Source organism: Bartonella sp. TS25HLJMH, assembly GCF_042193505.1.
In the GTDB taxonomy this organism is placed as follows: Bacteria; Pseudomonadota; Alphaproteobacteria; order Rhizobiales; family Rhizobiaceae; genus Bartonella; species Bartonella grahamii.
The window spans coordinates 1-57,671 of record NZ_JBHILV010000002.1 but is presented as its reverse complement, the minus strand read 5'-3'; the positions used below and the strand labels follow the sequence as shown (position 1 = coordinate 57,671).

Annotated in this window: 48 protein-coding genes and 1 pseudogene; 15 read left to right on the top strand and 34 right to left on the bottom strand. The window is 38.8% G+C overall.

Features of this window, described 5'->3' with window-relative positions:
- Window positions 1-691: 691 nt before the first annotated feature.
- The gene (locus ACFINF_RS01415; RefSeq protein WP_375619351.1) at window positions 692-1,168 is read left to right on the top strand and encodes a tRNA (cytidine(34)-2'-O)-methyltransferase; all 477 of its coding nucleotides are present in this window, start codon (window positions 692-694) and stop codon (window positions 1,166-1,168) included.
- Between the two features lie 594 nt (window positions 1,169-1,762).
- Here the strand turns inward: ACFINF_RS01415 and ACFINF_RS01410 are convergent.
- Window positions 1,763-3,016 carry a CCA tRNA nucleotidyltransferase gene (locus ACFINF_RS01410; RefSeq protein ID WP_375619350.1) on the bottom strand — a complete coding sequence of 418 codons (1,254 nt, stop codon included), beginning with the start codon at window positions 3,014-3,016 and terminating at the stop codon, window positions 1,763-1,765.
- 248 nt (window positions 3,017-3,264) lie between these two features.
- Here ACFINF_RS01410 and ACFINF_RS01405 point away from each other — a divergent pair, with 248 nt between their 5' ends.
- The 5 genes from ACFINF_RS01405 (at window position 3,265) to ACFINF_RS01385 (ending at window position 11,885) form a co-directional block, all read left to right on the top strand.
- On the top strand, window positions 3,265-4,296 hold the full coding sequence (locus tag ACFINF_RS01405; protein WP_375619349.1) for an AAA family ATPase: 1,032 nt from the start codon (window positions 3,265-3,267) through the stop codon (window positions 4,294-4,296).
- A gap of 1 nt (window position 4,297) precedes the next feature.
- On the top strand, window positions 4,298-5,209 hold the full coding sequence (locus tag ACFINF_RS01400) for a DUF58 domain-containing protein (RefSeq protein ID WP_375619348.1): 912 nt from the start codon (window positions 4,298-4,300) through the stop codon (window positions 5,207-5,209).
- Window positions 5,206-8,001, top strand: coding sequence for a DUF4159 domain-containing protein (locus tag ACFINF_RS01395; RefSeq protein WP_375619347.1), 2,796 nt, complete (start codon window positions 5,206-5,208; stop codon window positions 7,999-8,001). Before ACFINF_RS01400 ends, ACFINF_RS01395 begins: the two co-directional genes overlap by 4 nt.
- A complete protein-coding gene (locus ACFINF_RS01390) occupies window positions 8,001-10,097 on the top strand; it encodes a glutamine amidotransferase (RefSeq protein ID WP_375619346.1) in 2,097 nt (698 codons plus the stop codon). Before ACFINF_RS01395 ends, ACFINF_RS01390 begins: the two co-directional genes overlap by 1 nt.
- 897 nt (window positions 10,098-10,994) lie before the next feature.
- Window positions 10,995-11,885: a metallophosphoesterase family protein gene (locus ACFINF_RS01385; protein ID WP_375619345.1), complete on the top strand. Its 891-nt coding sequence runs from the start codon at window positions 10,995-10,997 to the stop codon at window positions 11,883-11,885.
- 1,448 nt (window positions 11,886-13,333) lie between these two features.
- On the opposite strand, the gene ACFINF_RS01380 is transcribed toward ACFINF_RS01385, so the two are convergent.
- The 12 genes from ACFINF_RS01380 to ACFINF_RS01325 all read right to left on the bottom strand — a co-directional run bounded on the left by ACFINF_RS01380 (window position 13,334) and on the right by ACFINF_RS01325 (window position 28,282).
- Window positions 13,334-14,152, bottom strand: coding sequence for an outer membrane protein (locus ACFINF_RS01380; RefSeq protein WP_375619344.1), 819 nt, complete (start codon window positions 14,150-14,152; stop codon window positions 13,334-13,336).
- A 686-nt stretch (window positions 14,153-14,838) separates the two neighbouring features.
- The gene (locus ACFINF_RS01375) at window positions 14,839-17,784 is read right to left on the bottom strand and encodes a bifunctional [glutamine synthetase] adenylyltransferase/[glutamine synthetase]-adenylyl-L-tyrosine phosphorylase (protein ID WP_375619343.1); all 2,946 of its coding nucleotides are present in this window, start codon (window positions 17,782-17,784) and stop codon (window positions 14,839-14,841) included.
- A 77-nt stretch (window positions 17,785-17,861) separates the two neighbouring features.
- On the bottom strand, window positions 17,862-19,244 hold the full coding sequence (locus ACFINF_RS01370) for a HAMP domain-containing sensor histidine kinase (RefSeq protein ID WP_012754869.1): 1,383 nt from the start codon (window positions 19,242-19,244) through the stop codon (window positions 17,862-17,864).
- Complete coding sequence (locus ACFINF_RS01365) at window positions 19,241-19,927, bottom strand: response regulator transcription factor (protein WP_012754868.1); 687 nt, start codon at window positions 19,925-19,927, stop codon at window positions 19,241-19,243. Before ACFINF_RS01365 ends, ACFINF_RS01370 begins: the two co-directional genes overlap by 4 nt.
- A gap of 72 nt (window positions 19,928-19,999) precedes the next feature.
- The gene (locus ACFINF_RS01360) at window positions 20,000-21,511 is read right to left on the bottom strand and encodes a Do family serine endopeptidase (protein WP_375619342.1); all 1,512 of its coding nucleotides are present in this window, start codon (window positions 21,509-21,511) and stop codon (window positions 20,000-20,002) included.
- Between the two features lie 186 nt (window positions 21,512-21,697).
- The gene (locus tag ACFINF_RS01355; protein ID WP_375619341.1) at window positions 21,698-22,150 is read right to left on the bottom strand and encodes a cytochrome c-type biogenesis protein CcmH; all 453 of its coding nucleotides are present in this window, start codon (window positions 22,148-22,150) and stop codon (window positions 21,698-21,700) included.
- A gap of 1 nt (window position 22,151) precedes the next feature.
- A complete protein-coding gene (locus ACFINF_RS01350) occupies window positions 22,152-24,131 on the bottom strand; it encodes a heme lyase CcmF/NrfE family subunit (protein ID WP_375619340.1) in 1,980 nt (659 codons plus the stop codon).
- A gap of 7 nt (window positions 24,132-24,138) precedes the next feature.
- Window positions 24,139-24,618, bottom strand: coding sequence for a cytochrome c maturation protein CcmE (ccmE, locus tag ACFINF_RS01345; RefSeq protein ID WP_375619339.1), 480 nt, complete (start codon window positions 24,616-24,618; stop codon window positions 24,139-24,141).
- A 302-nt stretch (window positions 24,619-24,920) separates the two neighbouring features.
- Entirely contained in the window at window positions 24,921-25,694 is a 774-nt protein-coding gene (locus ACFINF_RS01340; RefSeq protein ID WP_375619338.1) for a tetratricopeptide repeat protein, read from the bottom strand.
- Between the two features lie 246 nt (window positions 25,695-25,940).
- Window positions 25,941-27,359 carry an ATP-binding protein gene (locus tag ACFINF_RS01335; protein WP_375619337.1) on the bottom strand — a complete coding sequence of 473 codons (1,419 nt, stop codon included), beginning with the start codon at window positions 27,357-27,359 and terminating at the stop codon, window positions 25,941-25,943.
- Window positions 27,359-28,024 carry a response regulator transcription factor gene (locus ACFINF_RS01330; RefSeq protein ID WP_375619336.1) on the bottom strand — a complete coding sequence of 222 codons (666 nt, stop codon included), beginning with the start codon at window positions 28,022-28,024 and terminating at the stop codon, window positions 27,359-27,361. Before ACFINF_RS01330 ends, ACFINF_RS01335 begins: the two co-directional genes overlap by 1 nt.
- Window positions 28,025-28,045: 21 nt before the next feature.
- On the bottom strand, window positions 28,046-28,282 hold the full coding sequence (locus tag ACFINF_RS01325) for a hypothetical protein (protein WP_375619335.1): 237 nt from the start codon (window positions 28,280-28,282) through the stop codon (window positions 28,046-28,048).
- A gap of 339 nt (window positions 28,283-28,621) precedes the next feature.
- Between ACFINF_RS01325 and ACFINF_RS01320 the strand changes: the two genes are divergently transcribed.
- From ACFINF_RS01320 to ACFINF_RS01305, 4 genes are all read left to right on the top strand, one after another.
- Window positions 28,622-30,772 (top strand): transglycosylase domain-containing protein, encoded by a 2,151-nt coding sequence (locus tag ACFINF_RS01320; protein WP_375619334.1) that lies wholly within the window; start codon window positions 28,622-28,624, stop codon window positions 30,770-30,772.
- A gap of 17 nt (window positions 30,773-30,789) precedes the next feature.
- Entirely contained in the window at window positions 30,790-31,386 is a 597-nt protein-coding gene (locus ACFINF_RS01315) for a DUF1214 domain-containing protein (protein WP_375619467.1), read from the top strand.
- Entirely contained in the window at window positions 31,379-31,918 is a 540-nt protein-coding gene (locus tag ACFINF_RS01310; RefSeq protein WP_375619333.1) for a hypothetical protein, read from the top strand. Before ACFINF_RS01315 ends, ACFINF_RS01310 begins: the two co-directional genes overlap by 8 nt.
- 527 nt (window positions 31,919-32,445) lie before the next feature.
- Window positions 32,446-33,231 (top strand): DUF1499 domain-containing protein, encoded by a 786-nt coding sequence (locus ACFINF_RS01305; protein ID WP_375619332.1) that lies wholly within the window; start codon window positions 32,446-32,448, stop codon window positions 33,229-33,231.
- Window positions 33,232-34,167: 936 nt separating this feature from the next.
- Here ACFINF_RS01305 and ACFINF_RS01300 read toward each other — a convergent pair.
- The gene (locus ACFINF_RS01300) at window positions 34,168-34,464 is read right to left on the bottom strand and encodes a hypothetical protein (protein WP_375619331.1); all 297 of its coding nucleotides are present in this window, start codon (window positions 34,462-34,464) and stop codon (window positions 34,168-34,170) included.
- Between the two features lie 255 nt (window positions 34,465-34,719).
- On the opposite strand from ACFINF_RS01300, the gene ACFINF_RS01295 reads away from it, so the two are divergent.
- From ACFINF_RS01295 to ACFINF_RS01285, 3 genes are read left to right on the top strand one after another with little or no spacing between them, the layout of a single operon-like run.
- Entirely contained in the window at window positions 34,720-36,387 is a 1,668-nt protein-coding gene (locus ACFINF_RS01295) for a peptidase domain-containing ABC transporter (RefSeq protein WP_375619330.1), read from the top strand.
- Entirely contained in the window at window positions 36,377-37,702 is a 1,326-nt protein-coding gene (locus ACFINF_RS01290; protein WP_375619329.1) for an HlyD family type I secretion periplasmic adaptor subunit, read from the top strand. The genes ACFINF_RS01295 and ACFINF_RS01290 overlap by 11 nt, the downstream gene beginning before the upstream one ends.
- The gene (locus ACFINF_RS01285; RefSeq protein ID WP_375619328.1) at window positions 37,702-38,166 is read left to right on the top strand and encodes a toxin-activating lysine-acyltransferase; all 465 of its coding nucleotides are present in this window, start codon (window positions 37,702-37,704) and stop codon (window positions 38,164-38,166) included. The genes ACFINF_RS01290 and ACFINF_RS01285 overlap by 1 nt, the downstream gene beginning before the upstream one ends.
- Window positions 38,167-38,455: 289 nt before the next feature.
- On the opposite strand, the gene ACFINF_RS01280 is transcribed toward ACFINF_RS01285, so the two are convergent.
- A complete protein-coding gene (locus tag ACFINF_RS01280) occupies window positions 38,456-38,887 on the bottom strand; it encodes a helix-turn-helix domain-containing protein (protein WP_375619327.1) in 432 nt (143 codons plus the stop codon).
- A 190-nt stretch (window positions 38,888-39,077) separates the two neighbouring features.
- Here ACFINF_RS01280 and ACFINF_RS01275 point away from each other — a divergent pair, with 190 nt between their 5' ends.
- Window positions 39,078-39,359: a type II toxin-antitoxin system RelB/DinJ family antitoxin gene (locus ACFINF_RS01275; RefSeq protein WP_375619326.1), complete on the top strand. Its 282-nt coding sequence runs from the start codon at window positions 39,078-39,080 to the stop codon at window positions 39,357-39,359.
- Window positions 39,360-39,366: 7 nt separating this feature from the next.
- Window positions 39,367-39,648: a type II toxin-antitoxin system YafQ family toxin gene (locus ACFINF_RS01270; protein WP_375619466.1), complete on the top strand. Its 282-nt coding sequence runs from the start codon at window positions 39,367-39,369 to the stop codon at window positions 39,646-39,648.
- Window positions 39,649-39,709: 61 nt separating this feature from the next.
- On the opposite strand, the gene ACFINF_RS01265 is transcribed toward ACFINF_RS01270, so the two are convergent.
- From ACFINF_RS01265 to ACFINF_RS01175, 19 genes and pseudogenes are all read right to left on the bottom strand, one after another.
- Window positions 39,710-39,928, bottom strand: a complete 219-nt coding sequence (locus ACFINF_RS01265; RefSeq protein ID WP_375619325.1) for a hypothetical protein — start codon at window positions 39,926-39,928, stop codon at window positions 39,710-39,712.
- Window positions 39,921-40,127: a hypothetical protein gene (locus ACFINF_RS01260; protein ID WP_375619324.1), complete on the bottom strand. Its 207-nt coding sequence runs from the start codon at window positions 40,125-40,127 to the stop codon at window positions 39,921-39,923. Before ACFINF_RS01260 ends, ACFINF_RS01265 begins: the two co-directional genes overlap by 8 nt.
- Complete coding sequence (locus tag ACFINF_RS01255) at window positions 40,060-40,287, bottom strand: hypothetical protein (RefSeq protein WP_375619323.1); 228 nt, start codon at window positions 40,285-40,287, stop codon at window positions 40,060-40,062. Before ACFINF_RS01255 ends, ACFINF_RS01260 begins: the two co-directional genes overlap by 68 nt.
- Complete coding sequence (locus ACFINF_RS01250) at window positions 40,284-40,949, bottom strand: lysozyme (protein WP_375619322.1); 666 nt, start codon at window positions 40,947-40,949, stop codon at window positions 40,284-40,286. The genes ACFINF_RS01255 and ACFINF_RS01250 overlap by 4 nt, the downstream gene beginning before the upstream one ends.
- Window positions 40,950-40,962: 13 nt before the next feature.
- Complete coding sequence (locus tag ACFINF_RS01245) at window positions 40,963-42,840, bottom strand: hypothetical protein (RefSeq protein ID WP_375619321.1); 1,878 nt, start codon at window positions 42,838-42,840, stop codon at window positions 40,963-40,965.
- Window positions 42,841-42,846: 6 nt separating this feature from the next.
- Complete coding sequence (locus ACFINF_RS01240) at window positions 42,847-43,110, bottom strand: hypothetical protein (RefSeq protein WP_375619320.1); 264 nt, start codon at window positions 43,108-43,110, stop codon at window positions 42,847-42,849.
- Between the two features lie 9 nt (window positions 43,111-43,119).
- A complete protein-coding gene (locus tag ACFINF_RS01235; RefSeq protein WP_375619319.1) occupies window positions 43,120-44,100 on the bottom strand; it encodes a tail fiber protein in 981 nt (326 codons plus the stop codon).
- Window positions 44,093-45,025 carry a transglycosylase SLT domain-containing protein gene (locus ACFINF_RS01230; protein ID WP_375619318.1) on the bottom strand — a complete coding sequence of 311 codons (933 nt, stop codon included), beginning with the start codon at window positions 45,023-45,025 and terminating at the stop codon, window positions 44,093-44,095. Before ACFINF_RS01230 ends, ACFINF_RS01235 begins: the two co-directional genes overlap by 8 nt.
- Window positions 45,025-47,256 (bottom strand): hypothetical protein, encoded by a 2,232-nt coding sequence (locus ACFINF_RS01225; protein WP_375619317.1) that lies wholly within the window; start codon window positions 47,254-47,256, stop codon window positions 45,025-45,027. The genes ACFINF_RS01230 and ACFINF_RS01225 overlap by 1 nt, the downstream gene beginning before the upstream one ends.
- Window positions 47,249-49,108, bottom strand: coding sequence for a hypothetical protein (locus ACFINF_RS01220; RefSeq protein ID WP_375619316.1), 1,860 nt, complete (start codon window positions 49,106-49,108; stop codon window positions 47,249-47,251). The genes ACFINF_RS01225 and ACFINF_RS01220 overlap by 8 nt, the downstream gene beginning before the upstream one ends.
- Complete coding sequence (locus tag ACFINF_RS01215) at window positions 49,108-50,163, bottom strand: tail fiber domain-containing protein (RefSeq protein ID WP_375619314.1); 1,056 nt, start codon at window positions 50,161-50,163, stop codon at window positions 49,108-49,110. Before ACFINF_RS01215 ends, ACFINF_RS01220 begins: the two co-directional genes overlap by 1 nt.
- A gap of 1 nt (window position 50,164) precedes the next feature.
- Window positions 50,165-50,548, bottom strand: a complete 384-nt coding sequence (locus tag ACFINF_RS01210; protein WP_041581411.1) for a hypothetical protein — start codon at window positions 50,546-50,548, stop codon at window positions 50,165-50,167.
- Between the two features lie 41 nt (window positions 50,549-50,589).
- Window positions 50,590-52,047, bottom strand: a complete 1,458-nt coding sequence (locus ACFINF_RS01205; RefSeq protein ID WP_375619313.1) for a hypothetical protein — start codon at window positions 52,045-52,047, stop codon at window positions 50,590-50,592.
- A complete protein-coding gene (locus tag ACFINF_RS01200; RefSeq protein ID WP_375619312.1) occupies window positions 52,047-52,745 on the bottom strand; it encodes a hypothetical protein in 699 nt (232 codons plus the stop codon). Before ACFINF_RS01200 ends, ACFINF_RS01205 begins: the two co-directional genes overlap by 1 nt.
- Window positions 52,746-52,817: 72 nt before the next feature.
- A complete protein-coding gene (locus tag ACFINF_RS01195; protein WP_375619311.1) occupies window positions 52,818-53,276 on the bottom strand; it encodes a hypothetical protein in 459 nt (152 codons plus the stop codon).
- Window positions 53,277-53,295: 19 nt separating this feature from the next.
- On the bottom strand, window positions 53,296-54,438 hold the full coding sequence (locus ACFINF_RS01190) for a N4-gp56 family major capsid protein (protein WP_375619310.1): 1,143 nt from the start codon (window positions 54,436-54,438) through the stop codon (window positions 53,296-53,298).
- 97 nt (window positions 54,439-54,535) lie between these two features.
- Window positions 54,536-55,447, bottom strand: a complete 912-nt coding sequence (locus tag ACFINF_RS01185) for a hypothetical protein (RefSeq protein WP_375619309.1) — start codon at window positions 55,445-55,447, stop codon at window positions 54,536-54,538.
- An 11-nt stretch (window positions 55,448-55,458) separates the two neighbouring features.
- Complete coding sequence (locus tag ACFINF_RS01180) at window positions 55,459-57,513, bottom strand: portal protein (RefSeq protein WP_375619308.1); 2,055 nt, start codon at window positions 57,511-57,513, stop codon at window positions 55,459-55,461.
- A pseudogene (locus ACFINF_RS01175) lies at window positions 57,498-57,671 on the bottom strand (PBSX family phage terminase large subunit); the annotation flags it as partial. The pseudogene ACFINF_RS01175 and the gene ACFINF_RS01180, both read right to left, overlap by 16 nt.

The window sequence follows — 57,671 nt, the reverse complement described above, 5'->3', positions numbered from 1 at the left end:
TCTACCATACCCTCTCCCATTGTACAATGCTTGATCACTCAGTTGCCTCAACCATAAAAACATCCCCGTAAAAAACTTCTGCCATTTATATGGTCTACACAAAAAACTGTTTTATAATGATAATTCATCGTTTTACAGAGTGTAATGAAATCCTGAAACACCGTAAGTTTCTTTCATTTCAAACCTATTCATATTAATCAATCAAAATTACTCCCCCGCCTGTGAAAAACGGAGATAGCATGGAAATAAACACTCCTAAAGAACGAAACGCCGTCTTGTTATGACCAGATCTCAGTAAATAAGTTGAGCTTATCGGTTATTTCTTTAACACATTTACAGCATCTCTCCCTCCCTCAATTCCAACTGGTTGAATGAGTATTTTTTCCGCTTCTGCTTTTGCATAAAAAGCATATTTTGTTGATTTTCATTAAAATGGATGATCTAGCCTTATTAAATATTCCACTTTTCAACATAATGAGCCAATCCATTTCATGTATCGCTCAATATAAAGGAAGTCCCTAATAGGGAAATTCTCTCTTATCCCAAACAAACCTGTGTACATAACTTTTTCGCTGAAGTTTAAAGTGAATAAAAATTAAACGTAAAAAACATGTATTTCTCAAAACATATTTTTCGAATAAATTGAGGCGCTTCTTTACAAAGTCGAAAGAAAAATCATATTACAGAGAACATGACACTTCATATAGCTCTTTTCCAACCTGATATTGCTGGTAATACTGGAACGATTTTACGTCTTAGCGCTTGTTTTGGTTTACATGTGCACATTATTGAACCCGCAGGCTTTAATCTGTCGGATCGTAATCTCAAACGCGCAGGATTAGATTATCTCGAATATGCTTCCTTAGAACGACACATTGATTGGCAACATTTTATAAGCGCCATGAAACATTTTAACCGACGTCTGTTGCTTTTAAGTACAAAAGCAAAAACATGCTATACGCAGATATGCTATCAAAAAAATGATGTTTTACTTTTTGGTCGTGAAACAGCTGGGGTTCCCGATTATGTTCATGAAGCTGCCGATTACACATTGAAAATTCCCATGCAACCACAGGCACGCTCTCTAAATCTCGCCATGTGCGTAGCCATAACAACGGGAGAAGCATTACGCCAAATTGGTTATCATGAAAGAAACTGTAATCTATAAAAACACAACAATTCCCTTAAAATAATTAATAGAACAATAAAAATGCATGAAATATGGTTTTAAATAATTAAAAAAATCTTTTTTATAGAATATAATGAGTAATTAAAAGTGCATAAAGTTCACTAATACTTTTGGAATAACTTACAGAATGCTTATAAAAACCCATAAATTATTACGAAAAACAATATACAACATATAAAGAACAGTTAGAGCGTATAACGCCTATCATTTTCCAACAATCAAGTGCTGATAAAATAAATATTTCTTAGTGCCCATCACATCCATTTCATATCACCACCTATGAATGATTAAATACTCCTCATAGTAAAAATCCATTGGACATTCCCCTCTTTATGCTCATATAAAGTGCAAACCGCTATCATTATTCTCTTTATTCGTTTTCACTTTCGAGAATCCTTATCTTTGAGATGGTTCATAAAAGACATTTTTTCTCTCTGTAATCATTTTTCCTCACACGACTTCCCCACTTGTAACGTGTAAGGCTATAATTTTGATTGATGTAATATGAACAGGTTTGAAATAACCTTACAATATTCGGAGCTCTTATTTCACATGACGAATAATGAATTATTATTATAAATCAATTTTTTCTAATAATGCATGACGATCCATTAAAAATCCGCTTTCGACCCATATCATTTCTAACTCTTTAAGCTTTTTTCCTAAAAGCACACCTTTAGCAAAACCTTTCTTTATTAAATCGTTACCATTAATGGGAAAAGTTGGAATCTGCCATTTTTTGGCAAGCTGATGAAGCTTGACATAATCCTCTGCTTTTTGCAAAGCATCACTTTTTTCTAGGTTATCGAGATGTGATGCAGCGACAGACAACGATAATTGATCTAAAACTGGCTGTCGTCCATAAAAATAAATCAGTTTTTGCACAAAATGATCAGAACAGTTTTGGTTTATTATTTCTAACTCTGCCCATTTTTTTAATCGTGTTGTTTCTTTATGAGAAAAATGCAAGCGCTGTGCCATTTCATGAAGACGTATGGGATCAGGAGGAAGAAGGCTTTCTAGCCGTAACAATGAATCAATTTTCCAACCAAGAGCCTGTTCTGTCTTCACTAATGCGTGAATTGCATCAATACCCCATCGTTCTGTTTCAGGAAAAATGAGTGCCAAAATTCTGCTTTGTCGCATCCATAAAAGAGCACGCGTTGGATCAAACGCCGCAAGAAGCTTTTTCATTTCTGCCCAAATACGTTCAGAAGAAAGTTTTTTTAAACCGTGTTTTAAACTAACACATGCTTTCAATCCTTGTACATCAGGCCGCCCTGCTCCATACCACGCAAAAAAGCGAAAAAAACGTAAAATACGCAAATAATCTTCGCAAATACGATCTTCTGCAACCCCAATAAAACGAACTGTTCGGCTAGCAATATCACTCAAACCTCCTACATCATCATAAAGATTGCCAGCAGCATCACAATAAAGCGCATTTATCGTAAAATCCCGCCGTTCAGCATCTTTTTTCCAATCACGACCAAATGCCACTTTTGCATGACGACCATCTGTTTCAATATCGCAGCGAAGCGTTGTAACCTCATAAGAACATGAATGAGCAACTACTGTTATTGTACCAAAAGCAATCCCTGTAGGAATAGCTTTAAATCCTGCTTCTTCTACACGTGCAATAACCTGTTGCGGCAAACAGGTTGTTGCAATATCAATATCACTAATAGGCTGCCCTAGCAGTTGATTGCGCACTGCTCCCCCTACAATACGCGCCTCTTCTCCCTCCAAAGACAAAACACGAAGAAGTGTTTGAATATCCCTTTGTTGTAACCACGCAACCTGTTTGAAGTCCTGTCTTATATTCACCCTTTAACCTTTCAAAAAAGTTATCTTCATTGCTTTAAAAAATTCTCTTCATAAAACAAAATTTTTAAGACATTCCTTATAAAACACGTCTATTCCTTCCAAAAAAACTTTTCTCTTCTTGTATACGAATATGAAAAAAATGGCATATGATACTTCTTTTCTTCTCATTTTCTGTTACAAACAATAAGATATCCATTATCATGCAGAGAAAATTACCATTTTTGCGACAAACGCCTTAAGGAAGAAATATGAGTCAACATGATCCATCATCCAATTCTGTAAAAAAGGTCAATATCAATCATGAGGCTCAAGTCATTATTGATGATATTGATACAGCACACAAAGAATTGGATATTTTACAACAAGAAATTGACAAAGTTATTTTTGGGCAAAGTCAGGTAATCGAATATGCTTTAATCGCTATTTTTGCTGGTGGTCACGCCCTTCTTGTCGGCGCTCCAGGGCTTGCAAAAACACGTCTTGTTGAAACATTGGGAACAGTCTTAGGGCTTGATGAAAAACGCATCCAATTTACTCCTGACTTAATGCCATCGGATATTATTGGTTCTGAAATTATGGATTCCGATAAAGACGGTAAACGTTCTTTTCGATACATTCAAGGTCCTATTTTCACGCAACTTCTCATGGCCGATGAAATTAATCGTGCTTCTCCACGGACACAGTCAGCCCTTTTACAAGCTATGCAAGAATATCATGTTACTGTTGCAGGTAACCGTTATGATTTACCACAACCTTTTCATGTTCTTGCAACGCAAAACCCTCTCGAACAAGAAGGGACCTATCCACTTCCTGAAGCACAATTGGATCGCTTTTTGATGCAAATCGATATTGACTATCCTGACCTCACAACAGAGCGACGGATCATTTTAGAAACAACAAAAGAAAAGAAATCAAATGCAAAACCAATTTTATCCGCCAAAAAATTGCAAAAAATTCAAAATATCGTTCGCAAAATGCCTCTTTCAGAAAATGTGATCGAAGCTATTTTAAAAATTGTCCGCTCAACTCGCCCTCATAAAGACAATAGCCTTGCTAATACTTATGTTTCTTGGGGACCTGGTCCACGGGCATCACAAGCCCTTTCACTTTGTGTTCGCGCCCGTGCTCTTTATTATGGACGCTTAGCCCCCTCACTTGATGATGTTGAAGCATTGGCCTATCCCGTATTACAACACCGCATGGCTCTTAATTTTTCTGCCCGTGCTGAAGATGTAACTGTAAAAGATATTATCAATAACCTTGTGAAAGATGCTCTTTAGAATGGCTATTGGCAAAAAAGTTTTACAAAAGCCTCCATTGTCGCTGGCAAATGAACTGCATAAGGATACTGGCAAAATGCCATATTTCCTTTTACAAGCGCGTCATATCGCTAATACACTGATAACCGGATGGCATGGACAACGTAAACGCGGGAATGGGGAAAACTTTTGGCAATTTCGTCCCTATGTTGAAGGAGAATCCATTACCCGCATTGATTGGCGTCGCTCAGCGCGTGATGAAAATACGTATCTCCGCGAACACGAATGGCAAATGACACAAATCGTTTGGCTCTTTCCTGATCAGAGCGCATCAATGCATTACTGTTCGCGCTTTTCTAAAATCTCTAAAGGTAATCATGCCGTTATTCTTACCCTTACCTTGGCATCACTTCTTGCACGCAGTGGCGAACATATTGCTATTCCAAACTTAATGTCCCCCACAATGACATCCAATGTCGTAGAGCGAATAGCCTTTGCTTTAGAAAATCATTCAGATAAAAATTCATTTCCGGATTTTTCAACGATTACACGCTTTTCACATGTCGTTATAATGAGTGATTTTCTCGACTATCCTGAAAAAATCATCCAACATTTAACCGTTTTAACTACAAAACAGGTGACAGCTCATTTAATTGAAATTTCTGATCCCGCAGAAGAAAGCTTTCCCTACGCAGGTCACACAGAATTTTTTGATCCTGAAACGAAAGAGAAACATGTTTCCACAAAAGCAGAAGATCTTCGTAAGAGCTATTGTAAACTATATCACGCAAGGCGACAAGAATTGGCAAATTTTTGCGCACGCCAAGGATGGTCTTATCACGTTAGTACAACGGATCAACCTTTAACAGAGACCATTTTTCATCTTGCAAATACAATGGGCGACTCTCCATTGCAAAAAAGGAGGGCCCTTTGAGTTTTGCTGCTCCCTTTCTGTTACTAGGGCTTTTGTTCCTACCGGTCATTTGGTGGCTGTTACGAATAACTCCTCCATCTCCGCGTAAAGAGCTTTTTCCTCCGTTACGCTTCTTACCCAAACCAACTCATCAGCAGGAAACAGCAAAACATACACCTTGGTGGTTGCTCTTGTTGCGTTTAACCATAGCGGCACTTGTTATCATAGCGTTAGCACGTCCCACGTGGGATCAAAACCCAATAAGCTTTTCCGGATCTCAACCCCTTGCACTCATTATTGATAATGGTTGGGTTTCTGTAAAAGAATGGAAAAAGCGCATCTCTATCGCTGAAATGCTCCTTGCTCAGGCAGAAAAACAGCAAAAAAATATTTATCTTATTGCAACGGCTGAAAATGATATCTCCAATATAGAGCCGCAACCGGCCAAGATTATAAAACAGCATTTAATGCATTTGCAACCGCGTCCTTGGCCTGTCAACCGCGTGCATGCACTGAAAAAACTCAGAAAAATAACCAAAGAAAAACCTCTTGATGTTGCTTATTTAAGTGATGGATTACAAACAAATGAAGATGAGCAAGCTTTTGCTTTGCTTGGAGAATTAAAACCTGAAAAATTCTTATGGTATTTGGCTGATATTTCCGATTTAATCGGCATAACATCCGTAGAAAATAACAATGGAAGCATGGTCGCGCGTATTATCCGCTCAACAACACACGGCAAAACTTCCGCTACACTCAACCTCTACGATTCAAATAATCAACTTCTCGGTCAATTTACGAAAAATTTCTCTGAAGGAGAAACAACAGCTCTTGTTCCTTTTGATGTACCACTTGAACTACGCAATGATATCGCTTGGATAAAAATAAATAATCAAAACCATGCTGCTGCAACCTTCTTGGTAGACAGCCATAACAGGATAAGCCGTGTTGCTCTTCTATCACCCGATACCAATGAAATGGCACAGCCTTTACTTTCTCCATTTTATTACATTATCAAAGCATTACAGGGATATACACAGCTTATAACCGCCGGTGGAAGAGAGCTTTCAATGGATATTGATTATTTGCTTAAACAAAATCCATCTGTTTTCATTATGAGCGACATGGTTAACATGCCTGAAAAAGCAGAAAAAAAACTTTCTGATTTTGTGAATAAAGGGGGAACACTCATCCGCTTTGCAGGAGAAAAACTCAGTAGTGCAGAACATTACGATAGTCTCCTTCCGATACCGCTACGTCAGGGGCAACGTTTCCTTGGAAGTATTATGTCTTGGACGAAACCACAAAAGCTTGCCCCTTTTGCAAAAAATAGCTTTTTCTTTGATCTTCCTTTTCCAGAAGATGTCACTGTCTCGCGCCAAATCCTCGCAGAACCAACCCCAGATCTTTTTGAAAAAACGTGGCTTAGCCTTTCGGATGGAACGCCTCTTATTACCGCAGCAAAACGTGGTAAAGGAACCATCATTCTCATTCATGTTGCTCCTGACCCCACATGGTCTAATCTTCCTCTTTCTGGCTTTTTTGCACAAATGTTGCAAAAACTAATCACATTAGGGTCTAACGAAAACACAAACCTAACACACAGAGAAAAAAGAACAATAGTACAAAACCCGTGGCGAACCATAACCGCTGATGGACAATTACAAGTACCGCCCTCTGATGTTGTTCCACTGGTCTTTGACGCTCAAAATCCACCCCATCCTTCCTATAATACTCCCCCAGGGCTTTATGGTGTCAAAAGCGATTTTTATGCACTCAATCTCTTAACTCATTCGTCGCACTTGATGAAACAATCATTATTGCCAACTTCTCTTAATAAAAGCCCTTTATCTTACGATACAAAAGAAAAAAATCTTATCGGTCCACTTTTAGGATTAGCCATCTTATTATTCGCCTTTGACAATTTTCTCATTTTATGGATGGGAGATATTTTTTCTTTCATGAAACGGCGTAATATGTTTCTCCTCCCTTTTATAAGTCTTATTGCCTTGTTTTCATATGATCCAACTCTTCATGCACAAACGAAAGAAAATCATCATGATAGTGTACAAGCTGCTGGTGCAACACATCTTGCCTATGTTATAACCAATAATCATGAAATTGATACAACGAGTAAACGTGGTCTAGAAGCGTTAAGTCAATTTATTGCAGAGCGCACAATGCTTACCCCAGGCTCTGTTACAGCACTTGATCTCGATAAAGATGAACTCTCTTTTTACCCTCTTATTTACTGGCCAATTGATGTTAAGAGTCCTATACCAACCCCCAAAAGTCTTGAAAAAATAAATAACTTTATGAAACATGGGGGAACGATTTTATTTGACACGCGCGATCAGATAAAGAGCAATCTTAATCTTGAAGGAGATGCCACTCCAGAAACGCAACGATTACGAGATATCTTAAAAGAGTTAAATATTCCATCCATTGAGCCAGCATCAACGGATCATGTTGTTGCACGTTCTTTTTATATTATGCCAGATTTTCCTGGTCTCTACCGTGGTTCACCTTTATGGATTGAATCCTCATCAACAAACAAAAAAAATAAAAATTCTCTTGCTAGCGGCGATAATGTAAGTTCTCTTCTCATCACCGCCAATAACTTTGCCGGAGCTTGGGCACTCGATGAAAAAGGGACATGGAAATATCCCCTTGTTCCCAATGATCCAATGCAACGTCTATGGGCATTTCGTGCAGGTTTAAATATTGTCCTTTATGTTCTTACAGGAAACTATAAAGCGGACCAAGTTCACGTTCCAGCACTCTTGGAACGCTTTAAAAGAGAAAGAAGGTAATGATATCATTTTTCACTTTTCAGCCTTTTTTACCACTCATTTGGATTCTGTTCTTATGTGGAATATCAATGCTTTTTGTCGTTGTTGGTCTTGTTACGCAACGTCAAGGTTCTTTATTTCGTCTGGTGGCATTAAGCGCCCTCATCCTTGCTTTGCTCAATCCAATGATCATAAGGGAACAGCGCGAACCACTGAAAAGTACAGTAGGAATTGTCATTGACCGCAGCAAAAGCCAAACATTTGGAACACGTACAAACGACAGCGATGAAGCGCGCGCGCAATTAACTCAAGCATTGGCGCATTATCCACAATTTGAACCACGCTTTATTGAATCTGGAAAACTTGCTGATAATCAGTATGCACCCTCAACGAATTTGTTTGATGCTTTAACACAAGCAGTATCTGATGTACCGCCCTCTCGTTATGCAGGAACCATTTTTATCACCGATGGACAAGTACATGACATACCTTCCATTTCAGACCTTCATCATAAAGCACCTCTCAATGCTCTGATCACAGGACACTCAGATGAATTTGATCGCCAAATCAAGTTTATTTCTCCTCCACGCTTCGCCCTTGTCAACAAACCACAAACGCTCTCCATTTTGGTAGAAGATAAAGGCCACGCCAAAAAAACAATACCACAGAAAGCAAATATTACACTAAGCGTCAATGGACAAGACATTGGCCATTATTCTGTAACTCCTGGCGTGATTTTTCAAACTGAAATTACCCTTCCTCATGCTGAAAAAAATATTATCCAAGTAATAACCGATCCACACAAAGGTGAACTAAGCTTTGAAAACAACCGCGCCATAACAATCATTGAAGGAATCAGAGAAAATTTACGCGTTCTTCTTATTTCAGGTGCTCCTTATAATGGAGAACGGACATGGCGAGACCTTTTGAAAGGTGACTCCAATATTGATCTTGTTCACTTTACTATTTTGCGTCCTCCCACCAAAGCAGATAATACGCCCTTAAGCCAATTATCCTTGGTGGTCTTTCCGACAAGAAAACTCTTTGTTGAAGAGATTAATAACTTTGATCTCATCATCCTTGATGGCTACCAGCACTCTGCTGCTCTACCCTTAATCTATTATGATTATATCGCCCAATATGTACAAAAGGGGGGTGCATTGCTAATGGTAACAGGACCTGAATTTACAAAAAACAACTCACTTGCGAAAACACCTTTAATAAGCATTCTACCGGCATTGCCCAATGGAACTATTATTGAAAAGCCTTTTCGCCCCACATTAACCAAAGAAGGTGAGCGCCATCCTGTCACAAGGGGTCTTGCAACACTTAACCTTCCAGCTTCTCAATGGGGGCAATGGTTGCGACAAATTACTATTCAAAACATAAATAACGGAATCGCTCTCATGAAAGGAGCCGATGAACAACCACTTTTACTTCTCGCGCATGTTGATAAAGGACGTGTAGGCATGTTGCTCTCCGATGAAAGTTGGCTTTGGGCACGAGGTTTTGAAGGCGGCGGTCCTTATGCAGCTCTTTATCGTCGTATTGCCCATTGGCTCATGAAAGAACCAGAGCTTGAGGAAGAAAAATTAAGTGCAACCAGCAGCCATCATCATTTAACAATTCACCGCCAAACTCTAAAAGACCATCCAGAACCCGCTGAAATTACCTTTCCTTCTGGAAAAAAAGAACATATCACTCTCACCAAAGAGCAAGAAGGTCTCTTCAGCGCAACTAGGACTACTGATGAAACAGGAATTTTTACCATTAAAAATGGCGATTTAACAATACTTTCTTCTGTAGGGATGCTCGATAATCTTGAATTGTTTGACTTAATTTCAACACAAGAAAAACTAGCCCCCATTATTAAGCACACCGGTGGTTACATCGGACGGTTACACCCTGAGGGAAAAGAAAACATTCATCTTCCTCCATTCAAGCTGATTCAATCAAAAATAAACCCGTCTTCTTCCCCAGCACATTCAATTGTTCTGAAAGAAGCGACAGAAACCCGTTTAATTAATACCTTTTATTTTTCGATATTTTCTAGTTTCTTGGCACTGCTTGCTTGCCTTTTACTGTTGAGCAGCATGTGGTATCGTGAAAGCCGTTGAAAAATCTGAAATTTCGTATAATAGTCTTAAAATTCAGCTTATTTTTTTGTGTATTTTCTTGTCTTTTACAATTAGATAAAAACATTGATCTATAATGATAATTTATCATTATTGTCATATTGAATTCATTATTCCCTGTAAGATTTTTCTTTTTTGTAATACTTTCTATATTAAATTAGTTAAAATCACTCGCTTGCACATCATTAAAAGAGGTCTGTATGAATAAAAACCATTGAAGAAGAGAGTAAAGTACCTCTTATGAATCCTCTTAAAGCAAGGATTTTTATAAAATTGGGAAGGAATAGTATGATGGTTTTACTTTTCACCTTGTATAAATATATAAAGATGCTGGCGCATAACAAGCCTTATACATGAGGCTTTTCATAGCATTGAAAGCTTTCATGAAATGGGATCAAGCGCGCTTGGAAATATCTCTTCAAAACCAATATATGAATGTACAACACAATGATATTTTATTTGGGATATTCCTCTTGAATCGTTCTGTTTTGTGTGAAAAAATCTCCCATTAAAAACAATACATGGCAGCCCAAAACTGTAAAAATTTCTGATAAATACAATACATTCTTTTGCATTTTATGCTGAATAATTAGATTTTTTTACGATAATGTGTGGTCGTATAAAAGCTGTTTAAAAGTCTTAAAACTTTATAACCATCATTTTAAAGTTTATCCCATCATACAAAAGATATATCGGTTGCCAAAAATGATATGTTATATTATGCTGTTTTTTTCAAAAATACAATACAGCGTTAATTCTTCAAAGAATTTTCTCACATTTTCAACAAGCTATTTTTCATTTTACAATCCTTCTTGCCTTTAAGTATCAACTTATCTTATGTTTATTCTCTAAATTATTTTTAATACTCTACGAGCTTTTATGTTTTATCTTGCCCATATATCGGATGTACATCTTTCCCCTCTCCCGCAACCTTCCCTTTTTGAACTTTCTGGAAAGCGTCTTACCGGTTATCTGAATTGGCAAAGAAAACGTAAGAGTCAAATGGTAACAAATGTCCTAGAAACTTTAATAGATGCCTTGAACAAAAAAAAACCTGATCATCTTGTGATCTCTGGTGATCTTGTGAATCTTGCTCTAGATAAGGAATTTGAACAAGCACATCGTTGGCTGCTTAACTTAGGACAACCTCAAGATATTTCCTTGACATTTGGAAATCATGACGCCTATGTCCGCGGTGCTTTTCAAAAAGCATGTACTCTTTTTAAACCTTGGATCACAGGTGACGTTCCTCAAAAAAGCGCCGTTCTTTTTCCTTATATGCGCATTCGCAAAAATGTCGCCATCATAGCAACTTCTTCAGCCATCGCGACACCACCTTTTCAAGCTTCTGGTTACTTTGGTAAAATGCAAGCGCAAACTTTACCGCTCTTTTTAAAGGAAGCAGCACAGCGTAACCTTTTTCGTGTCGTCATGATTCACCATCCCCCCTTTCCCAAGGCAACATCTTGGCATAAAAAACTACGAGATATAAAACGTTTTCTAGACGTTATCAAATCTCACGGTTGCGAACTTATTCTTCACGGACATACTCATTTACCCACATTGAATTACATTGAAGGACCAATTAAAAAAATTCCTATTGTTGGTGTTCCTTCCGCATCGCAAGCTTTTGGTGATAAAAAACCACCCGCAGGCTTTAATTTATTTTCCATTGAACGCTTACAAAATCAATGGCACTGCCAATTGCAACGTTATAGCATTATCAACCCCCAAAACGAGATTTCATGTACTGAAACAATTAATCTTTAAACACCTTCATAGTTGCCAAAACAACAAAAAACAAAAATATTTTTATTTCATATCCCTTTGGAAATCATAATTCTTATTTCCCTTTTTCTCCTTAAAAGACAAAGTTTCACTTTCTCTATAGATAAATCAATTTCTCTCAGAGAATTCCATCTGCTACCCCACTTATGTGACTGGCTTTACAAACTCATTGGTTTACTTCCTTCCCGTCCTAAAGGACGAAAAATTCTACCACACCTGATTTATAAATAATCCAGATTCTTGTCGCACGGGTTCCACCTGCTAATTGTGTATGTGATTTACTTCACAAAGCTCTACACACAAATCCTGCCTTGAATTTCATCATACACTCCTCCAAAAGCATCTAATGCGTAAAATCCTTATACCGCTACAGTGATGATATTTTATAGAATAATAGAGACGCTCACTCAGCTTCTATACCTGAAAATCAATGACTAAAAAATCCCAATAATAACTAAAGTATATAATTTCAATAACCCAACCTATTTGTAATTCATAAACAAACGATGCTGATTGATTTATCGTAAATAGATTTGAAGTTATTCCCTCCTATTTCACTCGATATTTATTATCGTACATTTACAATATTTATAAAAAATAATAGATTCTATTTCGATAACAAGCATAGGTAATAATGTTTTTTGTACCTCGATAAATTTCTAATTTGCTATCTATTTTTCCTATAAATTACTTTATAATAATATTTATAATTATTTTATTACTATAAATTATTATTTATAATATCACATAAAATATCTAATAATAATAAAAATTATAATATTAATTTTCATTATTATTGAGTTATATTGCGGATGTAATTTTACGTAATTTAGAATTTTTTTGCGATTTTTTTGTTATTAAATAAAATATTTTACGATAACGAAAAACAGAAAAGTCGATTGTATGAAAGGTATTTCAAATAAAACAAAACGCCATTAAGTTGCCAATTCATGTGTTTGCTAAAAAAAGCATCTTTTAAAGCACCCAAATCCATTTCCCCACGACACCTATGAATGACGTAATGATAAGTCCATTTAGTAGCACCATCTTTACATTTATGAAAAAACAAACCAGTATCAAATCTCACACTTCACTACCCCCCAATCTAGCGACAGCCTTTGGCACTTGAGATGGTTCATAAGAGGCATTTTTATTCTTTCTTTAATGTTTTTTATCTCACGGCTCTCCCTCCTTTGACGTACAAAAAACATGGTTTTGATTGGTTCAACACGGTATAGGTTTAAAATGAGAAAATCTTATGATACTTGGGGCTCTCACTCAACATGAAAAAGTAAATTATATTTACAAATCAAAGTATTGTTCGAATAAAATAGTAGCTCTTTTGAGTAAAGGATATTTTCCAGCACATATCTAAACAATAAAAGCCTCATTCGAAAATGAGACTTTTGAATTTTTAATTCTGCAAAAAATTAAAATTTATAAGCTACACCCACGCGGAAATCATTTGTCTTGTAGCCTATTTCAAATTTATCATGCACGAACTTCTTTTTACCAAAATCTGAATAACGGTATTCTGCACGCACAATAACATTATCAGTCATTGCAAAATCAACACCACCTCCGAGGGTGTAACCAATCATGGTCTTTTTTTCATCATGTAACCAATCAGAAAAATTAACTGCTCTGTTGTTGCTATCAGCAACTAACCCAAAAATATTCTGAAGCTGCGTATAAGCAATCCCTCCAGAAACATAAGGCATCACACGCTCAATCGCAAAACCAACTTTTACCCGCGTAGCACCAGCCCATTTTTGTTTTAAAGTATGGCGTACAGATTCAATAGGTATTGTCGAATCCTCCTCATGAGAATCTCTTGTTAGATTTGTTTCTTCTGAAGAAGCTTCTTCAGTTTGACTTTTTTTTGGTCGATTAATATCTTTTGTACTCTTTTTATCAGACCACATAATATCCGTATCAATACCTATAATAAAACCATTATCGATATCAATATTGGAACCTGCATAAACTCCCCCTATAAAACCAGAAAGTTTAGGTAAATCCTCCTTTCCAATTGGATTCCATATCCCCGTCTTATCTTTTAAATAACTTGCAGTTGTTTTACCTGAAAAGCTACCAATCTGTCCTCCAAGATAAAATCCTGTCCAAGAAAAAGCAGGAACTGCAATAACAGGAACAGGCTGTTCAGGAGTAACGATATCTGCCGCCTGTACTACAGAAATTGAAATTAAAGAAAAGATAGATGTTGAGACTAAATACTTTGTAATCATAATTGCTCCCTTAAAAGCTAATGTGATACATAAATATTAGTAAATCGTTTCACATTTTTTTTTAAAAATCTATAGCAAAAATGACACATTTACAAAAAAAATAAAAGTAGTTTTAATAAATAATATTATAAAAAAATTTAAATATGCTTTATATTTCCATTAATTGTTACATTTATATTTTATAGCTTTATATTAAGCATTATTATCCAGAATTATACAAATAATTATAATGTCAATTTTTTGAAAAAATGAGATATGTAATCAATAAAGCTTTTTGTCATATTGATTTCAATATTTTGGTATTATTAGTGTAATGAGACATAATTTCTATAAGTTTTTATATAAATCTGTACGATAAAAACACCCTTGCATATATTCTTGTGTTGAATATCTCTTAATTCATAAATGTATCTGATATACAGCTGCTTAATAAAAGCCCCATATGCTTTTATCATACACATGAAATAAGGCTCATAAAGAATATCATTCACTAAACTAGTCACACCTCGCTTTTTGTATAAAGAATGGCACCTAGAATAGCACATTAACAGAGAAATTTTTTCATCACACTTGAGAAACTAGTAGAGAACTTCACTCTAACCCTCTCAAGCGTGTAATGAAATAAAAGACAAAAATTAATATATAAAAATCGAATTAATAATTTTTATTATTCTTATAGAATTATTTCAATGTTTCATGATTTTTTTAAAAACTGAACAGACCAATTGCCCAGTTTCTGCAATTAATTTTTCAACACGAAGCAAATCAGGTTCCCCAACATTATTTAATAAAAGGTCACTTAATCCAGGTGGCATATCATTGGGATCAAGAGAATCATTTAAACAAAGCCGTATAATTTGACTCAAATTTGTATAAAGACGATAGGCATAATGTAAATCAGCAATACACGACTGATTAAGAAAACTATTTGGTAAGTGATCTAAAATATCAGCTGTTGTTGCTCCAATTTGAAACTCAATGACATGCGTAATAAGAGAAAATTGAGCAATAAACTCCAAATCCATAATGCCACCAGACATCGTTTTTAAATCCCATTGATTTTTTGGCGGCTTTTCTTTTGCAATCAAGGAACGCATTTCACATACTTCTTTTGCAACTTCCTTCTTATCACGAGAAATAGCAATAATTGCACACACTTCATTTTCTAGCTTTTGTAAAAAATCAGGATCCCCTGCAATGCCTCGAGCCCTTGTTAAAGCAAGATATTCCCATATCCATGCTTCTTGGCGATAATACTTTTTAAAAAATGGAAAAGAAACAGCAACAGGTCCTTTATTACCTAACGGCCGTAACCTTAAATCAACGACATAAAGAACACCTTGGCTTGTAAGAGTGGATAAAGCCGAAATGAGGCGCTGTGCTAAACGCGTATAATATTGAGAGATATAAAGAGGCTTTTCTCCATCAGATATTTCTGCATCATCATCGTGTTCATAAAGTAAAACGAGGTCAACATCAGAATCTGCCGTTAATTCGCGACTTCCAAGCTTCCCCATACCCAATATGCCAACACGCCCCCCTTTAATATTACCATGAAGACGAGAAAATTCCTCTTGAACGGCAGCAAATGTTTTTGTAATCATAAGATCAGCAAGCGCAGTAAAAGCAAAACCCGCTTTTTCTCCTGTAATTGCACCATTCAAAATTCGAATACCAATTAAAAAACGTTGTTCATCTGCAAAAATTCTTAAATGGTCGAGAATTTCCTCATAAGGAAGAATATTTTCAAGAAAATATTCAAGCCGTTTTTCTAAATACGTTTTTGTTGGTAATTCTGAAAGAATATTCGGATCTAACATTCCATCAAAAACATGGGATCTGCGTGTAATAATTTCTGCAAGACGTGGAGCAGCACCCATAATAAGGACAAGCATATCCAAAAGAGAGGGATTAGACTGCAAAAGACTAAAAAGCTGAATTCCTGAAGGTAAGCCCTGTAAAAAACTATCAAAACGCAACATCGCCTCATCAGCTCGTTTTGTCCCACCAAAAGCTTTCAAAAGAGCTGGCGTTAATTCCGTTAATCTCTCGCGTGCTTCAGCTGATTGCGTTGCTTTATAACGACCACAATGGAGAGTACGCATAATACGACAAATATCACTTGCTCTTTCAAAGCCTAAACGGCTTAACGTTATTAATGTCTCCGGATCATCTTCTTCACCTGTAAAAACTAAATTACCAATTTCTAAACCAAGTTCTTGCTCATTCTCAAACAGTGCTGCATAATGTTTTTCAACAACCTGAAGTGTTTTTAATAAATCACGGATAAAACTGCTACTGTCTTGATAACCCATTAAATAGGCAACACTCGTGAATTGAGCAATATCATTTGGAAGAAGGTGTGTTTGTTCATCGAAAAGCATCTGAATACGATGTTCCACATTTCGAAGAAAAGCATAACTTTTTATAAGGCTATTTCTTGTTTTCTCACTAATCCAACCAAGCGTGTGAAGTTCTGCTAACATTGCAACTGTCTGACGTCCACGTAATTGAGGAAAACGCCCACCGGCAATGAGCTGTTGTGTCTGCACAAAAAACTCAATCTCACGAATACCACCACGACCTAACTTTATATTATGCCCATAAGCTGCAATTTGACCGTAATTTTTATGCGCATGAATTTGACGTTTGATCGAATGAATATCAGCAATAGCAGCGTAATCTAAATATTTCCGCCACACATAGGGAAAAAGCTCTTTAAGAAAGTTAAAACCTGCCCTCTTGTCGCCAGCAACTGGACGTGCTTTAATCATGGCTGCTCGTTCCCAATTTTGCCCACGCCCTTCGTAATACCGCAAAGCAGTCCTTACTGGTAAGGCCAAAGGGGTTGATCCTGGATCTGGACGAAGCCGAAAATCAAGACGAAAAACATATCCTTCCGCAGTGCGTTCTTGAATGATACGGATTAATCGGCGTACCATTTTAGAAAATACGTCAACACTTTCAGAAAGATTACCAATATGAGGTGATGTTTCATCAATGAAAACAATAAGATCAATATCAGAAGAATAATTAAGTTCCTCTGCTCCTAATTTTCCCATCCCTAAAATAATTAAACCACAGTCTTTTTCTGGATTCTCACGGCTTAATAAATTGATCTTACCATGATCATGCGCTTCTCTTAATAGAAAACGCAGCGCTACACTTAATGCTGCTTCGCCCAAACGTGTCAACCAAACACATGAAACTTCGTAAGTAAAAACACCACTCAAATCAGCTAAAGCAATGAGAACATGCGCTTCTCGTTTTTTGCGCCTTAAAGCAGCCATCAATGAAGTTTCATTTATAGTTTCATCCTTATCAATAGCCGTAATATCATCTATAATTTCGCTCAGCCTTGTTTCTATATCAACATTTAATAAAGCACTAAGATATGATGGATTGGCAATTAAAACCTCACGCAAAAAAGGAGATAAGGTTATAATTGAACTGATAAAATCAATCTGCGTTCCACTCTCTGAAATAAGGGAAAGAAGCGATTTTAAACCTTCTTTCCTTGCTTGTTCTTCCATGTCTTTTAACCATTGGGAACCACTTTTATCGAGAGGGCATAAAGGGAGAAGCTGTGTTTTTAAAAAAGCTTGTTTCGTCTGCGCTCCCTTGAAAAGCATTTTGCCTTCCTTTCTATTGCTTTATACTTTTAAAATAGTTGTTACGTATGAAAAGGGAAAAGTGAAGAAAAATATCTTTAAGGAAATAACAAAACAGCCCTAAGCCCTGGATTTGCATTTTCAAGTAACAATTCACCCCCATGAAGCTTCATAACGGCTTTTGCTATACTTAAACCAATCCCAAACCCAGGTTGTGTGCGGCTTTCTTCAAGACGAACAAATCGTTCTGTCACTTTTTCAAGTTTATCCTCTGCTATTCCTGGTCCATTATCGCTCACAACAACTAATAAATGTTCATCACGATATTCCATTGATAAGCAAACCTCCGCTTTCCTTTCACCTTTAGACGCATATTTAATGGCATTATCTATAAGGTTAAAAATTGATTGTGCAACAAGCTCACGATTTAACTTAAGCTCTTTATCAAATATATTCCCCAACCGAAGTAAAACACCTGACTCTTCAGCAAAAGGTTCGTAAATCTCAACAGCATCTTCAAGGATCAGTTTCATATTCATCATTTCAAGATGCTCAATTGCACTGCTGGCCTCAATACGTGAAATCATTAAAATTGCATTGAACGTACAAATAAGTTGATCTGATTCTGCAATAACCCTATCAAGGACCTGACGATATTCAAGCTTTGTCTTATTTCCTGAAAGCGCCTCTTCAGCGCGATTTCTAAGACGCGTTAACGGCGTTTTCAAATCATGAGCAATATTATCTGATACTTGACGTAAACCAATATTTAACTCTTCAATGCGGTCTAACATAACATTAAGATTAGTTGACAATCGATCAAACTCATCCCCTACTCCAGAAACAGGTAAACGCCCACTGAAATCACCATCCATCAGGCGCTGTGATGCAGCCGTTACATGATCAATCCTTTGTAAAGCTCTCCTGCCAACAAAAAACCATATGAGTAAAGCGCCTCCAACCATTGCAGCAAGTGCAATGATCACAGCTTTACGAATAACCACTGCAAAACGTTCTGGCTCATCCAAATCGCGTCCTATAAGAATCTTCATAGCATTAGGTAAATCAACAATAACCGCCAAAGCGCGATGTTCACTTGTTTTGCCATGTTCTCCAAAACGAGAATACAAAAAAGAGGTAGAAATAAAACCACTCTGATTCAAAAGACCTAATTCAATACGTGCTACATTTCCTGCTAAAATACGCCCCATAGAATCCGTGACAAGATAAAGAAATGCTCCTGGTTGTCTTGAACGATAATCAATAGTGCGCATTAATAAGGATAATCCCCCATAATTATAAGCATTTTCAATATACTTTAATTCTTCATGTAAAGCCTGTTCAGTTTGCTCTGTTAACAATGAAGCAGAAAATGCCGTCATATAAATAGAAAGTCCTGTTGCCACCAAGCCAAACAATAAAATGTAAAGTGCTGAAAGCCTTAGCGCCGTCGTGCGCATTATATTAATCAAACGATTCATGCTTTGTTATCTGGTGCTTTCAGCATATATCCAGCTCCACGCACGGTATGGAGAAGGGGAACATCAAAATCTTTTTCAATTTTGGCTCTCAAACGGGAGATATGGACATCAATAACATTCGTTTGTGGATCAAAATGGTAATCCCAAACATTTTCCAAAAGCATAGTGCGTGTAACAACCTGCCCCGCATAGCGCATCAAATATTCGAGTAAACGAAACTCTCGTGGTTGCAATAAGATGTTTCTATCACCCCGTTTTACCGTATGTGCTAACCGATCAAGCTCAAGATTACCTACACAATAAACAGTTTCTGCTTCTTTAGGATTTTTCCGCCGTTGTAAAACTTCAACACGCGCAAGAAGTTCAGAAAAAGCATAAGGCTTTGTCAAATAATCATCTCCCCCTGCACGCAACCCCGTTACACGATCATTAACTTGCCCTAAAGCCGACAGGATAAGAACCGGTGTTTCATTGCCTTTAGCGCGCAATTCAGCAATAATAGAAAGACCATCACGATGCAAAAGCATTCGGTCAACAACCATAACGTCATAATTTTCCGTGGTCGCTAAAGCGTATCCCGTATCCCCATCATAAGCAACATCAACAGAATGCCCTACTTCCAAAAAAGCCTTTTCGAGATAATGCCCCGTCTCATGATCATCTTCAATAACGAGTATCTTCATAAAACGTATCTCCATTATTTTATTATGTTGTAGGACAAACATTTAATAAACATTTGTCCTACAACTAAAGCCTTATTTTTTCAAAATTGGAAGAGCAACAAAACGATTTTGATCATTTGTTCGCACTTGTAAGAGTATAGCCTTTCGTCCTAACTGCTGAGCATTTTTGATTGTGCTAACAATATCAGAGACTTTTTTAACTGGTTTATTATTTACTGTCACAATGGTATCACCAGGGCGTATCCCTTTATCTGCAGCATCTGAATCGGTATCGACATCCGTTACGACAACCCCTACACCATCATCAGAAGGTATAACAATCAGACCATAATCTTCCAATGTTTCATCTAAATCACCCCGTTCATTTGAATGTTTTGAAGCCTCTTTCTTACTTTCATCTTCAGACATTGAAGCGAGTTTAACCTTGATACTTTCCTCCTTACCTGATCTCCAAATCCCTATGGTTACCGTTTCTCCTGGTTTAATATTTGCAATACGTTTCGCCAACTCACGCGCATCAGCAACCTTTTCATTATTCACTGAAATAATTACATCACCCGCTTTAATACCAGCCTTTTCTGCCGGTCCTTTTAACGGATCAGTGACCAAAGCACCTTTGGCTTCTTTTAAACCTATTGAATCGGAAATCTCCTTTGTTACTGGCTGAATCTGAACACCTAACCAACCACGTTGAACTGAACCTTTTTCAATAAGTTGTTGTACAACCTGTTTTACAGTCGCTGCCGGAATAGCAAAAGCAATCCCAACATTTCCTCCAGAAGGAGAAAAAATTGCTGTATTAACCCCAACAACCTTTCCATTCAGATCAAATGTTGGACCACCAGAGTTTCCTCTATTAACAGCAGCATCAATCTGAATAAAATCATCGTACACACCAGTGCCAATATCACGTCCACGTGCAGAAACAATACCTGCTGTCACAGTTCCACCAAGGCCAAATGGATTCCCAATGGCAACAACCCAATCCCCAACACGAAGCTTTGAATCATCACCAAAATCAACATAGGAAAATTTTCTTTTATCACTCACTTTTAATACAGCAAGGTCGGTTTTGGGGTCTTTCCCAATAAGCTTTGCGTTCAATTCTGTACCATCATCAAGAACAACAGTATAACTTGTTCCGTCAGAAATCACATGGTCATTGGTTACAATGTAACCATCAGACGAAATAAAAAAACCCGATCCAAAAGCAATAGGACGGAGTCTCCGTGATTGGTGGGAAAATTTATTTTTAGGTTTATCAAAATCATAAAACTCTTTAAAAAATCTTTTCAAAGGATGCTGATCTGGTAATTGATCAAGTCCTGGACCACTAAAAAAGTTGCTAAAGAACCTATCTTCTTTCTTTTTATTGCTCTTTACTTGTACTGCTACAACTGCTGGTTTCACTTGAGCAACAATATCGGCAAATCCCTGTTGTTGCATTAACGAAGTAAATACAGAACTTGCATGAGCCTTTGTCATCAACAAGCTTGATGTACATCCACTAAAAAACAGTGCACTTTCCAATATCGCAGAAAAACTCACTGCGACAAACGTTTTAAAGAAAGCCTTTTTAACCATTTACTCTATGCTCCTATTCAATCATACCTTTATTCCAATTGCGATCACTTATAAAATACTAGACCTTACCGTTTTCTGTCTAAATTATTAAAGTTTTGTAAGGTTTCAGTATACCCTAATATAATTATAATAAGATTGTATGCTCATTGCAGATGAGCCGATTGTTTCTTTTATGTAATATCTTTTTTAATGCAATGGCATTTTTGACTGTTCTTTTTCATTCAGATAACTCATTATTTTCTCATGATTATTCCGTTTTAAGTGAAAAAATATGATATTTGCGCCAATGATGATAATAATCAAAGGCGAAAACCATAAAAACCAAGTTATTTTATTCAATGGTGGTTTCAAGAGAATAAATTTACCATATCGTTCAACAAGAAAGTCAGTGACTTGCTGATTACTATAGCCCATTTTTAGCCTTTCCCGAATTAAAAGCCGTAAATCACGTGCTAGAGCAGCATCTGAATCATCAATTGATTGATTTTGACAAACCGGACAACGTAAATGTGATGAAATATGGCGTGCTCTCGCTTCAAGAACCTTATCCTTTAAAATCTCATCCGGCTCTACTGCTATTGCTAATCGAAAAGGAAATGTTGCAATTAAAAAAAATAAAATCCAAAGATTTTTTTTCATCTCAATGTTTTTTCCAAAAATTTAAAGCAAGCAGTACCCTATTATACATGCCAATGCGAAACCAATATCCCAGAAGAGAAAGACATCCGCCTATAGCCATCATGAATGCCCCTAACCAAATACATATTACATAAGGCTTCCACCATATGTGTACAACAAGACCCCGATTATCGGTATGTCCTGGTACAATATATAGCTGCGATAAGCCATAATTTTGAAGACCAACTTCTGTTGTTGATGTATTTTGGCTTGAATAAAATCGCTTTGAGGCTGTTACATGACCCACAATGTTTTTATTTTCATATATTTTAAAATAAAACTCCATTGCCGAATAATTCGAACCAACACCATCATACACTGCATCAAAATGAAGCGTTTTATCCGCTATCGTCACCCTATCCCCTACGTTCATGATTAAAATACGTTCTTGCCCAAAACTTGCCACACAAACAATACCAAATAATGTAACACCTAACCCCATATGTGCTATTGCTGCACCAAAAGTAGACCATGGCAATCCAAGAAATCTCTTAACGCGTACTGAAAAAGCTCTCTTGCCATATCCACTCTTTCCCCATAGATCCGCTAAACTGCCTAAAAAAACAAATGCTGAAAGCCCAATCCCTAAAACTGCAAAAATATCACGCAAAGATGTCGCATAAAATATTATAAAACAGACGATGCCAACCAATACAAAAACAAACCATAACCGTTCAAAAACTGCAAGAAAATCACCGCGTTTCCATGCCATCATTGTCCCAAACGGAACAAACAACAACAGCAAAACCATTAGCGGTCCACAGGTAAGGTTAAAAAAAGCAGCCCCTACAGAAATTTTTTGTCCTGTTAATATCTCAATAAAATAAGGATAAAGCGTACCAATCAATACTGTTGCTGTTATTGTTGTAAGTAACAAGTTATTTAAAACAATAAACCCTTCACGTGAAATTGGTTGAAAAAAATTTCCTGTTTTTAAAATAGGAGTGCGCAAAGCAAAAAGAAGAAAAGCCGCTCCCGTAAAAAAAAATAAAAGCGCAAGAATTGCTTGCCCCCGTACTGGATCAACAGCAAAACTATGAACAGAAACTAAAAGCCCCGAACGCACAAGAAAAGTTCCCATCAGAGAAAGGGAAAAAGTAAGCAGCGCTAAAAACAAAGTCCAACTTTTCAATATTTCTCGTTTTTCGAGAACAAGAGCAGAATGTAAAAGAGCCGTTCCTGAAAGCCAAGGCATAAACGAAACATTTTCAACAGGATCCCAAAACCAATAGCCCCCCCATCCTAGCTCATAATAAGCCCAATAGGAGCCAACCATAATACCCAATGTCAAAAAACACCAAGAAAGTAAAAGCCATGGACGAATCCCACGTGCCCAAATTCTATCAACATGTCCCATAATCAATGCCGCAACGGCAAAAGAAAAACAAAGTGAAAAACCGACATAACCTAAATAAAGTAGCGGTGGATGAATTGCTAATGCGATATCTTGTAAAAGAGGATTGAGACCATTTCCCTGTAATGCTGGTGGATTCACACGTAAAAATGGGTTGGATACAAAAAGAATAAATAAAAGAAAAGCACTTGTAATCCAACTTTGGCAAATTAAAACAAGCGTCTTAAAATCTTCTGGAAAACGTTGGCTAAAAAAGGCCATCAATGCACTAAAAAAAGCAAGACTTAAAACCCATAACAACATAGAGCCTTCGTGGTTGCTCCAAACACCTGTAATTTTATAGAGCATCGGTTTTTCTGAATGAGAATTTTCAACAACGTTCAAAACAGAAAAATCAGATACGACATAAGCATAAATTATCACTAAAAAAGATAAAAGCAGTAATGTAAAAGTGATATATGCTAGAGGAACAGCTGTTTGCATTAACAAACGCTCTCTCCACCAAACACCTAAAGCAGGTAAGAACGCTCCTAATAAGCTTACTGAAAATGCTGCAGCTAAAAAAATATGACCCAGTTCGACAAGCACAATCGAATTATTTCTCCATACCGTAATGTTTTTTCAAACGATCAGCTGTTTCTTTAGGCATATAAGTTTCATCATGTTTTGCTAAAATACGTGTCCCTATAAAAAAACCCTGTTTATCGAAATGCCCTTCTACAATCACCCCCTGACCTTCACGAAAAAGATCTGGTAAGGCACCGTTGAAAACCACTTTTTCATGTTTTTTGTTATCCGTTACAAAAAAAATAACGCCTCTCTCTCCAACATATTGAACAGTTTCCTTTTCAACAAAGCCACCCAAACGCAAAGGGCGCCCTGTTAAAATATCTTCTCTTGTAATTTCAGAGGGCATTCTAAAAAAACTGACCGCATGACGCATTGCATATACTATAAGACTTGCTGCAATTGTCATAACCAAACAACATAATAATATGATCAGCAAGCGCCTTTTTTTTCGCTGCTCTAAAATAACCTTCAACGAAGAAGAATTCTTTAAAAATTGACTTTTCATAGACACTCTACGAAAAAAATTTAAATATGTTATAATTAAGTATCAATATTTTATTTTTTTTAAGAGCTTTGCACATCTTCTACATAGGTGCAACTTTTTATCCAATACCTCACCTTTGCTAACAAACTTATCAATATCTTTCTTCCTTTTTTAGTTTTACAACCAATTTTTATTTAACCTATAACCACTTATATCGCGCTCTTTACATTCTTCATTTCTATTCCTTAGTCTTCTTCACAAACACCTACTTCTAAGAGATTACTTCTCTTGTCTTTCTAAACAGCACTTCCCTTTATATTTCATCATCTCAATTGGCGATGATTGCTTTTCTTTGTATGCTCACTCGATAAATCACGTAACTGAATCATCATTTTTTTTACACGTGATTGTCCTGAAAAATTTTCAGGCATTGTATCAAGAAAGCTTTGTAAAAATTGCACTGCCTGCGCAGTTTTTCCTGCTTGATGCAATGCATCGGCCAACAATAAACGTGGATAAAAATCTGTTGGCGCTAAATCTGCTGCTTTTTGAAAAGCATTTTGTGCTTCTTGTGTTATCACTCCCCCTTCATAACCAACCAATGCTAAACCATATCCTACAAGCCTTGGAGCTGTTTCTCCATTCAAACGAAGTGCGTCTAAATAAGTATTCACAGCCTCTTGAAAAAGGCTTTCTTCGAGATACCCTACCGCTAACGCATCTGCTAGCTTGCCATCATGAGGTGCACGGAAAAAAAGCACTTGTAAACGAATAAGCTTTTCTTGCTTACTAAGAGTTTTAGGATCCTTATCCATTAATTCGCTAAAAAAATAACTTTTCACTTCTGGACTGCCTGTCAGACCATAAATATTCCATGTCATAAGAAGAACAAATAAAATACTTAAAATCTTAAGAATATTTCTTTTTTTATAATGGATATAAAGCTTGTTAAACTCAATCGTATGCTTATGACTTCTATAGCCATCCACGGTTTGAACTTTCCATTCTTTCTTTATATCATCGTCAAAACGTAGTGAAAGAAAAAGAATACTTGCCAGAAAAGTCAGAAAAAATGCTGCAAAAATTAATAAGAGCATATCATTTTTTTCCAATACGCACAGAGAATGACTCGCTTACATTTCACCATCTTCATGAGAAGAGTGATGTGAATTGATAAAAATTCATTTTTTCATGGAAAATATTATAAAATCTATTGTCCATTTTTCTTATATATATCAATTAAACAAAGGAACTAAAAACAATGTTTCCCTACTCTTTATGTATTATCTGAAAATACTGCTTTACAAACTTTATAGACATTTCTTGCTTAAGGCGAAAATATGTTATTCTCCCATCTTAGGTAATAAAACTTTTGCATACAACCCACCCAAATCAGAACGTGATAAAAAGAGCTTGCCACCATATTCACTGACCATATCTGAAACAATTGCTAGCCCTAAACCTGCCCCTAGTTTACTTTCATTAAACCGCCGCCCTCTTTTTAATGCTTCCTCCATTTTGTCTTCTGTTAAACCAGGGCCATCATCTTCTACAAAGATACTAAAATATTCTGTTTCTTCAACATTTTCTTCTAAACAACAAGAGATCAAAACCTTTGCTCGAGACCACTGAGTAGCATTTTCAATCAAATTCCCTATAATTTCTTCTAAATCTTCCTTCTCTCCAGAAAAAACAATATCATCAACATCCATAATAAATTGAATTTGTTTTTCAGGATTAAGCTTTTTCATAACCCGCACTAAACGTTCAAGCACACTGCGAACAGACGTATGATAGACAATACTATCGCATTGTGCTGCAATCCGCGCACGCTGAAGATAATGATTGATTTGAGCTTGCATTATTTGCGTTTGCTCTCTCAACAAACAAGCCTTTTCTCCGCGCATCTTATCTATCTCATTCATAATCACGGATAGAGGCGTTTTCAATGAATGCGCAAGATTACCAACCTGTGTGCGAAATCGCTCAATAATACGCTGATTATTATTAATGAGAGCATTCATCTCTTGTACAAGCGGCATTACTTCGCTTACTAAATCCGTATTCACATAGTGAACTTTTCCTTCGCGAATATCATTCAATGCGCGTCGAATAAGCTTCAACGGTTGAAAACTAAAGAAAATAATAGCAATATTAATAAGGACACTCCCGATACCAAAACTCCAAAGAAAAATTTGCAAAGTTCGCTTAAATTCCTTTACCTGGGCATGAGCTTCATCGATATTCCCAACAAGCCGAAAACGTGCAATATGATTTTCATTATCAAGAACAACATCACTTTCAATCACTTGTAGCTTTTGACCATTGTTCCCCTTTATCCGATAAGAGCGAAAGAACTTATTGTCAAAAGGTATATCAACATCACTTGGTGTAAATATCTCGCCTGTTCCCAATGAGGGGGATGTCAATCTTCCTTTTAAATTATGGGATATCGCAACAACTTCCCAATACCATCCTGTTGTTGGGTCAGAATAACGAATATCATCAATCCCAGCCCCTCCTCTCAAAGTACCTTCCGATGACACCGTCACTGTTGCAATAAGACTGTAGAGTTGAGCAGAAAGAATACGCTCTAGGCTTTGTTCAGTTGAACGTTTATAAAATAAAATACTTACTGCAGAAATCGATAAAAGAGAAATAACAACCCATAATGTTGATAAGACCATAACACGTAAACTGAGAGATCGAGTAATTACAAAAAAGAACCTCCTACACCAATTATTCTCTTCGAAAGTATTCATTAATCACCTAGCGTTCTCACGCGATACCCCATTCCTCGAATAGTTTCAATCAAATCCACTCCAAGCTTTTTCCGTAACCGACCTACAAAGACTTCCACCGTATTCGAGTCCTTATCAAAATCCTGATCATAAAGATGTTCAGTAAGCTCTGTTCTTGAAATGACCCTGTCACAATGATGCATGAGATACGAAAGCAGTCTGAATTCATAAGATGTTAGTTTAATCAACTGACCATCCACAAAAACACGAGACGTCTTCGTATCCAACAAAACATTTCCGCAACATAATACACTTGTCGCATGTCCCGTAGCGCGACGAATTAATGCTCGTAAACGCGCCATCACTTCCTCCAAATGAAATGGCTTCACAACATAATCGTCAGCCCCAGCATCAATACCGTGCACCTTATCAGACCAACGGTCTCGCGCCGTTAGCATTAAAACAGGCATGGAGTGCCCTTCTTGACGCCATTTTTCAACAACACGAATACCATCAATATACGGTAAACCTATATCAAGTATCACCGCGTCGTAAGACTCTGTGCTCCCTAAAAAATAAGCCTCTTCACCATCGAAAGCACTATCGGAAACATATCCTGCACGTCTTACAGCTTCTGCTAATTGATGATGAAGATTCCGATCATCTTCAACGATTAAGATACGCATCACAACACCATCTGCCAAAAACTAATCAGCAGGAACAAAAAACTCAACACGACGTAACTTTTCACCATTACGGGCTGGTACAACAATCACAATTGCACACATGCCCTTTCCATCCTGAATAACTGGGTTTGAACGAACGAGAACCCCGCTCTCTTGCGCGGCAACCTTCTTACCTACTTCAGCGCACCCAGAAGCTAGAACAGAATCTGCTCCTAAAAAAGCTGCTATTATTACGAACAAGAAATTTTTTTTCATCATAAATATTTCAATAACCCACCTCTTCTCTTCCTTGATAAAGGATAAAAGAAATAATGGTTTTTGGAGTCGATTTAAAAATCACAAATGGAAATAATTTATCCTCTATCTTACAGACGAACGCATTAACATTACTCTAAATTAAAAAAAACTCAAAACAAAATATTTTTAATAATGAGAATAAAATTTATTAGATAAAATCTTAATACACTATCTTACGAAAAATGAATAATTCTAAAATAAACTCTTTCTTTGTTAGCACTATAGCAAAAAAATACTTCTACTCCATATAATTATTGTAGATTTGTTTGGTTGTATTTCTTTGCCATAGGCTCTCTTTAAATGTTTGATTTTTTTAAAAAAAAGAAAAGGCAACACCGTAAGCCATTTCACAGTCCTGCTCTCATTGAATTAGACGCACGATTAGATACAGCGCTTTATCACATTCGTTCTGCTAACAGTTTTTTCTGGAAAAAGGCAAAAATCATCTCACAAAATTTTCATCTTCAAGGATGGAAACGTTTTATCGTTGAAGTTCTCGATGAAATACTGACATTAGGGTTGATGGGATTTACTCTTTTCACTATTTTGGGCATTTCTGTTTTTGAACTGACCAAAACAGATTGGTCTTCTCCTAAAAACTTTTCCATTCTTTTTCTAGATCGCTATGGAAATTCCATTGGGCACCGTGGTGCACTGCCGGCGATCTCTGTCCCCGTTGAAGAAATGCCTGACACTGTCATTAAAGCGGTTCTTGCTACAGAAGACCGTCGTTTTTTCGATCATTGGGGTATTGATTTTCAAGGACTTACACGGGCAATTTCACAAAATATGCAAGCTAAAGGTGTAGTGCAAGGTGGTTCAACTCTCACACAACAATTGGCTAAAAATTTATTCTTAACAAACGAGAGAACCATAACACGTAAAATCAAAGAAGCTTATCTTGCTCTTTGGCTAGAAGCAAATTTTAGCAAAAAACAGATTTTGCAACTTTATCTTGACCGCGCCTATATGGGAGGAAACAATTTTGGTATTGCAGCAGCTGCAAAATTTTATTTTGGAAAAAACATACGTCATGTATCTTTAAGTGAATCTGCTATGTTAGCAGGACTCTTTAAAGCTCCAACAAAATATGCTCCTCATAGTCATCTCTTTGCTGCTCAAACACGTGCCAATGTAGTCCTTTCTAATCTTGTTAATAGTGGTTTTATGACGAAGAGCCAGATTATCAATGCGCATCGCCACCCTGCTAGGGCACTTCCCCAAATAGAAAATAATCAGGCTGATTATTTTCTTGATTGGGCATTCGAGGAAGTCAAAAAAATGCGTAATCAACTTCCAAGCCATAGTTTAATTATTCAAACGACCCTTGATCCGAATATTCAAAAAGCAGCAGAAGAATCAATTGCATATCATTTACATCAATATGGTCAACAATATCGCGTAACACAAGCTGCCACTGTTATACTTGATAATAACGGTGCCATATGCGCAATTGTTGGGGGACTAGATTATAAAAAAAGCCAATTTAACAGAGCAACACAAGGCGGACGGCAAACTGGTTCTTCATTCAAACCCTATGTTTACGCAACCGCACTGGAACACGGGCTGTCTCCCTCAACAATTGTTTTAGATGCTCCCATCAATTGGGGGGGGTGGACACCAAAAAATAATTCTGGTCGTTATTTGGGGAAAATTGATTTAGCAACAGCTTTAGCTTTTTCCATTAATACAGTCCCTGTGTATCTCACCTATCAATATCTTCACCGCGATACCCAACCCATTATAGATCTCATCAAGAATATGGGGATTAACGCGCATATTTTATCACACAAAACGATGGTTCTTGGCACTTCCAACATGACCCCCATGGATCAAGCAACTGGCTTTAATGTCTTTGCGAATGGCGGGATAGCTGGTAATCGGCACGGGTTCACGCAAATCAGAACAATCGATGGACATGTGATATGGGATTTCGAGCATAACGGAAATAAGTTACACCGAGTTCTCAGCAGACAATCAGCTGCCTATATGAACCAAATGATGGTGGGTGTCACAACACGAGGGTCTGGTAAGCGTGCTGCTCTGCCTATGACTCTTGTCGCTGGGAAAACTGGAACATCACAATCCTATCGTGATGCTTGGTTTGTTGGCTTTACAGGCAATTATACTGGAGCAGTATGGATGGGAAATGATAACTTTTCACCGATGAATCGTGCTTTTGGGGGTGGAGTTCCTGCCATGATATGGCATCGCATCATGCTTGCTGCACACCAAAATATTATGCTCAAACAACTCTATGGTGTTAAAGATTCTCTTCTTCCTTATCATCCCCCAATACTTTCCTCCCATGTAGATTCTGAATTTTTTTCCCCAACACCCTCTACGCTTTCTCCTGAAACATTGAATATTGTGCGATTGATTAACAAAGATCTGAAAAAACCATCTGCAATTTCGTTGAAGATGAAAACAACTGGAGATTCAACATTTTGAATTCAAAATATTCTATGATGTTTTTTAATATCACCATTTTCTTTTTTATCTTCGCTTTTTCCATTTTATGTGGAAAACTGAGTGTCGATTACGTGCTCAATTCCTTTCATCATTTTGGACTCTTTAGAATTGGAAAATGGAATGCTTATCCACAAATGGGAACCGCCAATATGGATCCTTATACCCGCGCCCACACCGCTAAACGAGGCATAGTTTCACTCGGACGCACTGAAGGTCTTCAATTCCAGATTTGGCAAGACAACCAAGGGCGTCCACTCCACCCCCACTGTCATTATTTGCTCAAAGGCACCATCCCTGAAACCCGTCTTTTTACCCTTTATACAGCTAACAAGTCCCTTAAACCCTATACTTCATCGAAAGAAATACCTTTTGAACTCCACACTGACAATATTATCTATGAGCATGATGGCTCATTGCGCATCAATATTTCACCTACACCGCAAGCCGGCAATTGGCTTGCAACAGTTAGTCAAAAAGAATTCGGGCTTATCCTTACCTTATACGATACCTCAATCATCTCTGCAACGGCATTACAAAAGCTTACAATGCCCTCAATAGAACAAATTCCATCAGGACAAATAAATTGTGACTAGATTCATTTATATCGCACTTCTTGCAATCATTGGCGCTATTATCGTTCATATTTTCGTTCTCTTTCTAATCCCCTATTGGGCACAAGATAATATATGGACAGCACTTAAAAAATCCGGCGCCCCTTATCAATTTGTTGCTTTTACTCCCGATAATCCTATTCAACAATCTGCTGATCCACTCTTTCTTCTTAAAGTCTGCAGATTTAATCTTGAAAATGGACCTATTCATTTAAGAGCTTTGAAAACACGACAATTTTGGTCATTAGCAGCTTACACACACAACGGAATTATTTTCTATAGCCTTAATGACCGAACAGCCCCTGATAATACACTCGATCTTATTATTGGAAAACCAATACAAATAATAGAACTCAAAAAATCAAAACCTAAAAAAAATGCCAATTCAGTTTTGGTTGCTAAAAATTTGAATGAAGGTTTTGTCATTTTACGTATTTTTGCCCCTTTTTCACTTGCAAAAAAGGAAAGTGAAGCTTTCCTTTCATCTGCGACCTGCCGCATATTTTATGAATAAAAACGGACTAACCTCTCATTTGGACAACATCTTACTTTCTATACAAAATAAACGAAGCCTCTCAAAATGGTTATCTTTTTTCTCTATTAATCGAATATTCAAATTCAGGTTTGTCTGATTGTATATCCCTAAATTTTTATTGAGGTAGAATGAAATCTCTATTGCACATCATCATATCCTATTTGATACGCATTATCTGACAGAAAAAACTCCCCGCAATCAGAAGAGAAAAATCAAAATTCTAAATAAATATGCTACTAACAACCGTAAAACTTGTTATTTGAGTTTTTTCTTTTTATTTACAAACGTTTCCATAAAGTTCGCATCAATGACATGATAAACTATAGAAGAAATACTGATTACCTTCAATAAAGTGCGAAAATAATCGCTGGAAACTTATAAGACATTACGCATCCTTGACCTCAAAAATAAGTGCTTTATTTTTCTCTTATAAGCAGAAGCTTTTTGCAAGATATGCACTCTGAAAAAACTTGGCTTATAGTTTACAATTGAGGGGAAAAAACTTCATGAAGAAGAGATATGTTCGGTTCGTTGCAAGAGCAGCAGTATGGTCCCCTCGATTTGGTGGATTGGCGTTCTTTATTTTATTATTTTCAGTCATTTTACAACGTTTTTCCGTCATTAACGTAACCGACTTCATAATTTTGATAGGTATCTCTACTGGCTGTGTGATTATTTCTCTTTTTCTTGCTGTAAAAGCACTTTACAGCTTATGGGTCTATGGAGCCCTAGGGGGAATGAAAGCTTTAAAAGGAATCATTTATTCATTAATAACTGCTACACCATTGATGTTATTTTTTGGACTTTGGTTTACCTTACCGGCTCTTTACGATATTTCTACCGACACACAAAGCCCGCCAGCTTTTTTTCGCACAATACGTCCCAGCGATGCTTTACCGCTCAAGAGTGTATTGACTGAACAAGCAGCAATACAGATCTCACAATGGCCAGAAATGTCGGGGCGCCGTTATGATGGTTCACCTGATCGTATTCGCGAATCTGTTCTCAATGTTTTAGCAGCCTATGATTGGCCTGTTGTGGCACAACGAGAGTTTAAAGGTGAAGAAAATGCGCTTTATATTGAAACAATGGCAAAAACTTTTTACCTTGGTTTCATTTCAGACATTATCATTCGTTTAACTGATGAAGGGGATACTACTTTTGTTGATATGCGTTCTGCTTCTCGTTATTTACCAAGAGATTTGGGAACGAATGCTGCTTTTATTATCAATTTTATGGATGCACTTGATACAGAAATCGCCTCACTTCCTCTTTCTGAAGATAATGAGTAGAGGCTAGAAGTATAGTAAGTTACATTTACTAAATTAGCTTATTTCAAAAATAAATTTTGAGACGTGCGGAAACGAACAAATCAGTTATCGTCTCTCGACGGCCATAAGCATTACTGACAAGTTCTTTGAACACCCAAAAGCAACTTATAGCCTCTTTTTAGCGCGTGACATATAGATAAAATATTTGAATTCAAATTCTAAACTTAAATACTATAATTGATTTTACATATATTTTTTATGCTCAGAAATCTCATCATAAAAGTAGGAAAGAAGACTTCTCTAATAAGGAAATTAAGCATTTCTTACAGGCTTATTTTTCCAATGAAAATAGAAAAATATATCTTCATCAAGAAAGATGAAATACATTTATCATAAAATATGATGCATATGTAATATAGTTACAGAAAAAAATAAACAATAAAATACACATAAATTCATCTGTATTTTACAATAAATGATTATTTCAATTTTATAAAGAAATTTCATAATAATAAAAAAAATATATATTATTACAAATAATAGAAACTTATTTAAATGAAAATAATTTTTTATCAAACATAACTTAAATATAAATACTAATATCTAATATATTTAAACGCAACATAAATAAAACAAAACGCCAAAAATAACAAAAAGAACCCACTAAATGTCTTAATTGCTTCCTTTATACTATTTTTCCAACTGTCACCACTGTATCTATAAATTAATGAAAATGAAAATATAAAAATAAATATTGAAAATAAAATATCAAAAACATTATAAATTAATAGTGAAATAAGATTATTACCAATATACATAATAAACACCCGAAATGAATTTTTTATATAAAATATTATAATGCTATATATCTATAAAATAAATAAAATTAGACATATATTTATAAATATATGTCTAAAAAATTGATTTTTAAATATATTATTAAGAATTATCTACAAATCAAAAAATGTCAACGTGATGACCACACTCCTGAAACTTTTTCATAGGCCCTATAATAAGCCCTGCATCTCTGCCCATTTTATAACCTGCATATCCACCCGCTACAGCGCCTGTAACCGTACCCCATGCACCAGCTCGCGAGCCAGCGTATCCTCCATACAGAGCTCCCGCAACTCCTCCGAGGAGTCCTACCTCAATCTTCTCTGTTTGCGCGGCATGATAATAATCTTTAATACCACACGCTGTAGTTGAATGTGAACTGTTGTGTGAATCATGTGACGAGCTTGAACTAGCCATTTTTAGTCTCCTTTTAATTATTAAAAATAACTGTATCATAATGATGCAGCGGGAATTTCATTATTATTCATTTTATAATAAGTCAAACATAATTTGTATAAATAACAATAAAAATACTGCATAAACAATAAATACATTATGTTTATATTATATTTATACAAAATGTATATTTTGTATAAATATAATACTATTTACAATACTGTTTAAATATGCGACATCCATCGCTCTTTCTCTTAAACAAAATCATAAATTCAAATGAGTCATTCACAAGAAAAACTAGTATCGTTCTCTTGGTTTACAAGAACAACAAAGAAATATATCTATTATGTCATCGAACTCAGTTGCGTTGCTGTTGTTTTGCGTTTGCTGGGCTTGGTGAATCCTTTTATTTTTCAAGCGATTATCGATCGTATTCTCCCTTTTCAGCGTATTGAAAGTCTCTATGCTATCGTTGTCTTGATGGTTGCTATCATGCTGTTTAGCACTGCTCTTAGCACTCTATCAGGCTACTTAGGTGCTTATTTAGCCAATCGGCTTACGCTAGAATTTGGACGGCGCATTTACACCCATCTTTTAAGTCTCTCCTTGCCCACTTTACGCCGTTGGCAAGTGGGGGAACTGTTCACGCGAATCGGAGAGGTTGATACAATTCGCGGTTTTCTAACAGGAACCATCGCCACAACTGTTCTAAATGTTCTGTTCGCAATCATTTATCTTGCGGCACTCTTTTCCATTAGTCCGAAACTGACCTTTATTGTCCTTATTGTTTTACCCTTGCAAATGGGCTCTTTAGCACTAGTCGGTCCCTTCTTGCGCCGCCAATTACGCCGTGCTTTCACTCTGCAAGCTGCCCATCAATCGCGCCTCATTGAAAGTTTTACCAATCTTGAAGCCATAAAAGCGCATGTAAAAGAATCTGCTCATACGATACGCATGCAAGAAACTTTAGCTCGTAGTTTAGATCAAAGCCTTACAACCAGTAAATTGCATCTTCTCAATGGAGCCATGAGTCATATTTTTGGTGATCTTTTCACTATTTTTATTATCTTTTTTGGTGCTCAGGCAGTTCTTCAAAACCAGATTACGCTAGGACAACTTATTGCCTTTCATCTCCTCGCTGGAAATGTTTCTGGTCCTATCTTAAGCCTTGCATCCCTATGGGAAGAATGGCAGCATTTGAAAATCTCTCGTCTTCGTTTGGGCGATATTCTTAACTCCCCTTCAGAATGGAAAGAAGAAAAGCCGCCTCTTCAACTCAGCGCTCCTCCTCATCTTGAAGCCAACGATCTCTGTTTTTCTTATGGAGATAAGTCCATTATCAATCATCTTGATGTCTGTTTACAACCTGGGCAACCGATTATGTTACTTGGTCCTTCAGGGTGCGGAAAAACAACCTTGGCGAAGCTCCTTTGTGGACTCTACCCCCCAACAAGCGGAAAGATATTGATTAACGCCCAACCTTTACAGAATTTTGATGTCCGTAGCGTGCGTAAAACAATCGCGTATTTTCCTCAAAATCCTTGCCTTTTTTCCGGAACTATTCTTGAGAATATGCTTCTTGCTAAACCAGATGCCACTAAAGATGAAATCGACGCTGCACTATATGTTAGTGCTTGCCATGATTTGATTGCTCAGTTGCCTTTAGGACTCAATACTCAAGTAGGAGAGCAAGGTGGTTTTTTATCAGGTGGTCAGCGCCAACGCTTGGCTTTGGCTTGTTTCTTTCTGATAAATCCAAGCCTGCTTATTTTGGATGAACCTACTTCCGCATTGGATGACGCTGTCAGTGCACAAATTGTTGAGCATTTATATAAACTTTCACAAGATCGTATTGTTCTTGTTATTACCCACAAAAGTGACCTCTTTCCTCGGCATGCAACCGTCTTAAACTTTACTGATTTGGAGGCAAAAAATGGCAGATAAAGCTCCCTATTTGCGCCCTTTGTCACCAACGCTTCATATGGTTGTTGCTGTTTTGGTCACCTTATTTCTCTTTATTGTGATCGGCAGCTTTATCGCAAAAACAGAGATTGTTGCACGGGGGCAAGGAAGTGTTATTCCCACCGCTTACGTTCAGCTGGTCCAAGCGCAAAATACAGGACGCATTGAGAAAATTCTTGTAAAAGAAGGGCAATTTGTTCATCAAGGCGATCTCCTTATTCAATTAGATCCTCGTGAAGCCCTCAATGAGTGCGCACGTGTTCAAGCAGATATCGCGCAACAAACTCTTCAAGCACAAATCGCAACAGCTATTTTAACAGCTTTACATGAAAGTGATCCTTTGGATAAAGATTTTGTGACCAAAGGGCTTGCCTATCTGCCAGTTCCTCCTTCTGGCAACACGACTGCAAGAATAGAAGGGGAAAAACTCATTAGCGCTACCCTTCAATCTCTCCAAGATAAATTAAGAGCGCTAAAAGCACAGGCGGACCGCGTCGAGCGCAGCGGTGCAACACAACATGCGCAATTAGATAGGTTGGAAGATGATCGTCAATTAAGCCAAGGGAAATTAAAGGCTGCAAAAAGCCTAATGGAAACAAAAGTCATTAGCCAAGCAGTTTATTTAGAGCGTTTACATGACTTTAAAAATGTCGAGCATGAAATTTTAACCAATCAAAGACGTTTGGAAGAAAATGCCGCCGAAATAAACACCCTCCGCCAACAACGGAAAAGTCTCATTTCCGATGAAATCGCCCGCTATCGGCAACTTTCGCGTGAAACAGAACTGAATCTTCAAGGATTAAAAGCAAAGCTTGATAGCACTCAATACCATCTTGACCACTTATCACTTTATGCACCTGTTGATGGACGTATCGATGATTTAAGTATCCATACTTTGGGCGGCTTTGTAGAGGCTGGTAAAACTCTCATGCGCATTGTCCCTGGTGCCGGCGGACTCATTGTCGAAGCGTTTTTTGATAACAGCGATATCGGCTTTTTAGAAAAGGGCCAACGCGCTTACATCAAGTTTTCTGCCTTTCCGCCTGAACGTTTCGGTGTTATCCACGGTACAGTCGTTAATGTAGGCGCTACAGCACGCTATGATAAAGAAATTAATGGTGTCTACGCTGTTTTAATCAAAATTGACCAAGATCACATCACTTTGAATAACAAACAACTTAAATTTATCCCTGGCATGACTGTGACAACGGATGTCATTACCTCAAAACGGCGTCTCATTTCTTATTTCTTTGAACCTATCACCAAAATTTTAGAACAATCTCTAAAGGAAAGATAATGTCTGTAAATGAAAATCCATCACCATCACTCATAGATCCTCTTACAGCGTTAGGAGCTATGGTTGTTTTAATGCTTACATCTCCCTTATACCGCCGCTGGCGAATCTGGGATATCGAACGAAATTTAGGACCAGCTTTACAGACTGGGCAATATAAACTCTATAAAAATGAACGTGGAGAATTTTGTGCCTTTATCACTTGGGCTTTTTTAGATGAAAAAAATCATCAATCTATGCTTGAAAAGGGAGAGCTTTTGTCCGATGCGAATTGGCAAGGCGGAGAATATATGTGGTTTATTGATTGTGTGGCACCCTATGGACATGCTGCTGGTATGGTACGTGACATGCAGCGGCATGTGTTTCCTAATCAGCATTATTGCTACGCTGTTCGGCGTAATGAAGATGGTGGAATACGGAAAATCACCCGCTGGTGTTGCTATAGAGCAAAAAATCCAGTCAAATAGTTTTTCTAAAGCAAGTGCGCATAAATCATTTCCCCCTCGTCTTGTAGAAAAGAATCTTTTAAAAGAGCTTTTTGAGCAATAGCTATAGTAAAAGAAAACCTTACCATATTTAGAGCTACCCCACTACAAATGGGTGTTTTTCAGCTTACCAGACTTGCTATGAATAGCAACAAATGGTTAAGGGAGTAATCCACTCTCAAGCTGAACTTTGATTAACTAATTTCACTAGAATTGGCTGGGGTACCTGAATTCGAATCTAAATTTAATTGCAATAATATATTGATTTTATTTATATTTTTTTAAGGTTAGGGACCATATAATTAGGTTCGGGAATAGGATTTTCACACTTTCCTTTACAAAGCGCATTCTTTTTACCAGCTTTCTCTAATAATTCTTTTAATAGTCCTAAATCTTCTTCTGAAATAATGTTTATCAGTCTAGAAAACATACCAACAGCTTCACATCTGAATGTATCAGAAGGCTTTATAGTGAAACTTTTGCGACAAGCATCCGATTCTCTTCTCAAAATTTCTGCTACCTCTTGATCTAAAGTATAGAGTTCAATTATCTTTTCCTCCAGTCCTACAGGAACAGACTTTTTGCCAATTTCTACAGATGATAAAAATGCTACAGATATATCTAATTTTTTAGCCATATCTAAAAGGCGTTCTGAATGATCAATGCGGAGTTTGCGTAAGGTTTTACCAAATGGTGTTGGCATCTAAAAAATCCTATTAAAAAAGAAGCTCTCTCGTGATTCTAGCAGAAATTCTCAGGTTTTGGTTAGCTCCTTTTAAAAATTGACTTCCTACCCTCCTTAATACACAAGGTTGTATAGCATGACGGATAAATCTCTTGACATAGGTTTGAAATGTAGTACATTGTAGTACAATTAAGTAGGAGGTTTAGTAATGGGAAAAATTCAAGCCCGCATACCTGATGAAGTTCAAGAAATTGCAAGTGCAGTTATTAAGTCTACGGGTTTAACTGTATCGGATGCAGTGCGCATGTTTATGACCCGCATTGCTAGAGATAGAGCATTACCACTTGATCTATTCCAACCAAATCCGGAAACATTACAAGCTATCGAGGATGCCGAAATGGGACGCGTCAAACGTACATCATTAGACGGCTTAAGGACCATGATACGTGCAGATAGAACCGAAGCACGTAAATCTGAAAAGCAAACCTAAGCTTGCTATGCGGGAAATTGTCTATACTCGGTCGTTTCGGCGTGATCTCAAACGTGAAAGCAAAGGTAAATATGCTAATGCACTAGAGGAGGATTTGCTGCTTGTGGTCAAAGCGTTAGCGGAGAATGAACCGCTAGAGGCGCATTGGAGAGATCATGCACTAACAGGTCAGTGGCGCAATTGTCGTGATTGTCACATAAAGCCGGATTTAGTTTTGATCTATCGAAAGCCAGATGCCAAAACACTAGAGCTTTTACGACTTGGTTCCCATTCTGAACTGCGTTTATAATTGGATCTCCAATTCATAGTAATAAAGAATTTTACGAAATTTTTTCTTTTATGACAGTTGTTCAGTTCTTTGAAAACCACTGCTTTAAATGTGCGAAGATATTATCTATCGCATCCATGAGGCGTGCAAAATCAAGGATAAGCAAAAAAAGAAAAAATGCTATCCACTTCATGAGACGCGACATCATTTTCACGCTTTGATAGGTGATGATCATTTCTTGAAGCATTTCTTTTTCTGCTTCTGTAAGCTCTGTGTGTTTTTGGGATTTTTTTCTAACCATGTTTCCACCCACACAAGCGTTGACCCTGCTTGTTATGCTTTAAGATCTCTCTTGCTAAGTTTGAGCTAATGGTGTTCAGATCTTGCTGTTTTAAATAAATTGGCAACCAGCCAACACAAGAAGAAACATATTTATTTGTCGTGCAACCAGTTAGAGAGAGCAGCACGCACATCAGCATCATTTTTTTGATTAACTTCACTTTCCACCTCCAACCGTGTTGTGGCTGCTTTTAAAGCTTTTTCTGTTTGCTTTTGTTGCTCTGCTTTTTTCCCAAGAGTAAAAGCTCTTGCTAATGCAATAAAAAAAGCGGCTAAAGCCGCGCTTGTTAGCATCAGATTTCTTTTCATCCATAAGATCATAGGCGGTGCTCCTGAAAGCGTTTAGCAACAAAGAAAATACCAACACATGCGGCTAAAACCATAATGGTTGCTAAAGCCCATTGGATTGGTCCATTGCCTGCTAACAAACCACCAAGCCCAGAAAAAGAACCAATAATCGGTGCAAGTGCTTCTGCTTTGAGAAACCCTGTTGGTTGTTTCATTTCTACTGTTTGATAATTAGAAGAAACATAAGCCCCTTTTGCCCATAAGCCTGCCTCTGCTACACGCCGGTGTACAAGACCTTGTAAACGTTTTCCTCCCGCTTTGGTCCATTTTTGTAATTCGAAGGGAACGGCTTCATAATCCCCCCGATTAAGCCTTTTAAGCAATGTAGAGTTTTGGAAAGCTGCAATACCCACATTATAACAAAAGGAAACAAGAGCGCCGAATTGTTCATCGCTTAAATTCACACAAACTGCTTTTTCTACCGCCCTCTCATATTGCCGCAAATCTGCTAAAAGCATGGTTTCGGCTTTTTTTTCCGTAATCACCATACCCTCAACAACTGTTGGTTTACCGGCTTTTTTAGTGTGACCATAACCAATCGTCCACACGCCAGAAGCATCTTGATAAGCCTGTAAGCGCAAACCTTCCCACTTTTTTAAACAGTATAAACAGTCTTTACTTATTTTCCGTGCCATTGTTCCATTCACCTTATAAATATACCTTTATGAGTACTGCTCCATCACCGCCATCGCCGCCAATTTTGTCGCCTCCGGATTTCCCATCGAAATATCCCCCGCCGCCGCCGCCAGCTCCATTGCCGCCACGACCACCTCTACCACCTTTGTAACTCTCACCACCTTGCCCCATGATAGAACCCTTACATTTACCGCCACCGCCGCCGCCACCGCCAAGAAAAGAACTTCCTCCGGTACCAGCTCTCTTGCCGTCTATTCCACTCCCGCCACCATTACCACCAGAAAAAATAAAGCTCTCACCACTAGTGCCCCCTCTGTTTCCTCCTCCATCGCCGCCTTTCCCTCCAAAGTTAACGAGAGCCATGGAGACGGAATATCCTCCTTCTGCAGTAACAAGTCCTTTGATCATTGTTCTACCACCATTGCATAAAATGTTACTGTCATTGCCTTTACCACCACGACCAATGTAAGCTGTTTTTAATTTATCTAAATCAGAACCTTTCATTTTAACATGCACGCATTGACCGCCGCCGCCGCCGCCATCTTTAACGCCACCACCTCCACCGCCCCAAGCCCATACTTCGATATCGGTGTCAGCAGTAATACCATCAGGCAATGGAATATCTCCGCTTTCTGTCATCAGAATTTCAACAGGTTTTCTAACCCCGCCACCATTGTTGCCGCTACTACCGCCGCTGCTATTGCTACTATTTGCTTTGATTGAAGCCATCAGTTTGGCTGGTGAGATAAGTGCATCCACTGTCTTTGTGCCATCAATCCAGTCTTTTTTGGCAAGAGGTTGAATGAGATCAACTTTTTTCTGTACACTCTGCGCTATATCTTGCGCTTTATAGGCTGTCGTTTGTGCAACAACAGCAGTAGCGTTTGCATCCGTAGCATTCGTTTTTGCAACATTCGCTGTATTGAATGCACTCTCTGCTACCTCTTTCGCTTTGCCCACAACACTGAAACATTCTTGAACTGTGTTTTGTACTTTATCCGCTGTTTCTTGTGCGACACTTGCCACAGCTTGTGCCCTCTCACCTGTTTTTTGTGCAACCTCAGCAGTCGTTTTCGCATCTATAGCGTGAGCTTTTGCATCTTTCGCTGTCCTTAATGTACTTTCTGCAACGTTCTTTGCCTCAATTGCTGCATCAAGCCCTTGTTGTGCACTTTCTTGTGCGTGCTGTGCCACATCTTCAATTTTATCAATTTTTGCAACCTGTGCACGTTCTTGAGGGGTTAAAATAAGATGCGTATTCCCCTCTTTCATATTCTCCATATCAAAGGCATCTTTTTCTATTTTATCTGGATCATAAACTGATTTTGACATACCAACAGACTTTGAGCCTACAAAATAACGAATGGTATTTTTGAGATCTACCGGAGATATGGGATAATAAACACCTTCATCTCCCCTCCGCCATTTTTCCATCGTTGGCTGCGTAGAACTCAACCATCGTAGCTTTGATCTTTCCTCTGTGGTTAAGATCTTTTTGGTAGGACCCTCGTGCATATTTTCCATAGAAAATGCATTTGCCCCCACATTGTCGGGGTCATATGTAGCAGCCTTCATATCGCCAATCCCTAAAGGCGATATTTTTACCCAGCCAGCGCCTGATAAAATCGCATTCTCATGCGCTTCACCACTTGCTTCAATATCGTTGATTGTGACCTTATCTTTGTAAGCAAGAGCTCCAATATCTCTCTTTGCAACAGCATCATCAGCCTTTTTTCCTTGAGCAGCGGTTGCAAAATATTCTACCTCATAAGCTGCTGCACTCCCCACTGAAACGGGTGCAAGAGCCTTACTATCTAAAACACCTTCTTTGACTTCTTTCTTTGTTGCTGGTTCAAGCTTAAATATATGCGTATGATAGGGTAATGGCATCGCACTTCATTCCTTAATAAGTTTGTTTTTGAGGTTGTGGGGGATGAGAGACTGTAATTCATCAATAAGTTTTTGCATGGTTTCTATGCGTTGATCTGTTGCTTCTTGATACTGTGCAAAAGCGCTTAAAAGATCATGCTGTATATCGTTTTTGACAAGATCAAGCACCTTATTTAAGGGTGCATGAACCATTCTATTGCTTGCATAAAAAAGGACGCGGATTTGCTCCGCGTCCGCAATATCATCAATAGCAGACGGATTATTGATCATCTGAAAACCTTATGATTTTATGGCATAAACAACCGGTGCATTAACAGGGCGCGTTTCTGCCTCGCCCGTTGAAGAAAGTGTTATCTTGTGCGTGTGCATTCCAGCAGGTTCTGTTATCCCTGTAAGAGTTTGATAGTGATAACTGGGGTTCCTCCTGCCAATATCATTGGCGCTCCATCCAACTCCAGCATACTGAAACTTGTGCGTATGTTGACCTGCCTCTTCAATGGTACAAGCATGTGTATGCGATTTAATGCTGTCTTTTTGCACCTCTGCGAAGTCTCTATTTTGATCTAAACCGCGCCCATTATCAAAGCCGCGTAAAAACATTCCTCTAAAGTCTGGAACTTTAAAGGTTGTATCGCTGTTTTTTCCCCATTTATCCCCTATTGCCTTGAATAATTGCGGATAATCCTTGCGTTCATAAGTAGCGCCATCACATAAAAGCCAGCCGTTTGGGACTTCTTGCATAGCAAAGGTCGCAATAAACCCTGAAGGAAAGGTTTCGACCTTTGGTGGTGGAATGGGGGTAGGGTTTAAAAGATACCAGCCATCAAGACCTTTTGTTGATATGCCATCATTATAGACTATTTCATAAATACCACCCATTTGTAACTCACCACCTGTCAATGGTACTATTCCCGTGCTGGTGGCTTTATAGAGTGGCTTTGCTCCTATATTATTCATGTTTATTGTTGTCGTACCAATATTTATACCACGCGCCTTAAAGCGGATAATGATATCGTTTTTATATTTTGCTATCGGCGAAACCGTCGTCAACGTAATTGATGTTGTTTGTTCCTTTCCATTCACAATAAACTTTGAGTCAAGAGAACCACCATTATCGGCAAGATATTCACGTATACGCTGCATCATGACCCGCGCACTATCATTAACAGAACTAGGCGGCTGCCCTTCTGCCCAATTAATGATACTATCGGAATTGGCATTTTGATCAGCTGTGAGTGACCAGTCATAAATATCAGACATGATAAGCCCCCGTTCTTCTTAATAACTCTTCGCGCAATTGCTCTTCTTTTTGCCGCCCATAGGAACCAACAGATTGCCGCCTAGAGGGATCAATGAGAGGTGTTAAATCTGTAGGTCCCCCAGTCGATTGTGAGAAACCCGCCATGACTGGTTGCTGCAACATTTGTTGCTGTACCATCTGTGCCTGCTGTTTTTGTCTTTCTCCATTCTCTCTCATTAAATGAAGCAAGCCGGAAAAGCCCTTTTTAAGAGCACCTGCATCAATACCTTGCCCTTGCAATGGTGTGGTTACCATAATCTGTCCTGTTAATTGGTTGCCCCCTTGATCACCTTGACCCACTTGATTACCTTGAAGTGTCTTTTGAAGCCTCTCAAACCCACGCAAAGGACCCACCTCGTTTGGTGCTGCTTGTCCATTGCTTTGGTTTTGCTGTATCGTTCTCTTCAAAACATCTCCCGTTTTATTATAAAGCCCATAAATATGATTCATAAAATCCCCTGCTGTAGCTTCCATATTGCCACCATTGAGTGTGACTGCCTGTCGACCTAAAAGCTGGCTTGCTGGAATATGTGGATTTTTGATAAGCTTTACTGCCCCTGCTGGTCCTTGTTGGTGTGCGAGGTAAAGCTCTGCCTCTGATGGCTCTCTGCCTAATGCTGTAGCTAAATAACGCGTATTATCCTTCGTTAACCGTGCCATAGCATCGGTTGCTTGAAAGGGATCAAACTTGTCATTCAGTTGATAGTGTTTTGCTGTTGAATCGAGAAATTGATACAGTCCCCCTGCACTGCTGTTCTTATTTCTTGCATTTGGATTACCATTACTTTCTATCATAGCAACACGTTCAAGAAAGCTTTCTGGTAAACCATATTTTTGTGCTGCCTGTGAAATGGCACGCTTCACTTTGGGATGAAAATTGATCATTAGTTTATAACCGTTCTATCAACACTGCTATTCAAAAGAATGCCAATAAAATTGAAGAATTTTGTGTGGTCTTCTTTGGTTATTAAGCGTTTCTTTTCTGCTTCATGAAACTTCTTAATTAATTCAACAGCTTTTTCCCTTGCTAACCCAAAATCTCCTTTTTCCCGCGCTGTTATAAGCGCTGCAATATCTCTCTCAGTATCTTTATGGACGCTTGAGAGTTTGCGTCCAAATTTCCCTAAGAAATTTTTTACAACTGCCTTGATGAGACCAATCTTTCCTACACTCACCGCTTGTTCTATTGTCTTTTCTTCTACTTCACCCATATGGTTTGGCAATCGTGCAAAAAGCTTTGTTCTTTCCACTTCTGGTCGCAACATTTTCATAAGCTGTTTTGCTTTATCCTCACCATAACTCCGCTGCAATTTTTCTTGACCATTTTTTGTGTCAAACAAACTCAAAAGACTGTGTTCAAAATTCTGTGCATTGCCTGCCGCAGTTTCTATTTGTGACCGCATCCCTTTTTGAAAAGCCTCTTTTTCCATCAACCCCAAATCTGAAAGTTGACTGTTGATTGTATCAAGATCAACACTCTTATTCAGTGCTTTTTTTCCTTGCTCCAAAGCATTACCGATAGTACGCTCGTCATAATAAATTTTCCGTGCCTTAATATATTCTGGAGATGATGTATCCAAAACGTCCAGAATGCGTTGTTTGAAATCAGTCAAATCTCGAGCATATCCCCATTTTCCTTTGATACGTGCAGAATTAATTTGATCATCCAAAACCTCTTTCATCTTATGTAAAATTCGCATATTCAGCTTTGGATATCCATTGCTCCCTATAACTGTTGCATCCGCTTCATTTGGCATTCGCGCAATTGCTTTTTTATAGGCTTTTTGGAAGGCAGGAGTTTCTTGCAACCGCGATAAATCTTTACTGACAGCATTAGAAATAGGAGAAGCTTTCGCCCTCTCATAAAATGGTTCAGCCTTGTTCTGTGCTTGTTTGATAATCTCTTGCTTTAAATTAAGCGTATCTACTTTTGGACCCATCACATCTGTCAACGCATCCTTAACCCGCAGTGCACTGGCATCTTGTCTAGCTCCCAAACGATTATTCACGAGTGAATAGGTATCGGGGTCTTTTTTTGCTGCTTCAAAAGCTCTCGCAGCAAGCCCATCATGAAGATCAATAATCATTGAATCAGGACCACGCTGTTTTAATGCCCTTTCAAGCTTATCAACACCTTCATCCCCTAAAGTTTGGCTTACATTCCTAAGCGCTCTATCGCTTATCTGAAATGCCTCTTTTTCTACAGCTTGTGTTATTGGTTCAGTTTTACCAAACAATTTTCCAACTGTGTTTTTGAGAGCCGCAGGTGTTTTTTTCACAATAGCAGGCGTTTTTTTAAGTGATCTTGTCGCAAAAGATGTTGCTTTTGATACACCACTGGCAACAAATGGTGTTGCAACGCCTAACCCTGCACCAAACCCAGCAGACACTAGAGTATCTGCAAGCCCTTCCCCCTCACCACTGCCTGCTATTCCACCATAAATGGCTCCAGTTTTTGCTGCACGCCCCAAGCTAAATTTTGCCGCCTCTTTACTTGCTACTGCTTTCATTGCTGCTTCACCTGCAGCTTTTGCCGCTGCCCGTTCCGCACCCTCTGCTAAAGCAGATTGCACCGCCCTTTCTCCTGCTGCTAAAGCTTTACTGGTTAGTTGTGCTCCTGCAACACCAGCTCTACCTCCCAGCACAACATCAGCCCCAATTGCCGCACGAGTAGCAGCAGGAGCGCCAAGACCTGGTATTAGAAAAGGAATTGCAGCACCCGTTAAATTCCCCGCAAGAGATAGATAAAAATGATCTCGATTCGCCGCTCTTTGATAGTCACGCCATCGCTTTGTCACTTCATTATATTTTTTAACTGCTTCTTCATCTCCCATCCAATAATTAATAGGTCCCAGAGGTCCCGAAGCGAATACTCCAGCTATTTCATCATCATACCCCATAGTTAACCCATGAAGAGCTCCCCATCCAAAAGCACCCGCTGCACTTGGATGTGGACCATCTTCCTCTGTTGCACCATTATTTCCTGTAACAGAACCACTTAGCCTTTCCTTATTCTTCGCGAAAAGCTCTTGAAGCTGTTCTGGTGTATAGTCACTTATATGCCCAATGACTCTTGTGTTTTTACGATTAATAAGAGGGGGGATTACTTCAGCCATTGGTTTGTTTCTCCTTAATGCGTCCATCTCTATCAACGAACAACATGCCTTCCGGCAATGCTTCTATCTGTTTTTCTAGTGGATCATTTGACTGTACATGTTTTCCCTTATAAGCATCTTGCCCATAGGCTGCTCGAACGAGCTCGCTTGTTGCTTCTGCACCACCAAAAAGAATTGCGCGCGTTGCTGCATTGGATTTATTGAAAGTGTCAATAACTGTTTTTAACGACTTCTTCATTTGCTCTGCAGAAAGATCTTGATACAGTGCCGCTACAGAGTTTTGCAAGGCTTGCAATTCCATATTAGACAAATTTCCAAAGCCAGATGCACCATTTGGTGAAAATGCCTTTGCTTTTCTCAAGGCATCAAGCCCGATACTCGCCTTTAATGAATCAAGCATATGCATAAAATCTTTTGCCTTAGAATTAGGAAGGAACGACATTATAGGACCAGTGAAACCAACAACATGCGGATTTTCCTCAACAATCTTTAGCAATTCTTTAGATGCCGAGAGTATACGATTTGATCTGTCTGCTGTTTCCAAAATTCGCATTTGCATTTGTTGGTTTTTACGCTCCTCCTCCTTCTGTTCTTGAATTAATTTATATTCTGCACCACTGCCTGCAATTGGCACCGCACGTATGCCACCAAGTGTATTTTCGTCCTTAACATACATATAACCTGATTCAGGCTTTGACAGCATGTTATCAGTATTCCCCCCTAATCCAGAAGCAGTGGAACGCTGTCCTCCTTGGACAGGTATAATTTTCCCTGTGCTTGTTGAGACTTGGAAAGTCATATCCTCAGGCAATCCCTGCTCTGCCTTTTCTTCTGATGTCAATGTTCTATAGCCTTCTTGAGGGCTTAACGTGTTGCCTATAACTTTCATGGCAAGATCTGGATATTGCACAAGGGCTTGTGCGTCTTTATCACTATATCCTTTAGAGCGTAAAAACTCAAAAATTGGTCTATTTTGAGCACGTACATTATTGCCCTGCCGCATAACAAGTGCCGCATTTGAAAAACTTTCTTGCGGTGTTTTTCCTGATGCAAGCCCCGCAAAAAAATCCATTAAATGCTCGGAAAATTCTGATTTTCTAAAACGCTCCCATAAGCTACTTGGATTTGCATCTTTATGGATAAAATTTCCAACTGCGTTTACATAATCGGTTGCCTGTTCGGGCTTAGCACTTGCTTTTAAATGCTCCTCTTCTGGTAAGTGTGCATTCAAATGTTTTTCTTCTCCTATAGGTGCCTCAAAAAGCTTTTCCTCATCATTTCCAGAATCGTTTTTCAAAGAGTTTTCCGCTATAGATTTCTCATTAAGTTGAGCAATATAATCCATCACATCTTTTTGCTGTCGACCAGCTTCATCCCCACTAGACTGATCAATGTTCGCAACAAGTGGAGATTGAGGAATCATTGATGCAACACCTCCCTGCTCTGAGAAGTCATGCTTTTGTTGCTCTGGCGCCTCTTGTATCTTAACAGTATCCTTTGAAACATCCGGTAATGGAGGCATTTGGCGCTTTAAATCATCCGTAGACATAATCAATTCTGCTGGCGTTTTTTTCCCAGCTTGTTCTGTCCCTGCTTGAGAACCACGAATAAGCTCTGTAGGACTCAATTTTTGTGGAGTATTATCCCCATTGCTCGCATCAAAAGGGTTTGTGCTAAAAGCAGCGCGTTCTAAAAAACTTGGCTTGTATCGCCCTTCCAACGGCGTGCTTGGAGGCGTAGAAAGCTGTTCGAACAAATGCTTTGGCAATTGAGGCATGACCTGATACATCAAGGGACGCAAAAATTTTGGATCAAACAACTTTAAAAGAGAATTTGTGTTTTCTTGTTCCATCACTGCACCCTTTCCATCTCAAAGCCAAGCTTGCCATAATCCACATGCAAAAAGCCTGTCGCCTTATGCAAGAAAACAGCTTCAGGTTTTGACTTCAAAACATCCTGCGCCATCACCCCACGATAGCGCTCTGAGTGCCCCTTGTAATTATACTCATAGAGTTTGTGTCCATCTCGCTGCCCCACTTGCACGATATTTTCTTTCGCTCTGATATCACTAAGCCCAGCAAAAGTACCAAGGATAGTTCCAACATTTCCAACAATCTCCCACGGATTAGGTTTTGGCTGTGGAGTCAATGTCGTCATTTGTCCTGTTTGCGTTCCATAATTTCCAGCAACAGCCCCACCAGCTGCGAGCAACTTACTTAACTGGTCCCAATCAAGATTGTTCTGCTGCTCCCATTTTTGCCGCTCTTCATCCAATTGTCGTTGATGATTGGCATCAAGTACACTCCCTCCCGTCAACGCATTAAGATTTGCCTGACCTTGACCTTGAAAGAAGTTATTGGCGCCCGCCAACTGATTTTGGTTTGCTTGGTCAATGAGACCATTGGCATTCATCATATTGTTGACATCTTGGTTATATTGCTGTGATAGAGCTTGTGTTGCTATGCCCCCCAATTCATTAGCCAAAACCCCAGTATGCGCCCCAGAACCATAACGCCCAGCACCTGCCAATGAACTATTAATAGAGCTTGTTGCCTTATTTAATGTGTTTTGAAGCGCTTCATCAAAGTAAGGGTTATTGCCTATTTGTTGCCCTGAAGCCATGTTCTTTAAGTTTTGGCTTGTTGAATTTTGCCCTGTGGCTAATCCATTTAAATAATTGTTATCATAGTTATGCGTATTATTGCTAAGCCCATTAATCGCATTCTTTGTTTGATCACTTAAACCCGCAACACGCTGCCCGTCATAAACGGCTTTTCCGCTGCCTTGGTTATAAAAAGTCATGGCATCTTGAGCTGCGTGTTCAAAAATACCTTTTGCCCATGCAGGGGGTTCATTTGTTTGCGTCGTGTTTTGGGTATTCTGGATTGGTTTAGAACTTTTTCCCATATTAAAGCTGCTTTCTATATTCTAAAAGATTAACGAAATATCCATGCGATTTAAGAGATTTTTCCCACCCTCGCCTGCCTATGATGACAAGCTCTTTTGCCCCTTTTTTCTTGTAATAGGCTTCAATCTGAGTGATAAGCTTTGTTAAGGGCGCTCCTCCCTTTCCACCAAGCGTGACAATAACCGCCCTTAATGCTCCAGTGACGAGTTCTTGTAACTGTGTTGTGACATGCGCCATAAAGTTTTCATGCGCATCAACGATAATCCAAAGAACTTTTTCTCCCTTCAAAATATCGTTTAAAATGGTCTCTGTATTATAATCATCAGGGAATTTTTGATTAAAGTAAGCTATCGATTTTATGACATTCTCAAAATAGGGCGCCATTTGTTCAGCGCTCCATTTTTCTGTATTATAGATCTTAAAACTCATCTTATGCCCGCGGGTTTGAGCGTTACATCAAAGCCTGTTATATGCGTCCATGGCGTGCCTTCTGGTATTCTCAGACGCAAAGCGTGATAACGCGCCCGTGAGCGGATATTATACATCCCAATATTATAGCCGGCATAACGCTCTTTAGCCCAATTTAATTGGTTCTTGTTATCAATGATAAATGCCGCCCCAACACTTAAAAAACCTTTTGTTGTATCCGCTTGAACAAAAGCCTCACTCATCAGGTTGATTTGCCTGCCCGTATCCCCCACAATTTGTGAAGCAATAACGGCTTCCATCGGAGGACCTGCAAAAAAACCAAATGTGTTGTCTGGCGTAAAGGCTCCCAAAACAGGCGCACCATTTTGCCACATTTTACTATCAAGAGAAGCTGGTAAATCTTTCAAGCTCTCTTGTACTTCGTCTAAGCCTTCTAATGTATAACCGGCTGCAAAAAGGGGAAATAAGAGAAGGTTCTGCCCCTTAATGACACTCCATATTTGTAAGAGCCAATCATAAACATAAATATGCATCCCTTCAGTGTTATCGTTGATAGAAAAATAAACACGAGAATAGACCGGATCAATACATGCTCTCATCTCATCAATGGCAAAATTATTGTAAAGTGTGAAGATAGTTTTATCGACTTTTCCAAAGCCTATAGGGAGCATTTCACCAGCACTGTTGATTTGATAAAAACCATCATCAGATGCAAAGAAAGTACAGTCTCCACGGCTTGCAATTGCTGTGCTGCTTTTCGCCCCTATTTTGTCTTTTATTTTTGCAAAACTGAAGATAATTCTAGAGCCAGGTACAAAGGTTGCGTGATAAATGGCGGAGCGCATGAAAATAAGTGGATTTGTTGATTCCGTAGACCCTTGAACATATTCTCCATCGGGAAAATCTTGATAATCGCAACTTTTCTCCCCAACCGTCCAATGTGTCGCATCATTCAAACCTGACCACTGAACACGGTTTGGCTTATCTGTTAGTTGCATCAGGCAAACAAAATCACCCCACACACGCACAAGTCCAGCACGCGGGGGATTACCGCCCACATCACAAAACCTTTCCTCCGTTTTTAACGAAAGCATTTGTGGTGGGTCATTGCTATTAACAGCAATGATATGATCACCAAAAGAGGCAAAAGACCAAAGCGCAGTCTCATTGGCGTGATATTGTGTGTGAGGTTTGCTAATGTCTTTCCAGCCGCGCGTGCTATTGTCATATTCATAAAGCTTTGTTGGTGCACCCACAATGATGCGCACACCACCCAATGAGCGCACAGCATAGACCCCCAAAATCACATCCGGAAAAGGATCTGAGACCGGCGCAACCATAGGAAACGGAATATACGAATTTGGTGCAGGCAAAACATTCACGATCTCACTAGAATAACCGCTATTAATAAATGCGGTGTCTGGTCTATATTCAGCAATAGGGATAAAGGTCATCAGAAGTCCGTGTGTTGAATTTTGAACAGATTTTTGCGCCGCGAAGTCTCAATTCTCAATGCATCTAACTGCTCTTGAAACATGGCAAAAGCTGCCGCTGCCATCTGTGGTTCTTTAATAATATTGGTATAAATTTCATATTTTGCACGCGTTTTGATCAATTCATAGGCTTCACAAAACCATATGGACGCTTCTTGTGCACTCTCAATATCTTTTATTCTTATAGGGTCAAGAATAAGCCTGATAGAATAAACTCGCTCTGGTGTTGGATACAAGACAAGCTTTTGTTCAAAATAAGCATAGCGTGTAGGCATGCCATGGCTACAATCATCCTCAAGGCTCTCAATAACAAGCGGATCTACCTGCAAAAGCTTTGCTTTGCTGTGATTATCTTCATAAATATAAGCATCAACAATGCGAACAGCTCCTGTTATAGAGGGATGTGCCTCGGCGCCATAACGGCTTTTGCCCTTTAGAGTGGTAAAAACAACTTCACGGCTTTCATTGAAATAAAAAGGCAATCGTTCACAAAAGCGAATAGCCGAAAATATCGCCCTTTGCACTTGATCAACATACTCATCTGTTTGATCATCTATTTCATCCTGAATATCGTTTAACATCTGGATAAAATTTTTATCCCAAGGAGCAATGGTCTGTTTGTCTCCAATCGGACCACCTGTCTGTACTATTATTGTCATATCACCCTCTTCCAAATGTCTTGGGGCATCTTGTATGGTAGGGGGACGCAAGCAATAAACGCCCCCTTGCCTTTAACGATTAGTGTAAAACTCAACAATCACCTCAGCATCACCTTTGGTGCTTTTCTTGTCTCGTGTCATGTAAATCGTATTTTCAGCTTCTAATGGAACATCTCGTTCCTCCATGGGTATGTACACATTGCCATTGGTAGATTGTGTAAGCCTTACATCTCCATAATCATTATCATGAGGCTCTTTTCCAAATGTAGCTTTTACATCTTCAAAATCCTCCATGGGATAAGCTGTAATACTTTTTATAAAAGCCCCTCGGGGTAAAACGCCAATTTTCGTTATCAACCCTTGGTCTGTACATTTAACACGCGCCCGTAAATAACTAACCTGCTGCGTAGAGTTGTTGCGTCCTTGCAAAACAGGTGGCAATCCCTCATCTGTCATGCCAACGGTTTCAACAGTCTCAACGGTTTCAACGGTTTCATCAGGTTCCTGTGTAATTAGCGATTTTTCTGCCATAATTGTCATCCTTTAATAATTAGCTTGCTTCAGCAAAAGAAGGGATAACAATCGTACCAAAATCTTGTCCCCCTTGATCAGAGTGCGGCAAGGTATAGCGTGACTTTTTCATGCCGATAATGGTTTTAGCTGCAACCCCAAATTCACGTTGATAATCAAACAATTCTTCAACAAGTTTATAACGTGTTCCCCCTTTCCCATCGCCTCCTGTTGCTCCATTGCCAACGCGCCCATAAGCCATGATAACACTTTGCGCACCAAGCAACACAGCACGGCGAACAGATGTTACAGGCTCTTGTGTCTTTGAATTGATACCATTGGGGACATGTTCAGCTTCACGTAAGATAACTCCATTATACATCCCCAGAGAGCCCTCAAAAATTGGGTTCTTAGCTCCAGAGCCATCATAAGCTGCCTTGGTAATGTCTAACCATTGCCCGCTCTTTGTATTGGTACGCAATTGGGTCACCTGTGTTGGGTGGAGATACATCACATATGCCGATTTTCCATCAACACGAACAGGGCGCAAACGTGGATTAGCAAGTTTAGCGCGTTCAACAGCCCGATCTATAAGATCTAATGTAAAAACATCGTCTTTTGTAAGTTCTTCATCAGTCTTTTTCTTATTGGCACGAATAATACGCAGTTTGCTTGGCTCTAATGGAGCATTAAAACCATAATGTACGGGTTTAAGGGTTATGGTGCGTCCTTCGAAATGAATCCACGGTGCTGTATAACCTGCTGCCTGAATGAAGAACATCAAACTTAAGCGATCTGCATACCAATCAACAAGCCCATCCTTTGCTTCTGTTCGTAAATTAAATAAAACACGTTGTTGATCAATGGTGCCTTCATATTTTACGCGTACAGCATGAGAAAGCTCGTTAATACGCACCGTTTCATTCATAAATTGGAGTGCTTCTTCATTGCCTTCCAGCGTTTGTCCCTCGCTAACGCCATCCCCCATAAGTTGGACGCGTAATCCGCTCGTCACAGAGTCACCAGCAGATTTTCCTAGCATATCCAATACTTGAATAATGCTGTTTTTGCCTTTTCCCATCAGCGGTGCAATAGGCAACGCTTTTGAGGTCTCTGTGTTTAGCATCTTAGCCCAAACGCCAACGGCTAATGGGTCATTAAGATTTACCTGTGTTACTGCCATTTCAATCAATGCCTTTCTTGGTTTTTAAAACTCGCCTTGCGGCTCCCCCAAACGATAACAATCACTTGGTTCTCTCTGTTGCGTCACCACGCACATCTCACGCTCTGCTCATAATTTGTTCAAATTTTTCGGGATTTTTCTCAACCCATACAGCAAATTCGGCTTCTGGCATGGAAAAGAGCGTTCTCACATCCATACCGCCGGTTGGAACTTGCCCGCCGCGCGCTGTAAGCGTCCGCGCTGCTTGAGAGCGCTCTTGAAGGGCTCCCACTTCGTCCTTAACGGGCGCTCCACTATAGCCAAAAGCTTTTGCTTTTTGCACCAGCACCTCAATTGGGTTTATACCGGCTTTCTGACACTGCTGGCATATTTGGCGCAATTCAGCACCAATTTGTTGTTGCCGTGCCTGAGGGTCTTTCCATTGCGGATAAAGGCTTGCTTGCGCTTGTAAGACACTGTCTGCTCTTTCATAGAGATAGTCCGTGATACTGTCTAAATCTGGATATTTATCTTGTACCTGCGCTTTGGCTTCCTCGAAATAATCCCCCAACTTTTGGCGTTCATATTCCTCTTGACTCATGCGCTCTTGGCTCTCTCTCATATGAGAAAACTCATCAAGCAATTTCTGTTGTTCTTGTACCTTATGACTAAGCCATGCAAAATGTGCTTTTGGGTCGTCTTCTAGGGAGGGAATATTTTCCTCACGGCGGCGCGTGATTTCTTCCTGCATTGCGGCATATTTTTGCGCAAGTTCAATAGCCAATTCACGCGCTTCAATGGCGCTTTGTTCTGCCTTTTGGCGTGCTTGCCGCTCCTGCTCTAGTTTATCAGATTCTATTACATCAGAATTTGGTTGCTCTTGAAGTGGTTCTACAGCTGGCTGTTCAGAACTTTCCTCTGCATCAAAAACTTCCTCAACTTGTTCAGGCTCGACCAACTCAACAGCATTATCGCTAGAAAAATGTTCATCATAGATTGCTTGTTCTTCAGGCGTAAACTCTTCTTCCATATTCTGTCCCTTCAACGTGCTATTATATTTTTTGTCAAAACTCGATAGTGTTCCAACTGTGCCTGTAAAGCTTTGCGTTCTAAATCACGCTGCGCTATCTCATTTTTTGCCTGTTGCAACTCAAGCTGCATCCGCGCTTGTTCTTGCTTCAAGAAAAGTTCAATATTTTTCTGCTGCAATGCCGCTTGTTTCTGCTGCGCATCAAGTTGATAGAGTGTGTTCTTTGCTTGTGCTTCCTGCTGTAAAACAGCAATCTTTGCTTGTTGCTCTGGAGTTAATTGCGCCCCTTGGCTTTGTTGCATCATCTGTTGTTGCTGTTGTTCTTGTTGTGCCTGCTGTGCTTTTGCCGTTAAATTTGCTACCAATGTTGCCGGTAGTGGGGAAAGCTTTAAAAGATCTGGAATCATCTCCGGTGTTAAGAAACCACCAAGCAACGGCAACATCTGCGTAATTGCCGCAAAAGTTTTCTCTTTTTCATTGGGGCTTGTCGGTGAATCATCAACAATAATGTCATACTCAAGCGTCGTAACAGCTTCACGCGTCAACGGCACATATTGGGCATTCTCTTGTCCAGAAATACGTACCAGACGCCCATCAGAGAGATAATTCTGGATAAGATAAAGAATAATCTTTCCCTGCCTACACCGATAAAGCTTGAGATTATCAAACAGCCCCGCAAGCAAATTAAGCGTTGATTGCCGGCGTGTATTTTCCAACACATTGGCTTGGTTGACCTCCCGTGTTCCGATAAATTCAGCCGATAACCCTGTTACATGCGTTATCGCTTCACGCGATTCATTAAACAGCTGGAAAAATCCATTGGGAAATTGTGCACTTGGCTTTGGTTGAATTTTCCCTCCTGTAAGCGCGCCATTTTTAACCCAAGTAATCGTATCCGTTCGCGCCCAGCTTTCCATGGCTTGGCGATCATCATCGAAAGCGCCTCGTTCTGCCATCAAGCCGCCCTTAGACTGGCTATTAAGGATATACATCACTTGGCTAAAATATTTATTCGACCATTTTTGTGGGTCTTTCGCGGGGCGAACAATCCCGTAAAACTGGTTTTTAAGCTTATCCAGCGTGCCCGTGATACACTCCCACCCAAGTTGCCCATCAGGTGCTAATGGCTTATCGGGATTTGCTAAAAGACGTCGTCCCAGAAAAGCGCGTCTCACCACTTTTTTATTAAAACACACCCCTTTTAGTTGTGGCATTACCCTTTGAAGCTGTTCAAACTCCTGTTTGCTATAGTTGCGCATCTGACCTGTTTGAAGATCAGGTGCCTTGTAAGTGGTCTCATATTCAAACCAACGGCATTCAACCAGCGTAACATAGCGTTTCCCAGAATACGGATCTGAGAGAGAAGTCGCATTGGAGTCATCTTGATACGCATCAAGCGACACATGAGAATCCTCAGAAGCGGTTGTACTATCGATAGCCCAATCGGCGTTAAGATCTTCAACAGCAACATCAGGAAAAAGACTTTTCGCATCCTCAACGGATTTGCGATCAACATACCACATACGCTGTGCGTCAATGAGATTTGGTCTTACAGCATTGGCATCCCAAACCATTTTTAAGGGATCTAAACGTTGAACAGCGGGTATCCCTTCGGGATCTGTATCATAATCAAGCCGCGTATCTGTCCAGCCCATACCGCAAATAACCATATCCTGAAAAGCATCGGAATCGGCATATTCCGCCTCTGCCTCATCACGAAACCATTCTGCTGCTCCAGTAAGCAATTCATTGGGTATTGCTGCTCCCATTTGCCGTGGTTGAAACTGTACTTCGCGCTTATTATTACGCTCCGCCCCAACAATAGCATTCACAAGGGGTGCAATGCGGTTAAAAGTCATGACAGGACGGCGTTGCTCTTTTAAAACCGCAAGATCTTCCTCTGCCCATTGACGACCATTATAAAAATCAAAATCTTCACGCGCCTGTTCACGCCATTCATTGACATGTTCAATATCTTCTGCGTACCAAGACTTTAAACGCTTATAGATTTCATATTCATCGAGGATTGTCGTTTTTTGAAAGTCTTGATCTAGAATGCCATCCATGATGCCGCTTCTCTTTCCATAGTGCAATAACGCTCTTGCTTGGGTTTGACACTGGGTGCTTCATAGACAATGCACATTAAACCAAAGGCATCCGCCCCATGACTCGACCAATCATGCTCTGCACCCAAACCAATGCCGCGCTTCTCATCCCATTTCTC

What these genes read in the sequence shown, in the direction of transcription:
- ACFINF_RS01230 (WP_375619318.1), bottom strand. Translation starts at nt 45,025, where the DNA reads ATGATCAATTTTCATCCCAAAGTGAAGCGTGCCATTTCACAGGCAGCA.
- ACFINF_RS01295 (WP_375619330.1), top strand. Translation starts at nt 34,720, where the DNA reads ATGAGTCATTCACAAGAAAAACTAGTATCGTTCTCTTGGTTTACAAGA.
- ACFINF_RS01360 (WP_375619342.1), bottom strand. Translation starts at nt 21,511, where the DNA reads ATGGTTAAAAAGGCTTTCTTTAAAACGTTTGTCGCAGTGAGTTTTTCT.
- ACFINF_RS01330 (WP_375619336.1), bottom strand. Translation starts at nt 28,024, where the DNA reads ATGCGTATCTTAATCGTTGAAGATGATCGGAATCTTCATCATCAATTA.
- ACFINF_RS01205 (WP_375619313.1), bottom strand. Translation starts at nt 52,047, where the DNA reads ATGACCTTTATCCCTATTGCTGAATATAGACCAGACACCGCATTTATT.
- ACFINF_RS01195 (WP_375619311.1), bottom strand. Translation starts at nt 53,276, where the DNA reads ATGGCAGAAAAATCGCTAATTACACAGGAACCTGATGAAACCGTTGAA.
- ACFINF_RS01215 (WP_375619314.1), bottom strand. Translation starts at nt 50,163, where the DNA reads ATGGGAAAAAGTTCTAAACCAATCCAGAATACCCAAAACACGACGCAA.
- ACFINF_RS01335 (WP_375619337.1), bottom strand. Translation starts at nt 27,359, where the DNA reads ATGAATACTTTCGAAGAGAATAATTGGTGTAGGAGGTTCTTTTTTGTA.
- ACFINF_RS01240 (WP_375619320.1), bottom strand. Translation starts at nt 43,110, where the DNA reads ATGATCAATAATCCGTCTGCTATTGATGATATTGCGGACGCGGAGCAA.
- ACFINF_RS01305 (WP_375619332.1), top strand. Translation starts at nt 32,446, where the DNA reads ATGAAGAAGAGATATGTTCGGTTCGTTGCAAGAGCAGCAGTATGGTCC.
- ACFINF_RS01385 (WP_375619345.1), top strand. Translation starts at nt 10,995, where the DNA reads ATGTTTTATCTTGCCCATATATCGGATGTACATCTTTCCCCTCTCCCG.
- ACFINF_RS01225 (WP_375619317.1), bottom strand. Translation starts at nt 47,256, where the DNA reads ATGGCTGAAGTAATCCCCCCTCTTATTAATCGTAAAAACACAAGAGTC.
- ACFINF_RS01365 (WP_012754868.1), bottom strand. Translation starts at nt 19,927, where the DNA reads ATGAAGATACTCGTTATTGAAGATGATCATGAGACGGGGCATTATCTC.
- ACFINF_RS01270 (WP_375619466.1), top strand. Translation starts at nt 39,367, where the DNA reads ATGCGGGAAATTGTCTATACTCGGTCGTTTCGGCGTGATCTCAAACGT.
- ACFINF_RS01405 (WP_375619349.1), top strand. Translation starts at nt 3,265, where the DNA reads ATGAGTCAACATGATCCATCATCCAATTCTGTAAAAAAGGTCAATATC.
- ACFINF_RS01380 (WP_375619344.1), bottom strand. Translation starts at nt 14,152, where the DNA reads ATGATTACAAAGTATTTAGTCTCAACATCTATCTTTTCTTTAATTTCA.
- ACFINF_RS01285 (WP_375619328.1), top strand. Translation starts at nt 37,702, where the DNA reads ATGTCTGTAAATGAAAATCCATCACCATCACTCATAGATCCTCTTACA.
- ACFINF_RS01320 (WP_375619334.1), top strand. Translation starts at nt 28,622, where the DNA reads ATGTTTGATTTTTTTAAAAAAAAGAAAAGGCAACACCGTAAGCCATTT.
- ACFINF_RS01400 (WP_375619348.1), top strand. Translation starts at nt 4,298, where the DNA reads ATGGCTATTGGCAAAAAAGTTTTACAAAAGCCTCCATTGTCGCTGGCA.
- ACFINF_RS01290 (WP_375619329.1), top strand. Translation starts at nt 36,377, where the DNA reads ATGGCAGATAAAGCTCCCTATTTGCGCCCTTTGTCACCAACGCTTCAT.
- ACFINF_RS01185 (WP_375619309.1), bottom strand. Translation starts at nt 55,447, where the DNA reads ATGGAAGAAGAGTTTACGCCTGAAGAACAAGCAATCTATGATGAACAT.
- ACFINF_RS01390 (WP_375619346.1), top strand. Translation starts at nt 8,001, where the DNA reads ATGATATCATTTTTCACTTTTCAGCCTTTTTTACCACTCATTTGGATT.
- ACFINF_RS01190 (WP_375619310.1), bottom strand. Translation starts at nt 54,438, where the DNA reads ATGGCAGTAACACAGGTAAATCTTAATGACCCATTAGCCGTTGGCGTT.
- ACFINF_RS01265 (WP_375619325.1), bottom strand. Translation starts at nt 39,928, where the DNA reads ATGGTTAGAAAAAAATCCCAAAAACACACAGAGCTTACAGAAGCAGAA.
- ACFINF_RS01250 (WP_375619322.1), bottom strand. Translation starts at nt 40,949, where the DNA reads ATGGCACGGAAAATAAGTAAAGACTGTTTATACTGTTTAAAAAAGTGG.
- ACFINF_RS01245 (WP_375619321.1), bottom strand. Translation starts at nt 42,840, where the DNA reads ATGCCATTACCCTATCATACGCATATATTTAAGCTTGAACCAGCAACA.
- ACFINF_RS01275 (WP_375619326.1), top strand. Translation starts at nt 39,078, where the DNA reads ATGGGAAAAATTCAAGCCCGCATACCTGATGAAGTTCAAGAAATTGCA.
- ACFINF_RS01235 (WP_375619319.1), bottom strand. Translation starts at nt 44,100, where the DNA reads ATGTCTGATATTTATGACTGGTCACTCACAGCTGATCAAAATGCCAAT.
- ACFINF_RS01180 (WP_375619308.1), bottom strand. Translation starts at nt 57,513, where the DNA reads ATGGATGGCATTCTAGATCAAGACTTTCAAAAAACGACAATCCTCGAT.
- ACFINF_RS01220 (WP_375619316.1), bottom strand. Translation starts at nt 49,108, where the DNA reads ATGGAACAAGAAAACACAAATTCTCTTTTAAAGTTGTTTGATCCAAAA.
- ACFINF_RS01280 (WP_375619327.1), bottom strand. Translation starts at nt 38,887, where the DNA reads ATGCCAACACCATTTGGTAAAACCTTACGCAAACTCCGCATTGATCAT.
- ccmE (WP_375619339.1), bottom strand. Translation starts at nt 24,618, where the DNA reads ATGAAAAGTCAATTTTTAAAGAATTCTTCTTCGTTGAAGGTTATTTTA.
- ACFINF_RS01210 (WP_041581411.1), bottom strand. Translation starts at nt 50,548, where the DNA reads ATGGCGCCCTATTTTGAGAATGTCATAAAATCGATAGCTTACTTTAAT.
- ACFINF_RS01375 (WP_375619343.1), bottom strand. Translation starts at nt 17,784, where the DNA reads ATGCTTTTCAAGGGAGCGCAGACGAAACAAGCTTTTTTAAAAACACAG.
- ACFINF_RS01300 (WP_375619331.1), bottom strand. Translation starts at nt 34,464, where the DNA reads ATGGCTAGTTCAAGCTCGTCACATGATTCACACAACAGTTCACATTCA.
- ACFINF_RS01200 (WP_375619312.1), bottom strand. Translation starts at nt 52,745, where the DNA reads ATGACAATAATAGTACAGACAGGTGGTCCGATTGGAGACAAACAGACC.
- ACFINF_RS01355 (WP_375619341.1), bottom strand. Translation starts at nt 22,150, where the DNA reads ATGAAAAAAAATCTTTGGATTTTATTTTTTTTAATTGCAACATTTCCT.
- ACFINF_RS01315 (WP_375619467.1), top strand. Translation starts at nt 30,790, where the DNA reads ATGTTTTTTAATATCACCATTTTCTTTTTTATCTTCGCTTTTTCCATT.
- ACFINF_RS01370 (WP_012754869.1), bottom strand. Translation starts at nt 19,244, where the DNA reads ATGAATCGTTTGATTAATATAATGCGCACGACGGCGCTAAGGCTTTCA.
- ACFINF_RS01325 (WP_375619335.1), bottom strand. Translation starts at nt 28,282, where the DNA reads ATGATGAAAAAAAATTTCTTGTTCGTAATAATAGCAGCTTTTTTAGGA.
- ACFINF_RS01255 (WP_375619323.1), bottom strand. Translation starts at nt 40,287, where the DNA reads ATGATCTTATGGATGAAAAGAAATCTGATGCTAACAAGCGCGGCTTTA.
- ACFINF_RS01415 (WP_375619351.1), top strand. Translation starts at nt 692, where the DNA reads ATGACACTTCATATAGCTCTTTTCCAACCTGATATTGCTGGTAATACT.
- ACFINF_RS01340 (WP_375619338.1), bottom strand. Translation starts at nt 25,694, where the DNA reads ATGCTCTTATTAATTTTTGCAGCATTTTTTCTGACTTTTCTGGCAAGT.